Here is a 56,188-nt window from a genome sequence, read left to right on the forward strand (position 1 = left end):
TCGGCTGTTTGCAGCCGACCGGACGAAGCCAGTGCGGGCTGCGAGGCTGGTCTATGCTGTCTCCGCGGCAATCAGCCTGCTCGGCGGCTACTGGCTGCTGACGCGTGTCTTCGAGGCGTGATCCGCGCTACTGCTTCTGCAGCAGCTTGAGCCGGCAGCGTAGCGCTTCACGGATGTGTGCACGCGCAAGCTGCTCGGCCCTGTCGCCGTCGCGCGCGGCGATGGCCTCGATGATGGCCCGATGTTCGCCGTGGCTGGTTGAAGGACGGCCGGTCACCGTAAAGGTGGTCGGGCCGAGCAGGGCGATCCAGTCCTGCAATTCCCGCGAAGCGTTGTCGAGATAGCGGTTGCGCGCGGCGCGGCAGATGGCTTCGTGGAAGGCGCGATTGAGCCTCGCCATCTCGGCCGCGTCGGTCTCCGATATCTCGACAAAGGCTTGCTCGATATCGCGGAGCGCGTCGATCTCCGTGGCGGAGGCGTGTGCGGCGGCAAGGCGCGCAGCGGCGCCTTCCATGATCTCACGCATGGCGTAGAGCTCGAGCACCTCTGATATGTCGAGGTTGCGCACGATCAGCCCGCGGCCGCCGGCCGGCTCGACGAAGCCGCGCGCCGCGAGCCGGCCCAAGGCTTCGCGAACCGGGGTGCGGCTGACCTTCAGCCGCTGCGCGACCTCTTCCTCGCGCAGGCGGTCGCCGGCGCGGTAGCTGCCGGCCTGAAGCGCCTCGCAGAGCGAGCGGAACACGGCTTCGCCGAGCGCGACACCGCCGCCGCGCGCAATCGTTCCGCCTGTCTTTGCCGGACGTCTGGCCATTGTTCCTCAATGCGCATCCGGCCCATGCGAAGACGCCGCTTGCGTCGTCTATGTATATCTTTGTATACAAAAGTACGCAACGGCGGCTCTGGCTGGGCATGGCCGCTGACGGACAGAATGTCTCTAATCTCGCGTGCCAGCAGGCAGACGGTATGGGCAGCAAGTACGATGTGCTGGTGATCGGCGGCGGCAATGCCGCTCTGTGCGCGGCGATCGCCGCGCGGCGCGGTGGGGCGTCGGTGCTGGTGCTCGAGGGTGCGCCAAAGTTCTATCGCGGCGGCAATACCCGCCACACCCGCAACATGCGCTGCGCCCATGACGCCGCCACGGAAATCCTGACCGGCCCCTACACCGAGGAGGAGTTCTGGGAGGACCTGCTGCGTGTCACCGGCGGGCAGACCGACGAGGTGCTCGCCCGTCACATGATCCGGGAGTCCAAGGACATTTTGAACTGGATCGTGGAGCAGGGCGTGCGCTGGCAGCCGTCGCTCGGCGGCACGCTGAGCCTCGGCCGCACCAACTCGTTCTTTCTCGGCGGCGGCCGCGCGATGCTGAATGCGCTCTATCTCACCGCCGAGCAGCTGGGCGTGGAGGTCGAGTACGATGCCGAAGTCATCGACCTCGTGATCGAGGACGGCATGTTCCTCGCCGCGCGCCTCAAGCGGCCGATCAACGGCAAGACCGAGATCCGCGCCACCTCGCTGGTCGCGGCGGCCGGCGGGTTCGAGGCCAACATCGAATGGCTGAAGCAATATTGGGGCGAGGCCGCCGACAATTTCCTGATCCGGGGCACGCCCTACAACCGCGGCTCGATCCTGAAGATGCTGCTCGACAAAGGCGTGCAGGAGGTCGGCGATCCCACCCAGTGCCATGCGGTTGCGATCGACGCCCGCGCGCCGAAATTCGACGGCGGCATCATCACTCGCCACGACTCCGTCGTGTTCGGCATCGTCGTCAACAAGCATGCGCAGCGCTTCTATGACGAAGGCGAGGACATCTGGCCGAAGCGCTACGCGATCTGGGGCCGGCTGGTCGCGGCGCAGCCCGACCAGATCGCCTATATCATCTTCGACTCGACCGTGGTCACGAGCTTCATGCCGACGCTGTTTCCGCCGATCGCCGGGCAGACCGTGGCGGAGCTCGCCGGCAAGCTGGAGCTCGATCCGGCGGCGCTGGAGAACACCATCACCGAGTTCAATGCCGCGGTGCAGCCCGGCACCTTCGATCACACCATCCTGGACGATTGCCGCACCGAGGGCATCACGCCGCCGAAGACGCACTGGGCGCGCAAAATCGAGACGCTGCCTTATCTCGCCTATCCGGTCCGGCCCGGCATCACCTTCACCTATCTCGGCACGCGCGTGAACAAGGAGGCGCGCATGCTGATGGCTGACGGCAAGCTGTCGGCCAACATGTTCGCGGCCGGCGAGATCATGGCCGGCAACGTGCTCGGCAAGGGCTATGCCGCCGGCATGGGCATGACCATCGGCAGCGTGTTCGGGCGGATCGCGGGGCGCGAAGCGGCACGCCATGCGAAGAACTAGAATGACAAAAGGCCAGGGAGACACCATGTCACGCATTGCCATCGCTTCGATCACGGCTCTGCTGATCGCCGGCCATGCCCGCGCCGCGGAGCCGATCACCCTGCGCGACATGGGTTCGTTCCATGTCGGTGGGCGTCTCGCCGAGATCTCCGGCAAGCCGGTGAAGGAGGTCGTGTTCACGCCCGGCGGCGTGCCGGCCAAGGTCGATCCCAACGGCACCTATCAGGTCGAGCAGATGTATGTGCAATACTTCCTGCCGGCAAACGAGAAGGGGGCCTATCCGCTGCTGATGTGGCACGGCGGCGGGCTGACCGGCGTCACCTACGAGACCACGCCTGACGGACGCGAAGGCTGGCTGAATTATTTTCTGCGCAAGGGGTGGGCGGTCTATAATTCCGACGCGGTGGAGCGCGGGCGCGCAGGCTGGGCGCAATACCCCGACATCTTCAAGGGCGAGCCGGTCTTCCTCACCACGGCCAATCCGTTCGAGCGTTTCCGCATCGGCGATGGGCCAAACTCCTACGACCCCGATCCCGCCAAGCGAAAGCTGTTGCCGGGCAGCCAGTTTCCGGTCGAGGGCTACGACAATTTCGTCAAGCAGAACGTCCCGCGCTGGACCACGACTGACGATGCGGCCATCGCCGCCTATATCGCCGAGATCGATCGCGTCGGTCCCTCGGTGATCCTATTCCACAGCCAGGCCGGCAGCTTCGGCTTCAAGGTCGCGCAAGCCCGGCCTGACAAGGTCAAGGCGCTGATTGCGATCGAGCCGGCCGGCATCGGCGATCCCGCCAAGGCGGATGTGCTGAAGAACATTCCGACCCTCATCATCTATGGCGACTATATCGAGCGCGATTCGCGCTGGCCCAAGATCCGCGCCAACGGCATCGCCTTTGCAGACGCCATCAAGGCGGCCGGCGGCAGCGTCGACGTCGTCGATCTCCCGCAGGCGGGCATCAAGGGCAATTCGCATATGGTGATGATGGACAAGAACAACCTCGAGGTCGCAGGCCTGATCCAGAAATGGCTCGAAGCAAAGGGCCTGACGAAGTAAAGCCATGCACGGAACCAGAATTTTGGACGAAGCCAACCGTCTGATGACGGTCTGCAATTCCTGCCGCTACTGCGAGGGCCTGTGCGCGGTGTTTCCGGCCATGGAGATGCGCCGCGCCTTCTCCGACGGCGATCTCAACTATCTCGCCAATCTCTGCCATGCCTGTGGCGCCTGCTATGTCGACTGCCAGTTCTCGCCGCCGCACGAATTCAACGTCAACGTTCCGAAGACGCTGGCAATTGCGCGCGCCGAGTCCTACGCGGCCTATGCCTGGCCGCGGGCGCTATCCGGCACATTTGCGCGGAACGGCCTCGTCATCAGCATCATCGCCGCGCTCAGCATGGCCGCCTTCATCCTCGGCTTCGCCGCCTTGAACGACCGCAGCGTACTGTTCGGCGTGCACACCGGCCCCGGCGCGTTCTACAGACTGATGCCGCACAATGCGATGGCCGCGCTGTTCAGCGCCGCCTTCCTTTATGCGATCCTCGCTCTCGTGCTGAGCGTGCGCGCCTTCTGGCGCGACATCGGTCCGCCGATTGGCGGCCGCGCCGACGCCGGTTCGATCTTTCAGGCGATCCGCGATGCCGGCGAGCTGCGCTATCTCCATGGCGGCGGCGTGGGCTGCTACAATGAAGACGACAAGCCGACCGATCGGCGCAAGCTCTATCACCACTTGACCTTCTATGGCTTCCTGCTGTGCTTTGCCGCGACCTCGGTTGCCACGCTGTATCACTATCTGCTCGGCCGCGAGGCGCCGTATCCGTGGTGGGACCTGCCGGTCGTGCTGGGCACGCTCGGCGGCATCGGCCTGATCATCGGGCCGATCGGCCTGTTCTGGGCCAGGATGCGGCGCGATCCGGCGTTGCTCGACGAGAGTCGCTACGGCATGGATGTCGGCTTCATCGCCATGCTGTTCCTGACCGGCATCACAGGCATGGCACTTCTGCTCCTGCGCGAGACCTCTGCGATGGGGCCGTTGCTGGCGCTGCATCTCGGCGCGGTGTTCGCGCTGTTCATCACCATGCCCTATGGCAAGTTCGTGCACGGCATCTATCGCTTCGCGGCGCTGGTACGTTACGCGCAGGAGCGGCGGACCGCGGCCTGACCGTTACCCCGGCTGAAAGCGGCCCTCGCGCAGGAAGGCGATCGTCTGTTCGATTGCGACTGCGTGGCGCGGAAGCCCGGTATGGGAAGCAGAGGTCCGCGCGATGCCATGAAGCAAAACCACTCCCGGGCAGCGCGCCTCGCCTGTTGGGGGGCCCCGTGCATCTCTCGTTACGCCACCTCGCGCTCCGGTGCCGACGCCTGCTCGCGGGCCATCGTCGTTGCCGTGACGTAGTCGGTCTTGCCGGTGCCGAGCAGCGGCACCTTGTCGACCACCATGATCGCCGCTGGAACGGTCAGCTCGGACGCGCCGATCGCCTTGGCCTGGCCCTGCATCGCGCTGCGCTCGGCGTTCTTCTCCGTCGTCAGCAGCACGATGCGCTCGCCCTTGCGCTGGTCGGGGATCGACACGGCGACCGATGCGGCCTGCGGCCACAGCGTCGTCGCGATGCTCTCGACCGCCGACAGCGAGACCATTTCGCCCGCGATCTTGGCAAAGCGCTTGGCGCGGCCCTTGATGGTGATGAAGCCGGCCGCGTCGATCGACACGATGTCGCCGGTGTCGTGCCAGCCCTCGGCGAGCGGCTCGAGCACGCCGGGATTTTCGGCCCGCAAATATCCGAGCATCACGTTCGGTCCGCGCACCGAGAGGCGACCGCCGTCCTCGATGCCGGGGACCGGATCGAGCCGGCTTTCCATCAGCGGCGACAGGCGGCCGACGGTGCCGGGGCGGTTCGCCATCGGCGTGTTCATCGCCAGCACCGGCGCCGTCTCGGTAACGCCATAGCCTTCGAGGATGCGGATGCCGTAGCGCTCCATGAACACCTGGCGCGTCCGATCCTTGACCGCTTCGGCGCCGGCGATGACAAGGCGCAGCGTGCGGAAGTCGTAGGCATGCGCCGAGCGCGCATAGCCGGTGAGGAACGTGTCGGTGCCGAACAGGATCGTGGCGCCGGTCTGATAGATCAGCTCGGGCACGATCCGGTAATGCAGCGGCGAGGGGTACATGTAGATCGGAATGCCCGCCAGCAGCGGCATCATCATTCCGCCGGTCAACCCGAAGGAGTGGAACACCGGCAGCACGTTGAACACCTTGTCATTGGCATTGGCGTCGACCCGCGCCAGCGCCTGCGCCGCGTTGGCGAGGATGTTGCGATGAGACAGCACCACGCCCTTGGGCGTGCCTTCCGAGCCCGACGTGAACAGCACGACGGCCGGATCATTCGCCTGGCGGGTGACGCGCGGCGCGGTGCCGGCGAGCAGGCCCTTGATCTTGTCGGCGGCACTGATCGAGGCGCGGATGTCCTCGAGATAGACGACGCGGGCTTCAGTGGAGATCGCCGCCATCAGCTTGTCGAGCTTGCCCTTCTCGATGAAGGCCTTCGAGGTCAGCACCGTCTTGACCTGCGCAGCCTGCATGGCGGCGAGGACGTTGACCGGGCCGGCGGAGAAGTTGAGCATCGCTGGCACCCGGCCGATGTTTTGCAGCGCCATGAAGACGACGGCGACGCCCGCGGAATTCGGCAACAGCACGCCGACATTCTCGCCGACCGAGGTGCCGGCTTCGAGCTTGCTGCTCAGGACCTGCGCGCCGAGGATCAGCTTGCGGTAGGTCAGCTTGGTACCGAGCGCGTCCTCGATGATGACCTTGCCGGTGTCGCGGTCGCGATAGGCGTGCCCGAGGGCTTCGAACAGGGTGTGATCGAGCATGGCATTCTTGACGAGGGCGTCGATCATGACGTCCTGGAGCGCGGCGCCGGCGGCATTGCGGCGCGCCTTGCCCTTCAGCAATGGGTCGACCGGCAGCTTGACCGGCGGCAGGATGGTGACCGTCACCCGCGGGAACCAGGAGCGCTTGATCTGGCTGCTGTTGAGATAGCTGAGATGCGAGCGCTGCGCGCCTTCGATGCGGACCGGCACGACCACGGCGTCGGCCTTGTCCGCGATCATCGCGGTGCCGTCATAGACCTTCATCAGCGAGCCGGAGACGGTGATGCGGCCTTCCGGGAAGATCACGACCGGCTCGCCGGCGGCGACGAGCTTGATCAGGTCGCGCGCGGCCAGCGGCTTGGTCGGATCCATGGTGTAGTGCTTCACCACGCGCAGGAACGGCCTGGCCCACCAGGCCTTCGAGATGCCGGTATCAACCGCGAAGCTGGCGTCGATCGGCAGCACGGCATGCAGCAGCGGGCCGTCGATCAGGCTGACATGGTTGGGCGCGATCAGCATGCGGGTGCCTGATGGCGGCAGGTTCTCGAGCCCGCGCACCTCGGTGCGGAATAGCGCGCGGAACAGCAGTCCGCCGAAGTCGCGCACACCTTCCTTGCCCCACTTCGTCAGGACAAACCACACCGCGCCGAAGCTCGCGACGCCGAGGCCGAAGAAGATCCAGCCGACATGCAATCCGCCCGCCTGCAGCAGCGCGACGAACAGCGAGCCGACCACCATGAACGCGGCCTGCAGCACATTGCCGGCGGCGATGATGCGGGCGCGCTCGGATGGAGCCGACCAGGCTTGAACAGCCGCAAATGAGGGAACGACAAACAAGCCACCGCCGAATGCAAAGGCGACGAAGTCGATCATCATGCGCAGGCCCGCGAACGAGGTCGCGAAACCGGCCGCGGTGATGTCCTGGCCCTTGGTGGTCACGCCGATGGCCCAAGCGAGATCGAGGCCAGAACATCCCATGATGATGGCGCCGATCGGCACCAGCGCGAGGTTCGGGCGAACGTGGCTGAGGCTGGCGGCGAACAGCGAGCCGATGGCGATGCCGATCGCGAAGATCGCAAGACACAGCGTCACCACGCCTTCGGTGCCACCCACGACGTCCTTCACCAGCGCCGGCAGCAGCGACAGCACGATGGCGCCGACCAGCCAGAACCAGGAGACGATCACGGTGCCGTCCCACAGCCGGTGGTCGGCGTGCAGCGTTTTGAGGAGGCTGAGCGTCGAGGTCCAGGGATTGGCTGTGACGGGCAGTTCGGGCGCAGACGGCGTGGTCGCGGGAATGCGGGAGGCGAAGGCCCAGGACAACAGGGCCAGCACGACCACGGCCGATGCGACCCAGCCCATATGCGCGGAGCCGGCCACGAACTGGCCGCCGGCGACGGTGCCGAGCAGGATAGCCATGAAGGTCGCGCCTTCGACCAGCGCGTTGCCGGTCGCGAGTTCGCCGAGCTCGAGCTGGTCCGGCAGCATGGAATATTTCACCGGGCCGAACAGGGCGGCGATGATGCCGAACAGCGCGAGCGCTGCGAACAGCAGCGGCACCGAATGCAGGAAGAAGCCGGCGGCAGCAAAGCAGGCGGCGAAGATCTCGGCGAATTTGAGCCGCCTTGCGACGACGGACTTGACGTATTTGTCGGCGAGCTGGCCGCCGAGCCCGGACAGGATGAAATAAGGGAAGATGAAGACGGCGCCTGCCACCGTCACTAGCGCATCGCCGTGACCGGTCGCGGCACTGTAAAGCAGGATGATGACGAGTGCGTTCTTGAGCACGTTGTCATTGAGCGCCGAGAAGAATTGCGCCCAGAACAGCGGCGCGAAGCGGCGTGACGACATCAATTCCCTGATCATGACTAGTCCTGTTTTGAAAAAGGCAGCCTGAGGTTCGTTACGTTGTCTGTGAAGCGTCACGACCGGAAGGTATGGGACGAACGATTGCAGGGTGACGACGGTTGCCAGCCTGCTTTGTCCCCTCGATCCCTCCGATCCTGTTGGTCTCCAAGTGGTCTTGTTAGGTTCGCAAATATCTGATCGCGGCCAGGTTCGGCCGGAAACGCCTTGTCGGGATATCGGCCCAGCGGTGAGGAAAAGCTGAACCGCATTGTCTAGCGCCGCGGTGTCGGTTGCGAATGTCGGGACATGGTGAGTCCTTTGTTGCAACCGGATATTGCATTCGAACCGATCGAAACGTGCCGGCTGCGCCCGTCTCAGGTGAGATGGGCGAGGTGGCGAAAGGGCGAGAGGCGGCCGAGCAGGCTGAACCGGCGGCCCTCGTGACGCGCACGAGCACGGCTCTTCCGCCACATCCGGAAGGTCGCGCGCCGCTCGGTGAGCACGCCGGCGATGTCGCAGGCATTTGCGATGCGATCGATCGGGGCCATGGCGAACCGCAGCAGGGCCCGGCCAAAGCCGGTCACGAGAGCTGCGGCGTCATCGAGGAAGGTGGCGGCGATATCAACAGCGAGGGTTTGCATTTTGCAGGTCTCCGGGTTAATTTGAACAATGTTCACATGAGTAGCTTGAAAATGAACAATGTTCAAGAAGAATCGCTGCGCGGGCGAAAAAAAAATCGGCGACGGCTTCAGATCGTGGAGATCGCCCGCGGCATCATTTCCGGTAAGGGGCTGAGATCATTGAAGGTTCGGGATGTCGCGGAGGCTGCCGGCTGCTCGGTCGGCAGCGTCTATAACGAGTTCGGCGACTTCGATGGGGTGATCCTGACCGTCAATCGGGAGACGGTTCAGGCGCTCACGGCGCGGCTGCGCGGAGTTCCCACCGAGGATCCCGTTCGCCAGCTCTATGGGCTTGCCGCGACCTATCTCGACTTCTTTGCCGAGCACGCCAATCTGCTGCGCTCGCTGTTCGAGCATCGGATGGAGGACGATCGTCCTTATCCCGACGACATCCTTCAGATGGTCATGGACGCCTTCGCGCTGATGCATCCACCGCTGGTGCGGCTATTGCCGGATGCGGATGACGTGAAGATCGCGCTGTTGTCGCGCACGCTGTTTTCCGCCGTGCATGGAATCATCTCGCTCGGCCTCGAGGAGCGCATGGTGGCCGTGCCGCCGCAGATGCTGCGCCAGCAGATCGAACAATTTGTTGACGCCCATCTCGCCGGCCTCGGCATTTTGCCTCGGCGGTGACGGGGCGGGCAGCGTCAAGCGCGCGCAGCTTCGCGTGGCCGGGCTGACACGACGACGACATCCGGTCTCCCGCCGTCGACCTGAACCCGGTTACGTCCCTTTTCCTTGGCGCGATAGCAGGCTGCATCCGCACGCCGCATCGCGTCCTCGAGCGTGGTGTTGCGATCGGCGATGCAGGCAACGCCGATGCTGGCGGTCACCGCAAAGCAACGGTCGTCCCAGGCGAAATTGAACAGTTCGAACGATCGGCGCAGCCGTTCGGCGATATCGACGGCTTTCGAGGGCGGGCACCGCGGCAGGATCAGGCCGAATTCGTCACCGCCGAGCCGGGCCACCTGATCATGCGCATGCCGGTCCTGTTGCAGGAGGCGCGAGATCTGGCAGAGCAGGCGGTCGCCGGCGAGATGACCGCAGCTGTCGTTGACGCTCTTGAACTGGTCGAGGTCGATCAGGATCAGGCCGAGCGAACCCGCCGCACTATTGTCCAGCTCGCTTTGCAGACGCGCCTCGAAGGCGCGGCGGTTGGACAGGCCGGTCAGCCAGTCGTGCGACGCCTGCCAGGCCAAGCGCTCCTTCTCGGCGTGCAAGGCATCCTCGAATGCCTGTCGCTGCAGCACCAATCGCCGCGTATGCCAGATCAGGAGCAGGATCAGCGTCGCGGCGGTGACGATGTTGATGCAAGTCAGCGTCAGCTTGATGGCACGGGAGCCTTCACCGAGGACAGTGGAGAACCGCTTGGCGTGCACCGTGAATTGGGTGTTGAGATCCGAGAGGCGCGACGACAGGAATTGCAGGCGGTCGTCGTCTTGAATGGGGCCGTTCTCGAGCTCGGACCGGATCACCTCGCCGAACACGCTGAGCTCCAGCAGCATCGGATCGGTGGCAGCCCATTCGCGGATCGCTTCCTGGAGGAAACTGACGCGATTGAAGTAGCGAAACAGCCAGATCAGTCCCGGAACGTCATCGGGATGGTTGCCGCCTTGCAGGAAGCCGATGCGGGCGACGTCGACGTCGACCGGATCGCGCTCGAGCGCCCAGCGCGCGAATTCGTCGCCAATGGGAACGGCGAGCGCGGCCCGGTATTGCGCGAACTGGCTTGCCTCGCCCGAATGCAGGTAGCGATGGAGGAAATAGACGGCGTTCTTCTGCGAGCGCGACCACAACGCTTCGCCCGCAACATAGGCGCGGACCGATGACATCACCTCGAGGCTGAATCCCGCGATCGCCGCCTGGAGCAGGACGACCATCACGAAAGGCGAGACGAGCTTGATGACGTGAAGGAAACTGTGTCCCTTCGTCGACGTCGCTGTTCTGCGAAACACCCTGCGTTCCCCAAATCGATCAACGATCCCAGCGGAGCGTTGGCCTACAACGCGAAGTAGAGCAGAATGTTGCTTAACTCGACCTGAAAACGCGAGCGACTGCGCCGCAGGGTGAAGGCGCTGTGAAGTGGGTGCGCGCAGATCGCTTCAAATACTGGTCAATCGGAACTGGCGCGGCATCGGCGAACCAATGCTTCGCATTCATCGTGCGCCGTTTACCGATCGAGAGAGGAGTCCGGTGCGCTGCTAGAGCATGATCCGGAAAAGTGTGCAGCGGTTTTGCGAAAAGATCATGCTCAAACAATAACCTAAAGCGCGATGACAATTCATCCTGATCTTATCGCGCTCTAGACCAGCACCGGCTTGCGCACGCGGCCGGCATCGCCGAACACACGCAGGTAACGCTCGATCTCCGAGGGCAGGCCGGTCGCTTTCTCCGGATTGTCGGAGAGCTTGACGGCCGGCTGGCCGTCGACCGACGACACCTTGCAGACCAGCGAGATGGGATCGAGATTGAACGAGCCGTCCGGCGCGCAGCCGACGAAGTCGTTGGTGAGGTTGGTGCCCCAGCCGAACGAGAGCCGCACACGGCCGGCGAAGTGGTGATAGGTCTCCTCGATCGAGCCGACGTCCATCGCGTCGGAGAAGACGAGCAGCTTGTCCTTGGGATTGCGGCCCTTCTTCTTCCACCAGGCGACGATCTCCTCGCCGGCCTGGATCGGCGGCGCGCTGTCGGGGCGGAAGCCGGTCCAGTCGGCGACCCATTCCGGCGCATCGCGCAGGAAGGCTTTCGTGCCGAAGGCGTCGGGCAGTGCGATCAGGAGATTGCCGCCATAGGTCTGGCGCCACTGGTCGAGGATGCGATACGGCGCCCAGCGCAATTCCTCGTCGTCCCTGGCGAGCGCGGCCGCGACCATCGGCAGCTCATGCGCGTTGGTGCCGATGGCTTCGAGATCGTTGTCCATCGCGAGCAGAACGTTGGAGGTACCGATGAAGGACGAGCCGAGGCCTTCCTTCACCGCCTCTACGCACCAGCGCTGCCAGAGGAAGCCGTGGCGGCGGCGGGTGCCGAAGTCGGACAGCCGCAAATTCTCCAGCTTGCGCAGCCGCTCCACCTTGGTCCACAGCTTGGCCTTGGCGCGGGCGTAGAGCACGTCGAGCTCGAAGCGGCCGCGGTCCTTCATTGCTGCGCGCGAGCGCAGCTCGTTGAGGATCGCAAGTGCCGGAATCTCCCACATGGTGGTGTGGGTCCAGGGGCCGTGGAAATGCAGCTCGTACTGGCCTTCGACCTTACGCAGCTCGTATTCGGGCAAGCGGAATTCGGCCAGCCAGCGGATGAAGTCCGCCGAGAACATGTGGGTCTTGCCGTAGAAGGTGTTACCGGCAAGCCAGATCAGCTCCTTCTTGGAGAAACGGATGGTGCGGGCATGGTCGAGCTGGGCGCGCAGCTCGCCCTCGTCGATGATCTCGGCGAGGCGCACATGGCGCGAGCGGTTGATGACCGAGAAGGTCACCTGCTGATCCGGGTAATCCTCCCGAATCATCTGTAACATCAACAGCTTGTAGAAATCGGTATCAAGCAGGCTGCGGATGATGGGATCCAGCCGCCAGCTGTGATTGTAGGTTCGGCTCGCAATGTCGGTCACGGTCATGGGCGGATTTTAGCGTGGCTCCCTCTGCGCAACCAGTGGGTTTGGTGGGAATCAGGTTTTCGCAGGCCGCGGACCGTCGCTCAGGCGGCGGCCGTCGCCGCGACAGTCTCGAGTTGATTCCTGATCCAGCGATGGGCCGGATCCTTCTGGTAGCGCTGGTGCCAGACCATGAACATCGGCAGCTCGGCCAGTGTCTGTGTGCGCGAGGCCAGCGGAATTCGCACGTGGGCGAAGCCCAGCATGACGCCAGGCGCCAGCAGGCTCGGCATGCTCGCGAGCATCTGCGAGCCGCGCAGGAACGATGGCACGCCAGAGAAGCTCGGCACGGAGATGGCGATATCGCGGTGGAAGCCATTCGCTGCCAGGCGACGGTCGAAGTCGAGCCGCTCGTTGTCGGTGTAGACGACCGTGATGTGGCGCGCGGCAAGATAGGCGCTACGGCCGCTTGGCGCGGCACGCGCTTTGGCGTCGTAATAGCAGACGTAATGATCTCTCAGTAGCCGCTTCTGCACGATGTCGACGCCGGCGGGCGGCAACGGCGTGATCAGCAGATCGCAGCGGTTTTCGCGCAGCATCGCAGGCGAGGGCGACTGCGAGGGGATCACGCGCAGGTTGAAGCTCTTCACTTGCGCGGCGACATGATCGAAGAACCGTGGCAGCAGCAGGTCGCGCTGGAAGTCATTGGCGGCGATCGTTAGCGATAGCTGGGCCTGCGCCGGCGCGAAAGCGACGCCGCCGGCGAAGCTGCGCATCTCGTCGATCAGCGCGCGCGCCTTCGCCGCGAGGGCCTGGGCGTGCGCCGTGGCGACGATGCCGCGGCCGGACTTGGCGAACAGCGGGTCGCCCGCGATCCGCCGCAGCTTGTTCAGGGCGTGGCTGACGGCGGATTGCGTCAGGCCGAGCCGCGTGGCGGCCGCCGTCACCGAGCCTTCTTCCAGCACGGCGAGGAACAGCTCGAGCGCGTGGCCGTCGAGAGCCAAATGATCGATTTCTTTCATGCAATATATTATAATCGATCTATTTATCTGTGGAATAGACCGGCTCATGATCTCCCGATAAGCCGCGCCCCGGACCCCGGGCGCCAAGGGAGATACAACGCCGATGAATGCCCAGGCTCCATTCGCAGCCTTGCAGGATCCCCGCCTCAACCGCCCCGAGCCGTTCACGCCCCGCGACGGCGGCTTCTTCCAGCGCGACCGTTCGATCCATCCGCCGGCGCATGCGCCCGGCTACAAGTCCTCGGTGCTGCGTTCGCCGCGCCAGGCGCTGCTGTCGCTGGAGAACTCGGTCTCGGAGATCACGGGGCCGGTGTTCGGCCACAACGATCTCGGGCCGCTCGACAATGATTTGATCCGCAACTACGCCAAGGACGGCGATCCCGTCGGCGAACGCATCATCGTCCACGGCCGTGTGCTGGACGAGACCGGCCGCGGCGTGCCGAACACGCTGGTCGAGTTCTGGCAGGCCAATGCCGGAGGCCGCTACCGGCACAAGAAGGACACCTATCTGGCGCCGATCGATCCCAATTTCGGCGGCTGCGGCCGCGCGCTGACCGACGACACCGGCTACTACTATTTCCGCACGGTGAAGCCCGGGCCCTATCCCTGGCGCAACTACGTCAACAGCTGGCGCCCCGCCCACATCCACTTCTCGGTGTTCGGCTCCGGCTTTGCGCAGCGGCTGATCACGCAGATGTATTTCGAGGGTGATCCCTTGATCCCGGTCTGCCCGATCCTGACGACGATCCCGGACAAGGACGCGCTCGACCGCCTCATCGCGCCGCTCGATCTCAACGCCTCCACGCCCTTCGACTCGCTCGCCTACCGCTTCGACATCGTGCTGCGCGGCCAGCGCTCCACTTATTTCGAAAATCGCTCCGAAGGAAACTGAGCCATGCCGCAGCCGCTCAACTACCTCAAGGAAACCGCCTCGCAAACCGCCGGTCCCTACGTTCATATCGGTCTGATCCCGGCAATGGCCGGCTTCGACATCTTCGAGAAGAACTTTTCGAATGTCCTGGTGACGCCGAACACCAAGGGCGAACGCATCACGCTGGAAGGCAGGGTCCTCGATGGTACCGGCACGCCGCTGCGCGACGTGCTGCTGGAGATCTGGCAGGCCAATGCCGCCGGCCGCTACAACCATCCGGCCGACCGCTCGGCGGGTGCGCTGGAGCAGGAATTTCGTGGTTGGGGCCGCGCCGGCTCCGACTTCGACAGCGGCCTCGTCACCTTCGAAACGATCAAGCCCGGTGCCATCATCGACAAGGCGGGCCGCAAATGCGCGCCGCATGTCAATGTCTGGATCGTCGCGCGCGGCATCAACATCGGCTTGAACACGCGGCTCTATTTCTCGGATGAAGAGGCCGCCAATGCCGCCGACCCCGTGCTCAACCTGGTCGAGCCGCCGGTGCGCCGCAAGACGCTGGTCGCCACGCGCAGCGAACGTGCCGGCAAGGTCGTGTATGCCTTCACGATCAATTTGCAGGGGCCGGAGGAGACGGTGTTCTTCGACGTGTGACGGGCGGCCGTCCTGGGATCACTCCACCGGGTCGCCCCGATTGATCGATCCGCGCGTGAGGAATTGCGGTGGCTGCCGCAGCTCGCGCGGCCGGTCGGCGGGATCGCGCCCCACTTTTGGTTTCAGCTCTGCCAAATCAATGAATACGTCGGTCTGTCGGCGCAGGTCGTCGGCGACCATGGGCGGCTGAGTGGAGAGCGTGGAGACGACCGTCACGCGAACACCGCGGCGTTGCAGGGCTTCCACCAGCGAACGAAAATCCCCGTCGCCCGAGAACAACACGATCTGATCGACGTGCTCGGCGAGCTCCATCGCTCTTACGGCGAGGTCGACATCCATGCTGCCCTTCACCTTGCGGCGGCCGGTGGTGGCGTCGACGTACTCCTTGGTGAGCTTGGTGACGACGGTGTATCCGTTATAGTCGAGCCAATCGATCAACGGGCGGATTGACGAAAACTCCTGATCCTCGATGACGGTCGTGTAGTAAAAGGCGCGCAACAGTGCGCCTCGGCTTTGAAATTCGCCGAGCAACCGCCTGAAATCGATGTCGAAGCCGAGCGCCTTGGAGGTGGCATAGAGATTGGAGCCATCGATAAAGAGTGCGATCTTCTCGAGAGAAGACATTGTGCACAAATCTCCAGTTCCGCAAAAAAGCCGGAAAACACTGAAGGCGCCGATGGCTTGCTGAAAAGGCGGCGCAGACGACCAGACAGGGGTGGCCGTCTTGCGCCAAGGTCAGGGAGGTTCCATGCCACCAGCGCCAGGGCGCCGAATGCAGCCACGCTAAAGCGCGCGCATGCCCCACTCAATTGTACTGAGGTAAAGGGCCTATATACGAAGGTAAGTGGCTGCGAAGACGCTGGATTGAGGAGGTCGGCTCAAACCACGGGCTGCGACCAAAGTCTATCATGCGAAGCGCGTTGATCGGGAACCAAAGCGCTGGCGAATGCTTCCTCCAACATATCCTCGTTGAGAGGTGGGTCATGAGCAGGTTGCAAGAGCGCGAAACTGTCCCTGACGTCTACAATCTGTTTCTCGCCGCTGTACTCTTCATATCCCCGTGGCTGTTCAAGCTGACGATCAGCCAAGGCAAGATCGACCTCTGGGTAACGAGCGCGATCATCGGCATCCTGTCGCTGGCTGCCATCATCGCCTATCGGGATTGGGAGGAGTGGCTCAACGTTCTGATGGGCATTTGGCTCATCGTGTCGCCCTGGTTGCTTGGCTTCCCGCACACACGCGCGATGCACCTCAGCATCGGCTTCGGTATCGTCATTGTGCTTCTGGCGCTGCTCGATCTCTTCCTCCATTACGACAAGAGGCATCCCGAGGAAGAGCCGATCCATGGCAGGCAGGAAAGCGCGCGCGAGTAGAATGCGACGCTTGGAAGTTTGGTATCCGGGGCCTCAGCTTTCACTGCCATGGAGCTGCGCGCGGAAGGCACGCGGCGACAGCCCGGTGGCAGCGGCATAAACCCGGCTGAAATAGGCGGGATCCTCGAAGCCGAGCGCATAGGCGATCGTCGAGACCGGCAGGTTGGTGTAGACGAGGTTGCGCCTCGCCTCGCGGATCAGCCGGTTGAGGATCAGATGCGAGGCGGTGTCGCCGGTCGCCGCCCGCGTGATCCGGTTGAGATGCGTCGGCGTCACCGACAGCGCATTGGCATAATCGGCGACGCTCCAGCGCTCCAGATGATGCTGCTCCAGCAGCGCCTCGAAGCGGCGGAACAATCCGCTTTCCGCTGAACCGTTGCCGCCGCTCTCGCTCGTGAGCGCGCGCGCCACGAGCCCGATCATGGCCGACGACAATGCGCGCAGCACATGCGCGCGACCGAAATCGCGGGCGGCGTGTTCGGCGAAGATCTGCTTCATGGTGGCGCGGATCTGAGGCGTGCCGCGCACCACGCCCGATTGCGACAGGGCTCCGCGCAGACCTTCGGCCGCGAGCAGCGCCTCGTCCAGGATCTCCGCGGCGATGGTCAGCACCCATCCTTGGGTATCGGGCACGAAGCGGAAGCCGTGGACGTGTCCGACCGGAACGTTGACGATCTGCATCGGCCTCAAGGGTACCACGCGTCCGTCCAGCGTTGCCTCGCCGCCACCGCGCTCGATCAGGAGCACCTGGTGCAACCGGGCGTGGCGGTGCACGGCCAGTGTCCAGTCGTGCAGCACCGAGCGGGAGGCGATGGTCTCGCAATGCACGACGTCGGGCAGGTCACCGGACTCGCCAAAGAGATTGTAAACCCGGATCGCCGGGCAGGGGCTGTGCTTCTCATGTTCGAATAGTACAAGACAAAGACGAAACCCTCCATCGGTTTGCGGCTTTGAATTTGCAAAATAGCGCCGACGGGAGGACGCAAAAATGAAAGTTCAGGTCTGTATCATCGGCGGCGGGCCATCCGGGCTGCTGTTGTCCCAGCTGCTGCATCTGAAGGGCATCGATACCGTCGTGCTGGAGAAATACAGCCGCGACCACGTGCTGGCCCGGATCCGCGCCGGCGTGCTCGAGCACGGTTTTGCAAAACTGATGCGCGAGGCGCAATGCGGCGAGCGGATGGACCGCGAGGGCGAGATCCATCGGGGGTTCGAGATCGCCCATGACGGCATGCTCTCCCAGATCGACCTGCACAAGCATTCCGGCGGCAATTCCGTGCTGGTCTACGGCCAGACCGAGCTGACGCGCGACCTCTACGAAGCGCGCGACCGGCTCGGCGGCAAGGTCGTGCACAATGCCGAGGACGTGACGCCGCGCGATCTGACGTCGGACCGTCCCTACGTGACCTATCGTTCGAACGGCGAGACCGTTCGCATCGATTGCGACTACATCGTCGGCGCCGACGGCTTTCACGGCGTCAGCCGCAAGTCGATCCCGAAAGACGTGCTGCGCGAATACGAGAAGGTCTATCCGTTCGGCTGGTTAGGAGTGCTGTCGCGCACGAAACCGGTATCGCCCGAGCTGATCTATGTGAAGCACGAGCGCGGCTTCGCGCTCTGTTCGCTGCGCTCGCAGGTGCTGAGCCGCTACTACATCCAGGTGCCCTTGACCGACAAGGTGGAAGACTGGAGCGACGATGCGTTCTGGGCCGAGCTGAAGCGGCGCCTGCCGGTAGAGGTCGCCGGCCGCCTGATCACCGGTCCGTCGATCGAGAAGAGTATCGCGCCCTTGCGCAGTTTCGTCGCCGAGCCGATGAGCTATGGCCGCCTATTCCTCGCCGGCGACGCCGCCCACATCGTGCCGCCGACCGGCGCGCGCGGACTGAACAGCGCCGCCTCCGACATCGATCATCTCTACCACGCCATGCTCGCGCACTATCAGCACGGCGACGATTCCGGCCTCAAGGGCTATTCCGCCAAGGCGCTGGCGCGGATATGGAAGGCGCAACGCTTCTCCTGGTGGATGACGATGCTGCTGCACCGCTTCCCCGACCGGCTCGAATACGAGGATCGGCTTCAGCAGACGGAGCTGGACTATCTGCTCTCGTCGGAGACCGCGCAGCGCCTGCTCGCGGAGAATTATGTGGGGCTGCCGTTTTAGGCAGGGGCGCGTCTAGCGCGGACGTCTTCCCTTCTCCCCTTGTGGGAGAAGGTGGCATAGGCGGCCTTCGGCCGCCGTTCTTAAGAACGCCGAAGCGGAGCTTCGGCTACGGCGCCGGATGAGGGGTCTCTCTCCACGGACTCATTGAGAAAAGTGCGCGCGGAGAGAGACCCCTCACCGTCTCGCCGCTGCGCGGCGAGCCACCCTCTCCCACAAGGGGAGAGGGGAAGTACGCCCGCGGTTGACGTCGCTACTTCCCTTCCAACGTGTTTACCGGCGTCCACTCCGGCGGTGGCGGATTAGCAGTTAATGCTTTTGCGCGCTCCGCGAACATGGATGACGGCGGATCGATCTTCGCTGCGCCGTCGAACGCTTCAACCGCCTTGCGAAACTCGCGCGCCCGCCAGCATGCCAGCCCTTCCGCATACATCGTCGCCACCTTCGCCTGTTCGGCGCTCTCCGCGCCCCTCTCCGCCAGCGGCTCGAACACCCTGATCGCTTCGCCGCGCCCCAGCACCCTGATCGCATCGAGCTCACGCCAGGCGAAGGTGTCGCCGGTCTGCGCCATCGTGGTTTCGGAGGCCATGATCGCGGTGCCGAATATTTGTTGGCGCCCTCGAGCCGCGAGGCCACGTTCACGGTGTCGCTCATCACGGTGTAGTTGAAGCGGCGGCGCGAGCCGATGTTGCCGACCACGGCTTCGCCGCTGTTGAGGCCGATACGGTGCGACAGGCCGTGGCCGGCGAAGGCGGGATTGTCGGCATTGAGCTCCGCCAACTTCTGGTGGCACTCCAGCGCGGCATGGACGGCATTGCGCGCATGTGCGGGATCGTCGGCCGGAGCGCCGAACATGGCGACGATGGAATTGCCGATATATTTGTCGACATAGCCGCCATGGCCCTCGATGATGTCAGTCATGGCGGACAGATACTCGTTCATCAAGGTCACAAGCTCGCCAGGTGTCATCCTCTCCGCGATCGAGGAGAAGCCGCTGAGGTCGGAGAAGAACATGGTGACATTGCGCATCTCGCCGCCGAGCGCCGGCATCTTGCCGGACGCAACCATGGTGTTGATCACTTCAGGGGCGAGATAGAGAGCAAAGCTCTTGCGCAGGAAGCGCTCGTCGCGATCGGCCAGCACGAAGCGGTAGCCGATCATCATCGCGAGCGCCGCAAGGCTTGCGAGCGCGGGCTCGGTCAGCGGCAGCGCCAATGCGTGAACGAACGCCCCGACGGCCATTGCGGCGTAAACGGCGGTGAGGCCGAGCCATGCAATCAGTGCGCCGCTCGGCGCAAGCATGCAGGCGGCGCAAGCGATGACGAGCGCGAACACGATCGTGAGAATGCTCCGCACGGGAAAGCCGAGCTCGGTCACGGCATCGCGTTCGATCAGGTTGCGAACGACGGTGGCGTGCACGAAGACGCCGGCGACATCGCTGCGCGGGCGTTGCGCGCCACGCTCCGGCGCGGGCAGGGCGCATCGGGCGGCCGGCGTGCCGTCATATCCGCCAGACAGGCGCATCGAGGTGAGCTTACGGTCCTCGAAATTCAGGACCGTGCCGAGCAGCACGACCTTGCCGTCGAAGGCGCGGCGAAAGAAATCGCGATCGCCCTTCTCGACGCAGGCGCGCAGGTCGGCGAAGGAGAAGGTCGGGACGTCGCGTCCCAGCCCGCGAAAGTTGAGCGTCATTGTATTCGGCATCGCGCTCGGGATCGCATAGCCGGACAATTCGGTCGCGCCGGAGGGCGCAATCTCGGGCTTTGCGCCAAGCGCACGCGCAGCGAGCTCGACCGCCATCGCGGGCACCGACCTGCCTTCGATGGCAAAGCTCAACGGCATGCGCCGGATCACGTCGTCGGGATCGGTGTGGACATTGAGCGCGCGGATGGTGTTGCGGACGGCCACTTGCTGTGCGCGATAGGGCACTTCCGGATGATCGATGCTCAGGATTTCGCCGAGCACCAGTTTGCCGTTGTCGGAGATTTGCCGCAGGGCGATCAGGTAATCCCGGTCAAATCCCTTCATGCGGCTGCCGACCGCCATGTCGCCGAAAGGAATCTCCGACTGCTCGATCGAGCTCGGAAAGATCACGTCGAAGCCGATAACCTTGGCGCCGCCCTCGGTGATGCTGCCGAGCACCCGGCCAATCTCGCGCGTCCAGGTCTGGGTCGGCGATCCCTTGAAGGGCGGGGTGTCGTAGGTCTCTCCATCGATCGCCACCACGACGACCGGCGACGTCGCAGGTTCGCGGCGCTCGCCGACCAGCTTGCCGCGCATCGCCGTGAGGATGTCGAGCGAGAGACCTTGCAGCATCTGGAGCGGCGGGGACGTGACGATCGCGCCCGCGAGGAGCGCAATCAGGATCGCCGCAACGATGTCCCGCCTGCCGATCCGCCGCATCGTGTTGTCGAGGCCGTCTATTCGAGCCGCAGCAAGCGGCCGATCACCGGGGTGGGCGACGCGGTGGCGCTGGCGTCGACCTGGAAGGCGTAACGCTTGGCGCCGAGAATGGCGAGATAGCTGCCGCCCGGGGTCAGCGACTTTCCGGCCTTGGCAAAGTCATAGAACTTGCCGCGGATCATGACGTCGTTCTTGAGCGGCACGCTGATCGTGGGCTCCTTGCCGTCGGTGCGCTCGATCACCAGCGTGCTGCCGCTCTTGGCCTGGACCAGCGGCGCGACGCCATAGATCGTCGGCAGCTTGGACGGAGCCCCCTTGGCATCGGACCGCATGGTCCGGAACGTGGTCGCGGCACTCTGGTTCGCCTCGCGTTCGGAGAGCTGTGCCGCCTTGGTATCACAGGGCACCTTGGTGCGCTGCACGTCGCCGAGCTGCACGGTGCTCTGTTCAGTGCCGACCAGGACGACGCCTTCGCTGATCGTCTCGCGCAAGCAGGATTTGAGATAGCTGAGGGTAATGCTGGTCTTGGGCCCGAGCTTGATGATTTTGCCCGGCGCCACATAGTCCATGAACTCGACACCGTCGATCTTGCCTTGCACATCCTCGACGATTGCGGCCGGGGTCTCCGCCAGGGCGGGGCCCGCAACACAGAACGCGCCGACAAGGGCGCCGATCAGGCTTCTCATGTGTATTCTCATTCAGTTCGACCGATGCTTTGCCGGTCCCCGTCCCGGTCCGATGCTTAGCAGCGGCGCGCCCAGGCAAGTGTGACCAGAATCACTCTTTGATATTGGTGCACCTTATCAGGAACAGGTTCAAATCGGCGATCGGGTATCAAGCCGACCGGCGGCGATCTCGACCACCTCGTCCCAGCGCGACAGGAAGGCCTCGACGCAGGCCGGATCGAACTGCCGACCCTTGTTCTCGACCAGGTAATTGCGCGCCACCTCGAGCGGCATCGGCTCCTTATAGGGCCGACGGGTCGTCAGGGCGTCGAAGACATCGGCGACCGCGACCACGCGTGCGGCGACCGGAATCGCGTCCGCCCTGAGGCCGTTCGGATAGCCCGCGCCGTCCCAGCGCTCGTGATGGCCTGCGGCAATTTGTGCTCCGAGCCGGATCAGCTCGCAGCTGGAGTCCGCCAGGATCCGCTCGCCGATCGTTGCATGCGTCCTGATCACCGCCATCTCCTCCTCGGTGAGCTTGCCGGGCTTGAGCAGGATATTGTCGGGAATGGCGACTTTGCCGACGTCGTGCAGGGGCGCGGCCAGATAAATGTCGCGGCAGAGCCGGGCCGGCAGGTCGAGCTGTTCGGCGATGATGCGGCTATAGCGGGCGACTCTCAGGGTGTGCTCGCCGGTGTCATTGTCGCGGTATTCGACCGCGAGCGCGAGCCGCAGGATGATCTCCTCCTCGCGCTCGCCGAGCTTTCGTGTTGCTGCCGCGACGTCGCTGGCCAGATGCGCGGCACGATCGCTGAGCTTGCGCACGGCTGCACCAAGCTGAATCAAGTTCCGCAGACGTACCGTCATCTCGACGCTTTGCGGCTGCTTGGGCAGGAAGTCGGTCGCACCAGCCTGCAGCGCTTCCATCTTGAGGTCATCGGTCTGTCGCGAGGTGATCATCCCGATTGGGATGTCGGCGCAGCCGGGCAGGGTGCGGAAGACACGGATGAAGCTGATGCCGTCCATATGCGGCATCTCGTAGTCGACCAACACGAGATCGAAGACGCGCTCGCGCGCGCAGGCGAGCGCTGCGACGGGATCGAGGAAGGTGGTGGCCTCGACCAGGCCTTCGGCCTCGATATGACGTTTGAGGAAGTTGAGGACGGAGCGGCTGTCATCAACCAGGAGCGCTTGGGTCAGCATCGGCGGCCGGGGCTCTCTTCGCTGGCAAAGGCACGAACCCCAAGGCATAGCCGAGCGCGTTTAACGCCGAGCAAATGCGGATCGGGAGTCCCGGTGCTTCGGTTATGCGCGTGTCGCATGGGATTTCAGCAGGCTATGCACGCTTGCATGCACTGCGCGAAGGCTCAGGGAATGTGACCCGTAGTTGTACGGAGCCTCGCGTTAGGGGTTTGCTCACTCGATTCGCGTCAAACGTGTATCGTTGATTTTAGCAAGGGCGGGGCAGCGATGGCGCTCAATCCCACGGAGCCGAAGTGGTCGTTGCGGTTGCCCGCTGATTGCAGCATTGCGGCCATTCGCAGCGTCTATGACCTCATTCGCGAGGCGTTCGGCCGCCAGGAGCGGCTCGAGATCGACTGTTCGAGCGTCGACAAGGCCGACGTGACCTCGATCCAGCTTCTGCTGTCGACCGCCAAGACGGGCGAGGCGCAAGGCCGCCCGGTGGTCCTGACCTCCTTCTCTCAGTCTCTGCGCAATACCCTTCGCCGCGCCGGCTTTGCCAGCGAAGCGATGATGGATCAGCACTTCCCGCAAAAGAAAGATGGCACCTGATGGCCACGATTCTGACCGTCGACAATTCCCCAGCATTCGGCAAATGATCAAGGTCGTGCTCGAGCCGGCCGGTCACAACGTGATCGAGGCCGGCGATGGCGCGCAGGGGCTTGCCAAGGCCCAGGCCGGCAAGCTCGACCTCGTCATCACCGACCTTAACATGCCCGTCATGAACGGGCTGGAGCTGATCCGGGCGCTGCGCAAGCTGCCGAGCGCGGTCGGCATGCCCATCGTGTTCCTGACCACCGAATCCAACGACGCGGTGAAGCAGGAAGCCAAGAGCGCCGGTGCAACCGGTTGGATCACGAAGCCGTTCAAGCCCGAGCAGTTGCTCGCCGTCGTCGGCAAGCTGGTGCGTGCATGAGCGCAATGGACCCGACCGAGATCTTTCGCCAGGAAGCCAGCGAGCTCTTCGAAGTCCTCGAAGGGGCTCTGCTCGATCTCGGCCAGCGTCCCGACGACCGCGAGCTGGTCGATTCCGCTTTCCGCGCCCTGCATACGATCAAGGGCTCGGGCGCCATGTTCGGCTTCGACAAGGTCGCTTCCTTCACTCACGAATTCGAGACCGCCTTCGACCGCGTCCGCAAGGGCGAGATCAAGCCGACGCAGGAGCTGATCTCGGTCGCGCTCGCCGCCAAGGACTACATCCGCGCGCTGATCGAGGCTCCCCAGTCCACAGACGACATCATCGGCGAAGCCATCCTCGACGACCTCAGGCGCTTCGTCTCGTCCGACCAGCCTGCCGCTCCCGTCGTCGAGATCGCCGAAGCGCCGCCGCTGGCCCCCGGCGCGCGCAAGCAGGCCGGCTGGCACCTCAATCTGGAATTCGAATCGCACGTCCTGCGCAACGGCTCGAACCCGCTCGACCTGCTGGAAGATCTCTGCAAGCTCGGCCCCTGTTTCGTCGTCCCGATCACGGACGGCATCCCGTTCCTCGACGAGATGGAGCCCGAAGACTGCTATCTGAAGTGGGACGTCAAGCTGCATGCGGCCTGCGACAAGGACGCGATCGACGACGTCTTCATGTTCGTCCAGGACGAGATGAAGCTGACGCTCTCGCCGCTGGAGCATGTTGAGGCGCCTGCCCCGGTACCGCTGTTCCAGCTGCTCGACGAGCAGCCGGCGGGCCCGACGGCCGAGATGCCTGCGCCGGCGGTTGAGCTTGCTGCCGCGCCGGTCGTCGAGCAGCCTGTTGCAAAGGCGGAGCCGAAATCTGAATCAAAGCCGGAACCGAAGGCCGAGGCCAAACGCGACGATCGCGGCATCGCCACCGTCCGCGTCCAGGCCGAGCGCCTCGACGAGCTGATGGATCGGGTCGGCGAACTCGTCATCGCCCAAGCGCGGCTGACCCAGCTCGCCGCCGCCGGCTCCGACCTCTCGATCAAGATGATCGCCGAGGAGATCGAGCGCCTTGCGTCCTCCTTGCGCGACACCACGATGGGCGCGCGCCTGGTGCCGATCGGCTCGCTGTTCGGCCGCTTCCGCCGCCTGGTGCACGATCTGTCGCGCGACCTGTCGAAGCCGGTCGAATTCGTCACCTCGGGCGAGGACACCGAGCTCGACAAGACCATGATCGAGTGCCTCGCCGATCCGCTGGTGCACCTGATCCGCAACGCCATCGACCATGGCATCGAAGACACCGCGACGCGCGCTGCCAGCGGCAAGACTGAGCAGGGCCGGATCGAGCTCGCCGCCGTCCATTCCGGCGCGCAGGTGCTCGTCACCGTGAAGGACAATGGTGGCGGCCTCAACACCGCGCGCATCCGCGCCAAGGCGGAAGAGCAGGGGCTGATCGCGGCCGGGACCGTGCTCACCGATCACGAGATCCACCAATTCCTGTTCCACCCGGGCTTCTCGACCGCGCAGACCATCTCGGCGCTGTCCGGCCGCGGCGTCGGCATGGACGTGGTCAAGCGCACCATCGAGAACATGCGCGGCTCGATCGACCTGTCGACCAGGCCGGGCCAGGGCACTACCGTGACGCTGCGGCTGCCGCTGACGCTCGCGATCATCGAGGGCCTCCTGATCCGCGTCGGCGAAGGCCGCTACATCATTCCGCTGTCGGCGGTGGAAGATGCGTCGAGCTCACGGCCGAGGACGAACGTTCGCGCGGCCGCAACTTCCTCAACGTGCGCGGCAATCTCGTGCCCTTCCTGCGCTTGCGCGAGATCATGGCCGCATCCGGCGCGCCCGACCGGCACCAGAAGACGATCATCATCTCGACCGGAGAGACCCGCGTCGGCCTCGTCGCCGATCAGATCATCGGCAACCACCAGACCGTGATCAAGTCGCTCTCCAAGCTGCATTCGGATGTCACGATGTTCTCCGGCGCGACCATCCTCGGTGACGGCACGGCGGCGTTGATCCTCGACGTCGCGCAGCTCGTCGCGCTGGCTCAGTCGAAGGTCGAGAAGCACATCAGCGAGGCAGCGTGATGAACGATGGTTTGGCTGGCGAGCGCCAGGATGACGCGATGCAGGTCGTGATGATCGGCCTCGGGGAGGAGAAATTCGCGCTCGACGCCGGCCTCGTGCGCGAGATCATCGACCCCGTGCCGGTGACCAAGGTGGCGGGCGCGCGGGCCTTCGTTCCCAGCGTGATCAATGTGCGAGGCAACGTCATTCCGCTCGCCGACCTCCGTATCCGCTTCGGTATGCCCCAGCTCGACAATTCGGCCGATACGCGCATCGTCGTCATCGAGCTCGAACTTGACGGCGAGCCTGTGCTGGTCGGCGTCACCGCCGACAAGGTCTACGAGGTCACGGAGATTTCGCACACGGACGTGCAGCAGACGCCGCGCGTCGGCATGCACTGGAAGCCGGAATTCATTCGCTTCATCGCCAAATGGCGGGAAGAGTTCGTCATCGTTCCCAACATGGAACGCATTCTGAATTGAAACGGGGTCTCGGGCGAGACTGGGGTAGGGGCTGGAAATGAGATTTACCGTCAAGGCAAAGCTTGCCACTGCATTCGGCTTGATCATCATCCTGTCCGCGCTTGCGGGCGGTGTGGCTTACATGAAGCTCAGCGACATGATGGCCACCGCTGACAGCATGGTCCTGCGCGCAAGCCGGATGGAGAAGGCGACGCAGATCGAAAAGGATATCCTGCTTCAACTGCGCGCGGAAAAGAACTCCGTTCTCGGAACGGAAGCCCAGGCCGAACAATTTGCAGCGGAAGCAGCCAGGCTTCGTGAGGAGGCGACGAAGACCAGGGATGAGGTCTACGCGTTGGCGAGCGAGGCGGGCAGGAAGCTGCTCGACAGCTTTGCAGCCGCATACGCGAAGATGAATACGTACCAGGAAGAGACGATCCGGCTGGCGAAGGCGGACAAGACGAAGGCCATGGAGCGCTCGATGGGCGACGGCCGCAAGGTCGTCGCAGACGCGATGGAGGCGATGGGCGCCTATGTCGTCAACACCAAGAAGCAGATGGCCGAGCAGGCCGTCCAATCCAAGGCAGAGGGACACCAGGCGCAATTCTTGCTGATGACGCTGATCGGCATCTCGTTGGCAGTTGCGATCGGGGCTGCGCTTTGGATCTCCATCTCGATCAGTCGTTCGCTCGGAAGGGCTGTTGGCCTCGCAGGCGCGGTCGCCGAGGGTGACCTCAGCCAGACCATACCTTCGGCGAGCAACGATGAGATCGGAGATCTCGTCAAGTCGCTGAACGGCATGGTGGAAAAGCTTCGGCAGATCGTCGCTGAGGCGATCACGGCGGCGCAGAACGTTTCCGCCGGCAGCCAGGAGCTGTCGGCCAGTGCCGAGCAGCTCTCGCAAGGTGCGACCGAGCAGGCCTCATCCGCGGAGGAAGCCTCCTCCTCGATGGAGGAGATGGCCTCGAACGTGAAGCAGAACGCCGACAACGCCAACCAGACCGAGAAGATTGCTGCGCAATCGGCCAAGGATGCCGAAGCCAGCGGTGTCGCTGTCGGTCGCGCCGTCGAGGCGATGCGGACCATCGCCGAAAAGATCACCATCGTGCAGGAGATCGCCCGTCAGACCGACCTGCTCGCGCTCAACGCGGCCGTCGAAGCCGCACGCGCCGGCGAGCACGGCAAGGGTTTTGCCGTGGTCGCTTCCGAGGTCCGCAAGCTCGCCGAACGCAGCCAGGCCGCTGCGGCAGATATCGGCACGCTGTCGACCGAGAGTGTGAAGGTGGCGCAGGAGGCGGGCCAGATGCTGTCCAAGCTCGTGCCCGACATCAAGAAGACCGCGGAGCTGGTTCAGGAGATCACCGCCGCCTGCCGCGAGCAGGACGTCGGCTCGGCCCAGATCAACCAGGCCATCCAGCAGCTCGACAAGGTCGGCCAGCAGAACGCCAGCGCCTCCGAGCAGGTGTCCTCGACCTCGGAGGAGCTCGCCTCACAGGCCGAGCAGCTCCAGTCGACCATCTCGTTCTTCCGCATCGAGCATGCCGGACGCGGCGAGAGTGCCGCGCCCGCGCCGATCGACCGTGCCGTGACCCAACTCCGCGCCAAGGCCGCGCACATGGCGGCGGCGGACCGGGGCGCGAAGAAGCCCGCGCCCGTCCGCAAGCCGGCGCGTGCGATGAAGGTCGCAAGCGGCGGCGGCTTCGCCTTCGACATGCATGACGGCGAAGACGATCGCGACGCCGAGTTTCAACGCTGACTGATCGGTCCGGCCTCGAGCCGGACCGTGCTCATTTCCAAACCTTCGGACCCTCCTTCGGACCCTTGGACTGCATCATGGCCGCAACCTCGCAATATCTGACGCTCGGGCTCGCCGGCGAGACGTTCGGCATCAGCATCCGCAACGTCCGCGAAATTCTCGACATGCGGCCGATCTCGCGGCTTCCGCATGCGCCGGATTTCCTGCTCGGCATGATCGACGTGCGCGGCAGCGGCTATCCGATCGTCGATCTCCGGACCAAGCTCGGCCTGCCGAGCGTCGCTGCCACTGAAGCAACCCGGATCATCATCCTCGATGTACCGATGAAGGATCGCCTGGTCGGCGTCGGCTTCGTTGCCGACTGCGTGTTCGAGGTCACCGATATCGACGAGCAGGCGATCGAGCCCATCCCCGAAGTCGGCGGCAAATGGCAATCCGACTATGCCGCGGGAATCGGCCGCAAGGGCGAAAAGTTCGTCGTCATCTTCGATCTCGCCAAGCTGATGGCGCATGACGAGATCCCGGAGGGGCGTGATGCCGATGCATCTCGCGCCGCATGAATTGCGAAGCGTAAAGCGTTGCCGAGTAGCAATCCCAATTTGAACCAATGAGATCGAACATGAGATTCACCGTCAAAGCTAAGCTTGCCAGCGCCTTCGGCGTCGTCATCCTTCTGTTCATTGTGGCAGGCGCTGTGAGCTACACGAAATTGGCCGACATGGCCGCGACTGCAGATTCCATGGTGCTTCGCGCCAAGCGGATGGAGAAAGCATCCGAAGTCGAAAGGATCATTTGGCAGCAGGTCAGGGCGGAAAAGAACGCAATTCTGGGAACACCAAGCGAAGTCGATGAATTCGCCGCGAACGCGGCCAAGCTCCGCGAGGAAGCGACGAAGATCAGGGACGAGGTCTATGCGCTCGCCAGCGAAGGTGGCAGGAAGCTGCTCGACAATTTTGCGAGTGTCTACGCCAGGATGAACGTCTACCAGGAAGAGACGATCAGGCTGGCAAAGACGGACAAGACCAAGGCAACGGAGCGCTCGATGGGTGACGGGCGCAAGGTGGTCGCGGACGCGACGGAGGCGATGGGAGCCTATGTCGCGAACACGAAGAGGCAGATGGCCGAGCAGGCCGTGCAGTCCAATGAAGACAGCCGTCGCGCCCAGTTGATCCTCATCGTCCTCGTCGTCGTCTCGCTCATCGCTGCCGCGATCAGCGCAGTCTGGATTTCGATCAATATCAGCCGGTCCCTCGCCAAGGCCGTCGGACTGGCGGATGCTGTCGCGATCGGTGATCTCAGCCAGAAGATCGATGCTTCCAGCAACGACGAGATCGGCGATCTCGTGAAATCCCTGAACGCGATGACGGTCAACCTCAACCAGACCGCGGCCGTCGCCAATGAGATCTCGCAAGGCAATCTGATGGTCGAAGCCAAGCCGCTGTCGGACAAGGACACGCTCGGTCTCGCGCTCCAACGCATGGTGGAGAAGCTCCGGCAGATCGTATCGGAGGCGCTCACCGCGGCGCAGAACGTTTCGGCCGGCAGCCAGGAACTGTCCGCCAGCGCCGAACAGCTCTCGCAGGGCGCAACCGAGCAGGCCTCGTCCGCCGAGGAAGCCTCCTCCTCGATGGAGGAGATGGCCTCCAACGTGAAGCAGAACGCCGACAACGCCAACCAGACCGAGAAGATCGCAGCGCAGTCCGCCAAGGACGCAGAGGCTAGCGGCGCCGCGGTCGGCCGCGCCGTCGACGCGATGCAGACCATCGCCGAGAAGATCACGATCGTGCAGGAGATCGCGCGTCAGACCGACCTGCTCGCGCTCAACGCGGCGGTCGAGGCCGCCCGCGCCGGCGAGCACGGCAAGGGTTTTGCGGTGGTGGCGTCCGAAGTGCGCAAGCTCGCCGAGCGCAGCCAGGCCGCCGCTGCCGAGATCGGCACCCTCTCGGCCGACACCGTCAAGGTGGCGCAGGAGGCCGGCGCCATGCTCTCCAAGCTCGTTCCGGACATCAAGAGGACAGCCGAGCTCGTCGAGGAGATCACCTCGGCCTGCCGCGAGCAGGACGTTGGCTCGGCGCAGATCAACCAGGCGATCCAGCAGCTCGACAAGGTCGGCCAGCAGAACGCCAGCGCCTCCGAGCAGGTGTCCTCGACCTCCGAGGAGCTCGCCTCGCAGGCCGAACAGCTGCAGTCGACGATCGCCTATTTCCGCATCGAGCACGGCGGAAAGAGCCCGGCGGCGGCGCCGATCGACCGGGCGGTCAATCAGTTGCGGGCCAAGGCGGCGACAATGGCGGCCACTGAGCGTCCGGCCAGGAAGCCGCAAGGCAAGCCGGTGCGCGCCCTGAAGGCTGCCAATGGCGGCGGCTTCGCATTCGACATGAACGACGGCGGAGACGACCGGGACGCCGATTTCCAGCGCTAGGGCCCGCGAGGGCTGCTGCGGGCCGGCCCGCTCGATGACGGTGAACCGGTCCGCTTTCAGCGGTTACGTGAACGCGTAGGATTCAAGATGGCCAGGACGGCCCGACATTCACTGCAGGCGGCCATCCCGGACCGGGGCAGGCGGCCATGATGCTCGCCGTGCAGGATACGGCCGTGCATCTGTCGGACCGCCACTTCCGGACCATCGCCCAATTGATCGAGGGCCAGGTCGGCATCAAGCTGCCGCCGGGCAAGCGGCTGATGCTGGAGGGGCGGCTGCACAAGCGCGTGCGCGCGCTGAACTATTCGGATCTGAACGAGTACGTCGAAAACCTGTTCGAGGCCGATCATTTCGACACCGAGCTCACTCATCTCATTGATGTGGTGACGACCAACAAGACCGACTTCTTCCGGGAGCCGCAGCACTTCACCTTCTTGCGGGATGTCGCGATCCCTGCCCTGCTCAAATCGCATGGACGCAAGAATGCGAACCTGAAGATCTGGAGTTCGGCAAGCTCCACCGGCATGGAAGCCTATACGACCGCGATGGTGCTGGACGACATGACGCGGAACGGCTCGCGCTTCCAGTATCGCATCCTCGGGACCGACATCTCGACCGCAGTGCTGCGCCTTGCCAAGACCGCCATCTACACGCGCGACGTGCTTGCGCCGGTGCCGGAAAACTTCGTGAAGCGATATTTCCTGTCGTCGCGGGACAGTTCGCGCGGCGAGGTGCGGGTGGTGCCGGAATTACGGCGCATGACGCACTTCATGAGAATGAATCTCATGGATACGTCCTATCCCGTCGACCGCGACGTCGACATCATCTTCTGCCGCAACGTCCTGATCTATTTCGAGCGCGAGACCCAGCGCAAGGTGATCGAGCAACTGTGCAGCCATTTGCGACCCGGCGGTTATCTGCTGGTCGGGCATTCGGAATCGATGATTCACAGCGCCGTGCCTGGTCTGAAGCAGGTCCAGCCCACCATCTTCCAGGTTTGATCGGAGCGCCGCCAAAAATGCCGAAGGAGAAAGTTCGCGTACTGATCGTGGACGATTCGGCGTCGGTGCGCCAAATCCTGCAGACGATCCTCAACGACGATCCCGACATCGAGGTGATGGCAACGGCTTCGGATCCGTTCGCGGCGGCGCGCCGGCTCCAGAACGAAATTCCCGACGTCATCATCCTCGACATCGAGATGCCGCGCATGGACGGCATGACGTTCCTGCGCAAGATCATGGCGCAACGTCCGATTCCGGTGATCATCTGCTCCTCGATGACCGAGGAGGGCTCGAACGTGATGTTCGAGGCGTTCGAGGCGGGTGCGGTCGACATCGTGCCGAAGCCGAAGATCGACACGCGGCAGGCGCTGCTCGAATGCTCCACGCGGCTGCGCGAGGCCGTGAAGTCGGCCGCCCGCGCCCGGGTGCGGCCGCGTGCGCAGCGTCGGGTGGTCGAGAAGAAGCTGACGGCCGATGCGATCATCCCGCCGCCGGTGCAGGGCAAGGTCCGGCCGACCACGGAGCGCATCGTGTGCATCGGCGCCTCGACGGGCGGCACCGAAGCGCTCAACGACGTCCTCGAGATGCTGCCGCCGCACTGTCCTCCGCTTCTGATCGTCCAGCACATGCCGGCGGGATTCACGGCGGCCTTTGCCAAACGTCTCGACGGCGTCTGCCAGATCAGGGTCAAGGAAGCCGAGGACGGCGAGCCGGTGCTGCCGGACTGCGCCTACATCGCGCCGGGTGCCCGTCACATGCTGCTCCAGCGCATCGGCCTGCGCTACCAGATCGCGATCAAGGACGGTCCTCCGGTGTCGCGGCATCGTCCGTCCGTCGACGTGCTGTTCCGCTCGGCGGCCCAGCATGCCGGCGCCAACGCGCTCGCGGTGATCATGACCGGCATGGGCGACGACGGCGCGCGCGGAATGCTGGAGATGCGCAAGCTCGGCGCCTCGACGCGGGCGCAGGATGAAGAGAGCTGCGTGGTGTTCGGCATGCCCAAGGAAGCCATCGCGCATGGCGGCGTCGAGAAGGTCGTATCGCTGCACCATATCCCGCGCGAGATCATGCACTGGTATCAGGCCGGCCACGCCGCGGCGGCAGGTTGATCGCAATGTCCGTCATTCCGGCCAACACGCTCAATGAGGCAATCGCTGCGATCGAGGACGTTTCCTCGCGCATCGAAGACGTGTTCGCGCGCGTCGGTCACGAGCTCGGGCGCGGCCATCTCATCTTCAAGGAGCTGAACCAAGGTCTCGCGACGCTGTCCTCGGAACTCTCCGGTGCAGAGATCGAGGGCGCCGCGACCGCGTTGCAGGAGATCGCCGCACAGCTCAGCGAGCTGGCGCAAACGCTTCCGGCCGAGACCGCCCTGCTGGAGACGATCGGCAAGAGCACGGCGGAGGCGTCCTCGCTGCTCAAGCCGGTGTTCAAGCACATCCAGATGATCACCATCATCGCCCGCAGCGCGCGGATCGAGGCTGCCTCGCTTGACGCCGACCGCGAGGGCTTTCTCGCCTTCACGCAGGAAGCCTACGATCTCGGCAGGGCCGTGCAGGGCTCGATCGAGGGCTGCGCGCGGGATCAGCAGCGCCTGTCCGAGGCGGTCGCCACCGCACTCGGCCGGCAGAAGGAGTTCGAGAGCCATTACCGGAATCAACTGGCGGCGGAGAGCGTCGAGCTTGGTGCGGCCTATTCCGGATTGCACGATCAGCGCCGCAACAGCAGCCATCTCGCCGACCTCGCGAGTTCCAGCACCAGGAAGATCGCCGAGGCGGTGGGGAGCGCGATCATCTCCTTGCAGGCCGGCGACAGCACGCGCCAGCGTCTCGAGCATGTCGCGCACGGCCTCGGCCTCGCCTCGGAATCCGCCCCGAGCCTCGTTCCCGAACCGGTCGCGAGCAATGACGGCGCGCGCGCGATTTGCCAGTTGCAGGCGGCCCAGCTCAGGGATGCCCAGCGCGAGTTCGGCGGCGACATCGGTCAGATCGTTCGCGCGCTGACCGCCATCCTGCACGATGCGAGCAGTGTCGTCGGCCACGGTCGCACGCTGTTCGGCGGCGAGGACGGCGGTTCGTCATCATTCCTGGCGCGCATCAAGCAGACGCTGGCGCACGCTTCGACCCTGATTGCTACCTGCGAGGGCGCTGGCCGCTCGGTGGATGAGGCGCTTGCGATCGTCGAGGACACGCTGACGAAGTTTCGTCAGGCGATCGCCGGGCTTGCCGAGGCGACCGTCGACATCACGCTGATCGGGATGAATGCCGGTCTCAAGGCAAGCCATCTCGGCAGCCGCGGCAGCGCCTTCGTCGTCATCGCCAACGAGCTCAAGACGACCGCCGACCAGGTCTCGGCGGGGGCAGGACGCTTGCGGCCGGTGCTCGACGGCATCGAGCGCTCGGCCAGGGAACTGAAGCAACTCCGCGTGCAGGGCGATCCCACGCAGCTCGCCAAGCTCGAGCCGCAGATCCTTCAGGCACTGCGCGAGGTCGAGGCCGGCAATGAACGGCTCGGCAAGCTGATGAACCGGCTCGTGGTTGAAGGCGCGGAGTTCGAGGGGCTGATGAATTCGGCGCAAGGCCTGATGAGCACGCTCGGCGAAGGCTCCGCGGCTTTGCCCGCGGTCGCTGCGCGCCTCGAGACGGCCGGTGCTGGCGCGCAGAAACCGCGTCCGCAGGACGAGGCCATGCTCGACGAACTCTTCGCGCGCTACACGATGGAGCGCGAGCGGGACGTCCACCGCGAATTCCTGCAAACGCTCGGGCTGGCGTCGATCGCCACCACGCGCCGGGTCGAGGCGGTCGAGACCGCCGATGACGGCATAGAACTGTTCTGACGTCGCTGCCGGCTTCAGCAATTTGACAGGTTGACTTTGCGAGGCATTAACCGTGGCGGAATGCGCGCCGCGTCGGTCATTGTCGCGCCCCACGGTTCGTTGCAAATACGCATGGAATTCACCACGGATGTTTCCATGCTGAAAGAGGGCAAATACGCGGCGTGGTTTAGAACCGCGCAGGCGCAAGGCACCGGCATTGTGCATCTGTCTCAAGGCCGGATTTCGGGCAGCGACAGCTTCTTCACCTATGGCGGCTCCTATCAATTCGATGACGACCAGCGTTTCACGGCCGTTCTGACGACGCGCCGGCATGCCGAGGGCCCGCCAACCGTGTTCGGGCGTGACGAGGTCGAAGTCTATCTCTCCGGCGTGTGCAGCGGTGCGATGGCGACGTGCTCGGGCACGGCCAAGCAAGCGCCTGACGTGAAGTTCGAGGCGACGCTGATCTACAGCCAGGAAGACGCGCCGGCTGCCGACATCAGGAGCGCGGTCGTGAGGCTGAATGCAGATAAGCTGCCCAAGGGGGCCGACAGCCGTTACCGGCCGCGGCATCCGTTCACGGCAGGCCCGTCCAAGTGAAATCGCGCAGCTCCACGTGCGCCCAGCTCCGTGATTAGCGTTGCATTGACGCTGTTGTCTCGAAATCACGCCGCGGCCGCGCTGCAGCAACTCTGCCTTTAGAAGCGGGGGCTAGCCTTGCGGCCGATCAAGTGTGGTGGAAGAACATGCCTCAAATCTGGATGACATACGATGAACTCGGCGCGCTTTGCGGCTGCGGTGCAATGGAGGCGAGGGATCGCGCCATCCATCTGTCGCTCGATCGTCGCAAAAGTCGCGACGGGACGACGCGCGTCAAACTCGATCTGGCACTGACGGCCAAGTTCTTCGCATCCGTTCGTGAGGCGGATTTCGATCTCGATTGCGCCATTGAGGCGCTGCACAACACCCACCGGCAAATGGCCGAACTCCTGGCTCCCACCCAGCTCCATAACAGGCGTGGAGCGGCCTGAGCCTCCGCGTGTTCCGGCCCATGCCGAAGGCTAATTCCCGCGCTCGTTGTCCCGAATCAGCATAAGCTCTGCGGCGGAATTTCCGGCTGTCGTCGGTGTTCAAATCGCGATGGGGAGCGAAGTCTGCAGGAGGAGTGCATGAGCAAAGCTGTGCGTCGGCCGTCGGTGGCACTGTTGGGGACGCTCGCGCTGGTTGGAAGCGTCGTTGCGACGAGCGGAATGGCAAACGCGGAAGCCGTGACGCTGCAAGCCGAGCTCAAGGGAAGCAATGAAGTGCCCCCGAACAGCTCGTCCGGATCGGGCAAGGCAGAAGCCAGCTACGACACTGTAACGAAAGTTCTGACTTACACCGTCACCTATGCCGGGCTGACGGGACCCGCAATGGGGGCGCATTTCCATGGCCCCGGCGAAGCTGGCAAGAACGCCGGCATCGTCCTCCCGTTCAAGACGGTGCAAAGCCCGATCCAGGGCAGTGCCACGCTCACCGACGCGCAGGCGGCAGATCTGCTGACCGGAAAATGGTACGCGAACATCCATACGGCCGCGAACCCGGGCGGCGAGTTGCGCGGCCAGATGATGAAGTGAAGTAGAGACCGGGTGTACGTCCACGGGTCATCTCGCTGAGGGGATGCTGGCTGCTTAGGACGGCGGTCTCGGCAAGAACGCCAGGATCATCTGGGCGAGCATGACGCCGACGGTGCCTCCTGCCGCCTTCTGGAGCACGTCGAGAAAGCCCGGATCCCGGTCGGGTATGAACACCTGCATCAGCTCCAGCCCCATAGCGACCGCCACGACGAGCGAGCAAGCCAAACCAAGCCGTCCTGGCAACAGGAAGGAAAGCAGGAAGCCGAGCAGACCATAGGCACTGAAGCGCTCGATCACGACGATCCAATAGGCCTCGTGATGTCCCATGAGCGCGGGTCTTCCCGCCAGCTTCGCCAGGGTGGCATAGACGATCAGCGCTAGACAGATGCTCGCGGCTGCGATGAGGTGGCTCCTGCGCATGGCGCCAACATACAAGGTTGGGCGCCCGTCTGGTTCGAAAGACGAAAATATCGTTAAAGGCGCTGGCCGCCGCCAAAGGCTCCGCTGGCACAAGCACGGTGATACCGTTTGGCGGCTCACCCCCCGTTAGGGAAATCGAAGTTCTTCCTCGACCGTCAGGCCACCAAAGCCGCATCGTTCGAGACCGCCGCGCCTGACTGCGGCACGCGGCGCGAACTCGACGAGCTCACTAAACCTGGCGAAGGGCAGGGGCGGCGCAACGAGATAACCTTGGCCCTCCGCTACGCCGGACGCGAGCAGTGCGCGGAGCTGCTCCTCGGTCTCGATGCCTTCCGCGACCACGCTCATATGAAGGTCTCTCGCGAGCGCCACCAGCATCTCCACGATCGTCGTCGTCGACGCGTCCACGGTGATCGTGTCCACGAAGAACTTGTCGATCTTGATCATGTCGGCGCCGAGGCCCTTCAGTCGAGACAGTCCGCTATGGCCGACGCCGACGTCGTCGATGGCAACGCGGAAGCCATGGTCCCGCAGCTCGGCGACAACCGCCGCGGCGCGCGCGAGATCGTCGAGCTCGTCGCGCTCGGTTATCTCGACCACGATCTGGCGCGCCGAGACTCTTGCCGTCAGCACCTTGCGACGCAGCGTTTCAACGAAGCCTGCACTCAGGAGATGCCCGGGCACGACGTTCAAGGACATCTTGAAATTCTTGTTTGCCCTCAGCAATGGCTTCAGCTCGGCGAGCGCCGATGCCAGGATCTGCCAGGTCATCGCCTGGATGCGTCCACTGGATTCGGCGAGCGGAATGAAGTTCATCGGCGGCACGACCGAGCCATCTCGGCGCACCCAGCGAACCAGAATCTCGCAGCCCTTGATCTGACCTGTCCCGAGATCGAAGATGGGTTGGTAGTACGGCTTGAATTCGCCGGCCGCCAGCGCCCGATCGAGATCGGCGACGGGCCCCTCCATTCGGCGGCTGCGTGCCAGCAGGATGCCAAAGATTGCGCCAAGTCCAAGGGCTACTGCGAGGACGGGCCAATAAGCCTCGTGGTTCCAGCTCGAAAGCACCGCGTGCTCGAGCCCGATCGTGGCATGAAGCGGGAAGCGCGTGGAAGTCCTGTCGAAACTGACCGGCCCCGGCAGGGACTTGCCGGCGTCGGTCTGGAATTCGCCGAGTTTCTCGCCACTGCTCAAGGCGAGGATCACCTCGCTGTGCGCCCGCAGTTCGGCGGGCATGATGTCGAACAGGCTGGCGTTGATGCCGACAATGGCGACAAGGGCGGAGCTGTCGTTGATGTCCCTGAGCACGCCCAAGGCGTCGCCGCCGAACTGCTCCACGCGGAACAGCGAAAGTGCCTTGTCGCGCGAGGGCAGCATGTCGCGGCGATTCACCCATCCCTTGTCGAATTCGAGCGTCTCGGAATAGGCCGAGCAGATCACCGAGCCATCCGGTTTGACGAGGCGGACGTCCTTGATCGCCGAGCGCTGGTAGACGTGGAGGCGGATGGCTTGCAACGCCCCGGGCTCGCAGCTGGCGAGATTGCGTTTTGCGAGCTCGTCCAGGCTGGCCGCGGCAAAATCGACCGCAAATTCGGAGCGGCGCAGAACGACCTCGGTCAACTCGCTCAGCTGATGCGCCTGCTGGTGGCGAATGACGGCCTCCGCCGCGAAATGGCCCGCCAGGGCGAACGCCATCGTGCTCGCAAGCACGAGCGCCGCAAACAGGAGGTTGGGTCGCTGTAATCTCATCCGGTCCGGGCGGAATTCAGGGGAGGCCTGGAAAATTGATCCTAGCCTGCGGGGACTAAGATAGCGTTTAACGGGACGAAGGAACGGGGATGCCCCGCTACGGAGCCAGCCTTAGAGGGGGCCCAGAAGACGTACAACTGGCCGGTGAACGGGCCGGACGGACCGCCGCAGGCAGCTCAATCAACGCTCACCGCCCGCCGCGATGGCGGACGGAAATGACCTCTGGATAGAGGTCGGCTGGGCCTATCGCTGTGGGGCGTGACGGGATGGCGGGTGGCTCGCAGCCGAAGCACCACGAAAGCGACGTTGATCGCCAGCCAAACCAATATCGCGGAAATGGCAAAGTGGAGCACTGCCAGACCTCGCCGTGAAGTCTGGAATCAACACCCAATGGTTGCTTTGGTTCCGTCCTGCCAAAGCGAAAAGCTGCGGCTGGGTCGAAGAGGAGCGTTGCCGCGATGATGGCGCTGCCGTCCTCGACTTTCTCTCTTCCGAGGCTAGCCTTTCCCGAGGCTAGCCTTTCTTGCTCGCTTTCGACTTCAACGAAAGACCAAGCCGCAACGCCATGCGCTTGATCGCATCAGGCGAGCGCCCGAGAACTTTCGCCGCCTCTTCCAGCGAAGCCGAAGACTTGGCCAGCTCCATGAGCCGGCGGTCTTCCTTGAACGACCAGGGCTTGCGCGCCATAACCGAAATGATCCTCTCGTCGACACAAGGGACAAAGCCGCCAAGCGACCCATGTTCGCTCGACGGCTTTGCTTGGGTGGGGCCGGACTGGGGGAGCCCGGTGCGAAGATGGATAAGCGAAACGCGAGACTTCGCAACAAACACCGCGGATTAAGCTAACCGCTCAACCTTACCGCGATGAAGTTTGTGTATGCCGCTCCGTATAACCACGGAGGTTTCGTCGGTGTTGTCTGCAATCGCCAGCAGCCGCGTGCGAAAAATGTGTCGGAAGCGACTTCATCACGCAGAGGACAGACACGCTCGACCACCAGCGCGCTCGTGGCTTCAGGCTGCTTGCCGAGGTGAACAGGGGTTAACATCGTCGGCTGGATATCGCTCTCGAACAATGAGAGATTTCGTCATCCTCTCCTGCCGCCAAGGTTTCGCGCGACGACCAAACTTCGAGCACCACGTTGCACAAACTTCATGATCGTCTGACAAAAGTTTCAGCGCCGATGACCTTGAAGTCGTCGCAACATCACGTTTGAAATGTACCGGGAGGAGCGTTCCGAAAAATTGGGAACATTCCAAATGCTTGCGATTCTGGTTTTGATTTCGATTTTTGCAGCTGGCTTTGGCTGTGGCTATGGTGTGCGGGCGTGGCGCTCGCGCAAGCGATCAGCACGATATCGCCTCTATGCGCCCTACACGCCGGCATCGATGGGAGTGAAACAAAGCGAGCATCCATCGTAATGCAGAACCATGGGCGCGATGTTTCAGGCGGAAGTTGATCTTGCGTCGCGGCAAGGTCGGATAACCATGTGCGGTTAGGTTAACGTGGTGCGGTCCTTGAGAGCTTTGGAAAGGCAACCTAAAACGTATCGGTTCATTGCGAGAGTTTAGCCGCCTCGATTTTTTTCGGGGCCCGCATGGGTGGGCGTAGATGGCGTATTTGATTGCGTTGCTGGGCGCGACGTGCGTCCTTATTTTGATCGCTTTTGTTCGTACCTTTGATCGGCGGTTGAAAGATCTTCCGCGGCCTTGGATCATTAATGAGGGCCATTCGAATGATTGATCAAAGGCACAACGCGCCCCGCAGGTATTTCGTCGACGCCCAAGGGCATCGCGTCCTGATCGGCCTTTCTTTGGAAGAGACGGCGGAGTTCGAAGCGCTGGATCTTTCATCGAACGAGACAGCGCAATTCGCGTCCGAGATTTGCGTGAACGACGGAGCCGTTGCGGCGGACGAAGTTCGCTGGCTTGAGCTCTATTCCAAGCACGAAGGGGCTTGGCGGGCGTGGATCGCACAAAGCCAGGCGGAGCGGGCGCAGGATTTAAGCTTTGTTAACTATGTCTGACCGATGGTAGCCGCCTAAATCTCGAATGTGGGATGGCCCAAATGTTTCAGCTGTTCCTGAGAGCGCGCGCACACAATCTTCTCGGCTCCCGCCGTGAGGACAAAGGTTTTAAAGCCCGCTCCGTCGAGCGTGATGCAGAGACCGACCGTGCGCGGATCGGTGCCGTCCTGGCGGCGATCGAAACAGCATTGCAGGAGGCGGAGAGGGAGCAGGCCGGCCTCAACCGGCGTGTTGACGATGCCCTCGCACGTGCATCCGTCACCTTCGGCAACGGCACCGATGAATATCTCGAGCGTGAGCCGCTCGACAATTATCATCAGGATCTCTTTGCGGCCGACATCTCGAATGGCCAGCGACGGCTCAAGGAATTGGCAAGCGCCATCGCGCACTTGAAGTTCGTCAAGACCGCAATGCTCACGCGCTTTCCGGATTTCAAGCCGCCGCAGCTCGACAGCTAGTATCGCGGATCTTGCTGCACGCTCTGCGGCCATCCTTCGAGACGCCCGCTCTAGGCGGGCTCCTCAGGATGAGGACGGAGTGCGCGGCAGCAGTTTCAACGGGTGCTGACGCCGATTAGCCTCATCCTGAGGAGGCGCGTAAGCGCCGTCTCGAAGGACGAGGCGTGTGCGCGCAGGCCGCCGCCAAGAGTATTTCCGATAGCCCGGCGGCAGGCAGGGCAGACCGCGTGACAATTCGGCGCTGCTTTGCCGTTGGGCGCTTCGACCCTTTTTGATATGGTTCGGCGGCCATTCATGGATTGAAGGAGCGAAAGAGGTGCCAGTCAAGAATTTGAGGACGTCGGTTGGATTGGCATGCGCTTTGACGCTGGCCGCGCCGGCGACGGCTTCGGCCATCACGGCGGAAGTGGCCCGCACATGCGATGCGGCGATGGCCAAGGCCTTTCCGCCCAGACAGATCGGCAACCCCGCGGCCGGGAGCACTAAGGGAACGGCCAAGGATAAGCGCGAATACTTCCAAAAATGCGTCGCCAACAACGGTAAGGTCGACGACATGCCGGTGGACGCGCCAAAGGACAACAAGCCGGCGAAATAAGAACAGGGTGGCTACGGCCGGAGCGTTTTCGAGCGAAGTGGATACCGGTTCGCGTGAAGAAAACGCGTCAAAACTAGAATCTAGAGCTTCGGTTCTGATTCAATCAGAACCGATCATGCTCTAGCGTCGGGGCGGCGGACAGGGCGAGTAGAACGCGCCGTTCGCCGCATTGATGCGTTCGACGCATTGATTGGGATCAGTGACCGTTCCGGCGACCGTGAAGTCGTAGCCCATACCCTTGACCACCACGACGTAGCGGCCGGGGGCGAGCGTAAAGCCGTCTTGCTCTGGTTGGAGCAACAGCATTCTCGACTGGTCTTCGACCGGACCTACCTTGTAGGGGTACGACATGCTGCGGATGACCCAGGAATCGCCGGCGCTGACCATGGCGGCTTTCCCGGTGGCATCGACGCCCATCGCCCGGGAGACTTTCGCGACCACCCGAACTTCGGTCCCGCTTGCATCGACACCCCCGTCGGGCCTGAACACGATGAATCTGACGTCGCCGCCCATCAATGTGGTTGCGCTCGGCGTGTTGATGGCTGCCGAGATCGCGACGCGCCGGTCCGGAATCTTTCCGGGCACCGGCTTGAGCTCATGGAGCTGGCCCTCGCTCAAGGCGTAGACGCCGAACGTCGTCGGCAAAGGCATCGACGGTTGTGCAGCTTGCGCCGGCTCCTTTGCGCTATCCGGCGTCCGTTCAGCGGGTTCACCCACCGAGGGAGTCGGGATGGCGGTCGGCTGAGGGCCCGAGGTTTCCGGTGAGCGCGCGGACGGCAGCGCCACCTGTGGCAATGCGGTCACTTGTGTCCTCAGATGTAGCCAATAGGCAGCCGCGGCCCCGGCGCCCGCAATGAGCAGGAGCATGGCGGTCAATCGAACGAGAGATTTGAAGGCGCCGCTCCGTTTGAGTTGGTCCAGCGATCTTGACGGTGCCGCAGGTCCGCGTGGCGTTTCCGCGGCCGTCGAAGGGGCTGGTGAAGCCAGAGCCGGCGGCGTCGGAATGGGCGGCGGAGCAGGGGCGTTGTCAGGCCGAGAATTCGCCACGACAGTGCCGGCAGCCTTTGCCGGTGAGGACGGCTCGCTTCGCTCAAAGGACCGTTCGACCTCCTGGATGGCGCGTTCGAGCACTTGCTGGAGCGCTCGCGCCTCCCGCGCATCGGCGTGGTTGAATTGTTCCAGCAGCTTGATGCGGGCCAGTTCGTAAACGACGTCCCGCATCTGCCGGGGGTCGTCGGAGATTTCGCGGATCCGCCCTGATAACAGGCGGACAAGTCCAGCCTTGATCTCGTGCGCGTTGGCTGCAGTGTCGCCGGGCTCGGTCATCAAGGCCGATCAACTACCCCGGATACAGCTGTTTCGCTAGGCTTTTTCACCCGGATCCCTGGGTCCTGCGCGCACATGTCTCGAAGAGCTTGCTTTTGGGCAAAAACCTGTGACATTTCGCCCAGCTCCTCTTTCCGGTGTTTGACGATGCGCGGCATTTTGACAGCAATCACATTTTTGGCGTTCCTGGTTCAGCCCGCTTCGGCGCAAGGGGTCAAGGATCAGGCCAACACTACCAGCTCCAGCATCATCACAACGCCCACGAAAAAGGCGCAGACCATCCAGGCCGCGTCGCGGCCGACCGCCGTCCGAAATGTGACGGGGAGCCTTCCTGCCGGAAGGGCGGCCCAAGGCGTCTGGCGGGATGGCAAGCTGATTGCCGTGCCTCGGTGAGGTCACGCAAGGAACCGTGAAGCAGCCGTGAAGGAACGGTGTTCGCCTCCCTGACGTTCTTGCTCGGGAGATCTCGCATGAAACGCTTAGTCTTGATCACACTCGCGCTTGTCGTGCCTGCCGGCGCCTGGGCCCAGGGCGTCAACGATCCGTCGACGCCCAATCGCAACGTGATCATCGTCAACCCGTCGCAGCCCTCGCCCTCCACAGCGACGCCAAATATTCCGAGTCGAATCGAGCCCCCCGTGACGAGGGGCGGACACGCCCGCCCCTATCACGGGAACAGAACCCGGGGCAGCGGGTCGAGCCGTCGTTAGCCCTGCCTGCACCTTTCGGTGGCGTCGTGAGACAGCTATTGCGGGTTTACCTCGACCTCCAGGATCGATGTCCCGCGATGATGACGGCTCTTGCCCGAGATCACCAGCGTGAACTTGTCGGCGCCGGGCGTTTCGTTTCCTGCCGAATAGCGGAAGCCGGACCCGACCACCGCCAATTGTCCCCATGATGGTCCGCTCACGACCGACACGTTGAAAATCTGCATATACGACCAACGCAGTCCCTGGATGCAATCTGCCCCAGGCGCGATCGACATCGTCCATCTCACTGAATCTTCCGAAAAGGCAAAAGGCGTCCGCTCCTTGATGCAGACGGGACTGGCGTGCGCCGTCAGGCCAGACATGAAGGAAGCCGCGACGGCAATACTTAGCAGCAATAACGGTCTTGCACGCATTCTCGGCAACTCCACGAGCGCATGCCAAAGTTAACAGCAATGACCTAACGAGGTCTTAGAACAGGGCCGTTGGCCCTTAAGCCGATCAAATGCCGCGGATCTCGGGTACATCAATCATCCGGTCGGCCTCTTTCCGGATCATGCCATCCTGCCCCTGTTTTGCCCGACGAGTTAACCCGAATTTCGGAAAAGGCGTAACCAATTGATCCGACTGGTGTCGGCTACTGTGCATGGGGTTGTTTTTCAATTTTTTGATGGGATGGTCCTCGAACGGCCCCAGGTGCTGAAATCCCCGCGCGCTAAAGTGGAAAGGGTGCCCGGCGAATTGGCTTTCTTGCAATCGGCAAAGGTATAGATTGAAAAGCTGGAGATGAGGAAATTGGCCAATGGTCGTCCTTGTCGCTCTGCCTGGAGTCATCAGCGTGCGAACGGGTCGACGTGGCCACTGTGAAAAGCGGTTTGGGAAGCTGCCTCAGGCGGTCATCATTGTTGTCGGCGTGCTCGGCCTTGGTCTCGCCAGTCCGTCCTTGTGTCTCGCTCAGAGCGAACCGGAGCCCTCGCTCAACGATTATCTTCCGCCAAGCGAGCCGGAAGTTACGCGCGACGAATGGCGGCAGCGGATCGAGGATGCGCGGCGCCGGGCCAAGGAGGTCTCGCGCGAGCGGCGCGAGCATCCAGAGCTCTACAAGCCGATTCCCGAAGATCCGGACCTTGTCGCGAGCGAACGTCTCCTCAACGACGAGAGCCTGCAAAGGGGCGACATTGTCGCGACCAAGAAAGGCATGTTCGTCTACCAGGGGCGATCCGAGCAACCGCGCCGCGACCACGACTTTGTGCCGGTCAACCCGAAATCGGTGCGCTGAGGAATTCGCTGCAGCCCCAGGAGCGATGGCAACGAAGCTCGTCCGGGTTCAGTATCGCCGCATGATCTCGTTGAATTTGGGGTCGGCCACTTTCGTGGTCTCCAGCAGCAGCGACTTGCCTTGTGGAGTTGCCTGCACGTAGGCCGCGATCAGCAGTGGCTCGTAACGAGAGCGATTGGCCAGCGCCGACCGGATGTCGGACTGCGCCAGGAGCTTGATCTCTTCATCGGTCGCGGCCGCGCCCGACGTCACGATTTGGACGCGAGAGAAGGCAACGTCGATCGGCACCGACCCGGTCAAGTAAGACATCTTCACCGCAGGCGTTACCGCCTCGCCGGCCTGGGCCTGCAGCGTGCCGAGCGTGAGCCATAGCGCGGGCCTGATCGGTGATACTTTCAAGGCAGCCACGACGGCACCTTGAGCTGCCTTGTTCTCGCTGGCCCTGCCGCCCGCGTCGGTGGAGGGGCGATGAAGAAAGTCAGCGGCCATCGCTGCCGCGTAATTCGCAAGCAGCTCGCCATCCCATGAAAAGGATGCAAGGCCGCCGGCGGCCGCCAGCTTGGCCTTGTCGGGCGGAATCTCGCCCGAGAACAAGTCGCTGGCGCGAAAGTTCGGTCGTATGAGATCGCCGTAGGACGCCATGCCGGCGTGAAGCGCCAGCACGATTGCGGTCAAGGTGCCGATGACGCGAAGCAGGATCATGCGATTCATGGTGGAATTGACGAGGCCTATGAGCGCGAGCCGACGACGGGACCGACATTCAACTCTTAAATTGCGAGCAGACTATCGCCTTGGATCGTCAACAGCGTCAAGTTGCCGGTCGCGTAGGCGCCGGTGTCGATATTGATGCGGTTTGGTCGAATGTCGGGCGCGCTGACCGGCGTGTGACCGTGAACGATATATTTGCCGAAGCGCTCCTCGGAGGCCAGGAATTCCTCGCGGATCCAGAGCAGATCCTCATCCTTTTGGCGATCGAGCGCGATGCCCGGCTTGACGCCGGCGTGGACGAAAAAGAAATCGCCGCAGGTGAAGGAGGAGGGCAATTGCTGGAGAAAGGCGAGATGCTCGGGCGGGAGCGCGCGCTTCAATTCATCGATCAGCTCGACCTGCTGCTCCGCGGACGGATTCATCGTCGGCCTGATGCCATAGGAGACCAGCGTCAGGAGGCCGCCATAGTGGCGCCACTCCTGCAAGCGGGCGGGGTCCTTGAGGACCTCGAGCAGGAAGACCTCGTGGTTGCCCTTCAGACAGACCGTCTCGTGTGATTTCGAGCGCGCGATCAAGAGATCAAGAACGGCGCGCGAGTCCGGGCCGCGGTCGACATAGTCGCCGAGAAAGACCTGAATGGCTCGTTGGGGAGCCGAGCGGGCAAGATCGGCGTCGATCACGGTTAACAGCGATTGAAGCAAATCGGCGCGGCCATGCACGTCGCCGATCGCATAGACGCGAACGCCGTCGGGAAGCCGAGGCTTGGTCTTCTTTCGAAAGCGTGAGGAAAGGCCCATCAGGTCGGTCGAATCGCTTCCAGCGTCACGAGCGGATCATCGTGACCGCTCTTAGCAGAACCAGTCACACATCGATATTCTTAATTGTTTGCAACCAACGCGCCCGCATTTTGATTAAAGGATCGTGTGGCCTTTGAGCCGTATTTCAAGAGGTCTCGCGTAGCGTCCTTTCCTACAAGAAGGGGAGCGCGACATGCGCAAAGTTGTAAAGTTCCTGGCGGCCGTGGCCGCAATCGTCGTTGCTGCGGGGGTGCAGCAGAGAGCGGAAGCCGCCTTCGTCGGCGCGCCCTTGGGGCTGCGCGGTGCCATCCAGTACATCAAGTTCGACCAGCCGACGCTGGCGCCGATGGCATTCACGCTCTTTTGCCTGAAGTACAAGGACGAGTGCAGGCCGCGGCCGCAGCAGGTCGTGTTCAGGGGCGGCCGTCTGAAGCTCACGCCGGAGCGGCTGGCGCAGATGCAAGAGATCAACCAACGGATCAACAGCGCGATCCGTCCCGAGGCCAACCTGGAGGGGCTGCGCGGCGAGAAATGGCTGCTACATCCGGCGAGCGGCGACTGCAACGACTACGCTGTGACAAAACGCCACGATTTGATCGCCAAGGGCTTTCCGGCGCGCTCGGTGCTGCTCAGCGAGGTCGTGACCACATGGGGCGAGCATCATCTCGTGGTCGTGGTGCGCACCTTCTCCGGCGATCTCGTGCTGGACAATCTCTCCGGTCACATCCTGCCGTGGTCGAAGAAGCCCTATCGCTGGGTCCGCATCCAATCACCCAAGAACCCGAACTATTGGGCGTCACTCGGCGATCGCGCCGTCTGATGACCGGCGCTCTATCGTGATGAGGATTGGCTGACGCTCTGCGACAGCCCCAGTCCCACGATCACCGAAAGACACAGGATTGCTGCCGGGCGCAGCAGTCCCGGACCGGCGAAGCTCTGGACGAGTGCAAAGAGAACGCAGGCCGCGGTCGCCGCTGGGAAGAACGAGTTGCGTCCGCGCTGGAGCGCGCCGAAGAACAGGCGCACCAGAGCGATCAGGCTTACAGCCATCATGGCCGTCAAGCCGATCCATCCCGTGTCCGCAAAGATGGCGATGGCCGCCGAGGGCGCGGCCAAAGTCGTGCCAGCCTCGCTCTGATAGATCTTCGCGACGGCCGAAAAGCTTCCTGCCCCCGCGCCGAACCAGCGTGTGTCGGCCAACATCCGCTCGAGGGTGGCCTTCGTCTCGCCTCCCGCATCCGGGACGAGCCGCATGAGGACCGGCCCAGAACTCTTCTCGAAGAGGAAGGTCAGGACGATGGTCGCGCCGATCAGAGCTGCTGCCGACAATGCGCCCGCGGCCAATGGCGAGAGGTCGAGCCTCCGGATGACGAGGATCAGCAGGATCAGCACAACGCCAAAGGCCGCTGCGATCGCGCTGTTCGTTCCGGAAAACCCAAAGATCGCGGCTGCGCAGACCAGGGTCCCTACAAGGCCGCAAAGGCCGATCGCGATCGAGCGAAGGACCGAGTGATGCGTTTCGGCCCGTTCAGCAGCGAGCTGCATGACCGCTAAATTGAGCATGAGGCCGAGGCCGGCCAAAGTCGTGGTGAAGTCAGCGGGCGCGGCTGCCGCAACGGCCGGCGACAGTCGATGCAAGTCCAAGGTCAAGGCGGAGACCGCGGTCACTCCGCTGAGCACGAAGAGAACCAGCTCGGCACGGCCGCGGTTGCGGACCACCAGGATGGTGACGCCGAGCAACGAAATCGCCGCGAGTGCCAGCAGCAGCGCGTTCACCGTCAAGCCGGTATCGGCCGTGATCGGCCCGAGCGACAGGCCGCCGAGGACGTCGTGAGCGCTGGCCCAGATCGGATGCGCCCAGCTCAGCGGAAGAGGCGCGAGTTGGGCGGCGATGCACAGCGGAATGGCGAGCAGGATCCACCGGCCCCAGGCGGTCGCGCGCACATAGTGGTCGTAGTCGGCCTTCCGCGCGGCCGAAGCGGCCGCCAGCAAGCTCAGCGCTGCGGCCATCGTCCCGAGCTGCGCACCGACCCTGGCGCCGGCAATTTCGAGAGCGGAAGCTGAGACGATTGAAACGATGAGGGCAAAATAAGCGAAGGACAAACGGCGCGCTCGAAGGGAATCCTGAAACGGTCAGGTCACCATACAAGCGGGCGATGGGTTTTCAAACAGACGTCTATCAGGAGAACAGCTTGACCTTCAGCCTTCGCGCGCCCGCGAAGGTCCATCGCAGTGTCAGTCGGCATAAATCAGCGAGCCGTCTTGACTGGGCGGGCGAAGGCGCGTCCGGCACGCGCGGCAGCAAGGCCAAAGCGCGCCCCTGATCCAAAGAGATAGCCGCCCTGGAGGGCAATGGCTGCGAGTACCATTCCTTTCAGGCTCTCGATCACGGTGAGATCGACCATCAAGCCGACCGGAATCGCGGCGAGCACGATGACGAAGGTCAACGGCAACAGCACCAGGACGCGAAAGCGTTGGCCCAGCACGGCACCTACGAGAAAATTGAAAATCAAAAACGCGGTCATCCGAAACACTCTCTGTGCTCCGGACCCTAGGTTCCCCCCCTAAAAAGACCCTTAAGTTGTATGGCTAAATTTGGCCTATTGGCTGCAATTTGCCAGCAGCGAATGATAGGCCTCCCGCAGTCCATTTAGGGCCACCGCACCTTTGATCTCGCTGTCGCTTTCCTTGACGACAACGGACAGTGAGGGGGTCGTCTGCCACTTTCCGGCGGCAAAGGCAGAGACCTCATCGGGCAACAGCACTGCGGCCCCCGCGGCCGCCATGCTGGCATCAAAGGTCAAAGTGCCGCCGCCGGCCGCGGCGATCGTGACCTTAGGATGGCTCCGCGGCGGGAAAGGCCGGATCAAGGCTACCAGCACGTTGACCTTGCCCTTCGGCGCGCAACGCACGATCAGGCCGGCGAAGTCCGGGTCGGACTGGCTGGTGTCCGCCGTCTTCATGATGGCGGCGAAGCTCTCGCCGTCCTTCGTCCCTTGGGTCCGGCTGAACTTCCAGACGGAGGAGGAGGCGGAGGAGGCGACCTCGACAACAGCCGGGCCGTGGCAGGTGGATCGGGCGCTCTCAGCGCAAGGTATTGTACCGTCCAATGGGCGATCAGCGGCGCCAAGGAGGGAACCTGCCAGCAGCGGGATCAGAAGGATGCCAGACACGGGGATTCCTGACTCTTAATAGCCCAGCCTTAGCAGAGGGCGGCGAGGCCAAGAAGCCTCGCGCTCGACACGCCTAGCCCTTGACTTGGGCGGTTTGCTCGTCAGCCGGGCACAGGAAATACAACAAATAGTCACAAAGGGTTAAACTAAGCCCCAAACAGTGGCTCGCACGCAACAGTAGCCGACTGATCGCACCGTTAACCACTAGGGAACCCTTGTCGCACCGCCCGCGCCGCCGTACCAATCGACGGTAATTGGGGTCTCTTGGGGCGCGATTCATGCATTCCTTTGCCAAAACTTATGTATTCAAGCCGGCATTTCTGGCGGCCGCTTTAGCGCTCGGAGCGTGTTCAACCAATCCAGGTTCGGGCCCGCTGACGGATGACGTCAACAATAAGATCCAGACCGAAAATGCGCCGGCCTATGAGCTGGTGCCGATCAATCCGGCTACGGTGAAGATTCTGCACACCCATGAGCCCAAGGGGCTCGCCGGGGCCTTCACGGACAAGCGGCCGCCGGCCAGCATCGTGTTCGGCATCGGCGACGTCGTCAGCGTTACCATCTTCGAAGCTGCCGCCGGTGGTCTGTTCATCCCGGCGGAAGCCGGCGTCCGTCCGGGTAACTTCGTGACGATCCCGGATCAATCGGTCGACAATGACGGCTTCATCACCGTGCCCTATGCCGGTCAGGTCAAGGCGGCGGGCCTCACAGCGGTTCAGATTCAGCGAGCCATCGTTGAAAAGATATCCAACCGCGCCATCGAGCCGCAGGTTGTGGTTGCGATGTCCTCGCAGCGGACCCAGCTCATCAGCGTGCTCGGCGAGGTCAATACGCCGGCGCGTTATCCGGCGAGCGCGGCGGGTGCGAAGGATCGCGTGCTCGATGCGATCACCCGCGCCGGCGGTATCAAGGGTCAGGGCTTCGAGACCTGGGTCATGCTGGAGCGTAGCGGACGGCGGGCTACCGTGCCGTTCGAAAATCTCGTGATGACGCCCGAGAACAACATCTATGTTCGCCCCGACGACAGCATCTATGTCTATCGCGAGCAGCAGAAGTTCCTGGCGTTCGGCGCCAGCGGCCAGAGCGGCGAGTTCAATTTCGATGCCTGGCGCATCAACCTCGGCGAAGCCGTCGGCAAGGCCGGAGGTCTCTTGGATGGCCAGGCCGATCCGGCTGCCGTGTATCTCTACCGTCGCGAGCCGCGCGAGGTTGCCGCCCAGCTCGGCATCGACGTGAGCAAGTACACGTCAGAAACGATCCCGGTCATCTTCGCGGTCAATTTCCGCGATCCGGGTGGCTTCTTCCTCGCCACCAAGGTCATGATGAAGAACCAGGACATCATCTACGTCTCGAACTCGCGCAACGTCGAAGTTGCCAAGTTCCTGAACTACCTGCGCGTGATCATGGCGACCGGCAGCGATGCCGTGAACCTCTCCAACGACGCCCTGATCTTCCGCAACAACATCAAGACGGCGCCGTAAGACGCCGACTTGATCGACCAAAACCGATGGCACCGGGGCTTTGTCCCGGTGCCATTTTCGTTTAGCAACCGAAGCGGTTCTGCTGCGGCTACGAGTTCGGGATTTGGATCAAGGCGCCACTGAGCACGTCGCGCCGGCCATCGGTCATCCCGCAGTGTTGCAAGGGGCTTCATGCGCTTTCGAGCATTCTGGCGTCTTCTGGCTCTCGTCCCTACTGCCGTCGGACTTGGACCGTTCGGGCAGGCCCTTGCTGCTGCAGGGGAGCTCGGCGTTCGCCATCGCATCGACGTGATAGTCTCCGCCGAACCCGATGCGCCGATCTTGTCGCGTCTTCGCGGGGAAAAGGGCGAGCTCTCATTCACGGTCCGGCTGTCGGCGAACTCCAAAGAGAGCCGGTTCTTCGGAATGTTGCGCCCGTCTTTCCCGGATATCGTCGTCCCCGACGGCTCGGGCAAGCCGCTGGTCCAACAGACCAAGCTATGGGAGGAGGATGTCTGCCATCAGCGCCGCGGCCTGCCGAAGGTCACCGTGACCCGGCTTGAGGGTCGGTTCGGCGAGGGTGAGGGGCGGATCGAGATTTCCGCCATCAACCGGCACATCGGCCTTCTGGTCCCGCCGGATGAAGTTAACCCCCGGAATAAAACTCGAGCCGGGGAGTGATAGTCTTGGGCTATTCTACGCCTTCCGGGCGCAGACCCGGAACAGCCGCCTCAACGTTGATCTGAAGATCTATCCGATTGATTGCTTCCTCTAGAAGCTAAAGCAAAGCTCGCTCCAGAACGACGATGCGCCTTTGGCCTCCCAACATAAGCTGGACCAGGATTCGCTGGTCGTGGAGCCTGCCCGCGACCTTCATCCTGTTCTTCGTGGTCGCCGGCGCGCCGTTTCCGTTCGGCTCGACCAACGATCTGTCGATCGCGTTCTGGTGCCTGTGCTTGGGAATCGCGGTGATGTTCGCACCGACGCGCGAGCTGCGAAGGCCGCATCTAGGGCTGCTCGCCGGCATCGCCGTGATCGTCGCCGCTTACGCGTTCGTGCTGCATGAGCAGCTCTCAGACCATCCCTTCCTCGCGCCATTCCAGCCGATCTGGAAGCAGGCGTCGGATCTGCTCGGCGTGCCGATCGCCCCGTCCGCTTCGATCGTGAAGAACGAGGCGTTCTTCGCGCTCGGCGCGCCGCTCGCCAACATTCTCGCCATCGTCCTCGGCATCACCGTCGGTGCCGATCGCGAGCGCGCGCGCCGCTTGCTGTGGGTGATCGCGATCTCGGGCGCGGCTTACGCGCTCTACGGCGTGCTCTCGTTCCTGATCGAGCCGACCATGATCCTGTGGCGGGACAAGACGGCCTATCTCGGCAGCGTCACCGGCACCTTCATCAACCGCAATACGGCGGCGGCCTATTTCGGCTCCTGCGCGGTGATCTGGATGCTGCTGATCCTGGAAGACGTCCGCCGCCGCCTGCCGGAGCGGCATATCGAATGGCGGCGCCTGTCGCTCGATCTGCGCACGATTCCGCCAAAGGAAATCCTGCCGCAGCTTGGCTGCCTCCTGATCTGCCTGATGGCGATGTTCATGACGGGATCGCGCGCCGGCGTCGGCCTGTCGCTGCTCGCGATGATCGTCTCGTTCACGCTCTTCCTCCGCAAAGACCTGCCGCGACGCACCGGCATCTGGATCTCGCTCGGCTCGGGCCTTGCCGTCGCGCTAGGCCTGCTGCAGCTGCTGGGCGGCCGCGTCTCGAGCCGGTTCGACAGCCAGGGCCTGGTCGACGAGGGCCGCGTCGAGGCCTGGAAATCCACGCTTCGAATCATCGCCGACAATCCCTTGTTCGGCACCGGCATGGGCACGTTCCAATGGGCCTTTCCGCCCTATCGCAGTGCCAACATCTCGATTCGCGGCATCTGGGATGCCGCGCATTCGACGCCGCTGGAGCTTGCCTCCGAGGTGGGCATTCCGATGGCGCTCTTGGTTGCGCTCGCCTGGGCGATCATGCTGCTGGTTCTGGCCAAGGGCGTGTTCGGACGGCGGCGCGATGCCATCATCCCGCTGACGGCCGCGGCCACCGCCACGCTGTCGCTGCTGCATTCGTGCCTCGACTTCACGCTCCAGGTGCCCGGCTACAGCATTCCATTCTTTGCGCTTTTCGGCGCCGGCCTGGCCCAATCCTTCTCGACCCGGGAGGGCAGCTCCGCAAGCGATGCCGTCGCTACCGGCGGGCGAGGCGAGGGCCGCACCTCAACCGCCGACACAACCGCGCGGCGAATGCCTCGGCTTCATAAAAGTGTCTAGATTTGAAGCAGTTGCGCTGTTTACGAAGTCTTTAGAATAAGTGGACAGCCCATTTCTCTTCGGATAGGTTCCGCAACTGCAAGCCATTGCCCGGGCCGAGGAAGCAAATCGGGGCAGCTGATTTTTTGGAGGTCTATTTATGAGCGTTATCAAGATTGCGCTTCGCATGGCTGCCGCCGCGGCCCTCGCCGTGACGATCACCTCGGCCGCAAGCGCCGCCGTTTATCCGCCGCAGCGCCAGCTGCCGGCCCAGATCATTTCCGAGTTCAAGGCTTCGCCCAACAGCCTGTTGCAGCAATATCCGACCGGCGGCCCGCAGCTGATCTCGCGCGTGCGCGACCTCGGCGCCTCCGATCCGACCACGCTCCCGGGCCTGATCGCGCTTCTGAAGGATCCCGCGACCACCAAGGACCAGATGCGCGCGATCGTCGGCGGCCTCGCCCAGGTCGCCCGCATGGCGGCGCAGAGCGATGCGGCTTTCGCCAATGAGATCCAGACCGCGATCGCCGGCATCGGCAACCCCGACGTGATCGCCGCCTACCAGGCCGCGACCGGCGACGTCGCGATCGCCGCGACCGGCGGCGGCGCAGGCGGCGGTGGCACCGGCGCGGGCGGGCCGACCGGAGCCGGCGGCTTCGCCAACGGCGGACAGGGCGGCAGCTTCGGCACCTTCGGCGGCCTGCACTATGCGACGACGGTGACGCCGCACGCGAGCAATGGCGTGACCGGCACCACCAACAGCGTCAGCCCGCGCCGCTGAGCGCAGACGAGCTTCAAGGAGCGGTCCAGCTGGACCGACCAACGACGGAACGGCGCTTCGCAGCGCCGTTTTGCGTTTCGCCCGTTAAGCTTCCGCACAAATTATAATGTGCGCACACCGCTGCGCTGCATCAATTGAGTTCAGCCGCGTTTCGCCGCGTGTTATATTCGCCCTCAACTACCGGTTCTTTCGAGTGCTTTTGCTCGCGTGACTTTCTCATCCCAATGCCATCCTCCAGAACCTTTCGCTGGACGATTTCAGGAATTGCACAATGCTGCAGGTGAATAAGCCGTCGTCGGAGATCAACCGCGACTACGCCTCGGTTGAAGGCTCTCCGGCCCAGACGCTCACCTCCTATCTCGACATTATCAGGCGCCAGTTCCCGACCATGGTCGCGATCGTCTCGGCCTGCGTGATCCTGGCGCTGCTCTATCTCTTCACCGCCGCGCCGCAGTTCACCTCGACCGCCTCGATGGTGATCGACACCCGCAAGGTGCAGCTGTTCCAGCAGCAGTCCGTGCTCGGCGACATCGCGGTCGACTCCGCGACGGTCGAGACCCAGGTCGAAATCCTGAAATCCGAGAACATCAGCCTTGCAGTGATCCGCGACCTGCATTTGATCGAGGATCCCGAGTTCACCGGCGCGGGTGGCGGCGTGTTAGGCGCGGTGATTGATTTCGTCGGGAATTTGTTCTCCGACGGGCATGCACCGTCCGAATTCGAGCTGACTTGCAAGGCGCTGGAGCGCTTTGAGAAGAACCGCACCATCAAGCGCCTCGGTCTCACCTACGTGATGGAAATCGGCTTCACGTCGTACGATCCGCAGAAGGCAGCCAAGATCGCCAACGCAATCGCCGATGCCTATATCGTCGACCAGCTCGAGGCGAAGTATCAGGCAACGCGCCGCGCCAGTGTCTGGCTGCAGGACCGCATCAAGGAGCTGCGCACCCAGGCCTCCGCCGCGCAGAAGGCTGTGGTCGACTTCAAGATCGCCAACAACATCGTCGACAGCGGCGGGCGGCTGATGAACGAGCAGCAGCTCGCCGAGGTCAACAGCCAGCTGGTGCTTGCGCATGCCTCGACTGCCGAAGCCAAGGCGCGTCTCGACCGCATCAACGACATCCTCAAGCAGGAGATTCCGGACGCCAGCGTCGCGGACGCGCTGAAGAACGACACCATCGTCAAGCTGCGTGGCCAGTATGTCGACATGGCCTCCAAGGAATTGATCTGGTCGATGAAATACGGCTCGGATCACCTTGCCGCAGTCAATCTCCGCCGGCAGATGGCGGAGATCAAGAAGAACATCATCGACGAGCTGAAGCGCATCCAGGAATCCTACAAGAGCGATTACGACATCGCGATCACGCGCGAGGAGGCCATCAAGTCGAGCCTAGCCAATGTCGTCTCGGAATTGCAGCTCACCAACCAGGCGCAGGTGCAGCTACGCGAGCTCGAGAGCAACGCGCAGTCCTACCAGGCGATGTATGACAATTTCCTGCAGCGCTATATGGAAAGCGTGCAGCAGCAGTCGTTCCCGATCACCGAGGCGCGCGTGATCAGCGCCGCGACCTCGCCGCTGAAGAAGAGCTACCCGAAGACGCTCATCATCCTGGCAGGCGTCTTGATGGGGGGAGTGATGCTGAGCTTCGGCGTCGCCATGGCGCGCGAATTCACCGACAAGGTATTCCGCACCACCTCTCAGGTGGAGGAGCAACTCGAGGCCAACTGCATCGCCATTCTGCCTGCACTCGACGGTGCGGCGGCCGGACTTACGAGCAAGTTTACGAAGCCGAAGAGCGACCCGCAGGCAAACCTTTTGCGCTATGTCGTTGACAACCCGCTCTCCCGCTTTGCCGAAGCCGTGCGCTCGCTGAAGGTGGCGGTCGACCTCAACTCGATCGTTCGCGAGAACCGCGTCCTGGCGGTGACGTCGACCTTGCCGAATGAGGGCAAGAGCACCCTCTCCACCAACCTTGCGCAGCTCATGGCACATTCGGGTGCCAGGGTGATTTTGGTCGATGCCGATTTGCGCAATCCCTCGCTGTCACGCGCACTACGGCCGGACGCGAAGGTCGGGTTGGTCGACCTGATCGCGCAGAAGGTGCAGCTTGAGGAAGCTATCAGCGTCGACCCGCAGACCGGCCTTGCGGTGCTGCCGGCCGGTACCACGTCGAAGCTCCTGCACACCAACGAGATCCTGGCCTCCAAGGCGATGCACGCCGTGATCAGCCTGCTCCGCGCGAGATATGATTACGTGGTGTTGGACATGCCGCCGATGGCCCCGGTGGTGGACGTGCGCGTGACTTCGCCGTTTGTCGATTCTTATGTGTTCGTCGTCGAGTGGGGTAAGACAAAGACAGACGTCGTGCGCCACAATCTGCGCAACGCACCGGAAATCCAGGACAAGCTGCTCGGCGTCGTTCTCAATAAGGCCGATACTAAGGCGCTTGCGCGCTACGAATCTTATCACGGCCGCTATTACTATCAGAAATACTACGCTCGCTATGGGTACGTGGAATAGTGTGCGGCCCGCCTTGCTGCTGCTTGGGGCCGCTGGGCTGTGGTGGTCCTCAATCGTGTTGCCGATCTTCCGCTCCGCTGCACCAGCGCGTGAGATCACCGAGCGCATCATGACCGATCAACGTTTCAAGGCCGGCACGCTGAGGC

General features: G+C 63.4%; 52 protein-coding genes and 5 pseudogenes (2 of these 57 running past the window's edge). 35 read left to right on the forward strand and 22 right to left on the reverse strand.

From position 1 onward, the window contains the following. Positions 1-121: the 3' portion of a HupE/UreJ family protein gene (locus tag ACSKB8_RS41820; RefSeq protein WP_438111170.1), read on the forward strand. 971 nt of this gene lie to the left of the window's left edge; 121 of the gene's 1,092 nt are visible here — the last part of the coding sequence; its start codon lies beyond the left edge, outside the window; it ends in the stop codon at positions 119-121. A 6-nt stretch (positions 122-127) separates the two neighbouring features. On the opposite strand, the gene ACSKB8_RS41825 is transcribed toward ACSKB8_RS41820, so the two are convergent. Then, the gene (locus ACSKB8_RS41825; RefSeq protein ID WP_370988114.1) at positions 128-811 is read right to left on the reverse strand and encodes a GntR family transcriptional regulator; all 684 of its coding nucleotides are present in this window, start codon (positions 809-811) and stop codon (positions 128-130) included. A gap of 152 nt (positions 812-963) precedes the next feature. On the opposite strand from ACSKB8_RS41825, the gene tcuA reads away from it, so the two are divergent. The 3 genes from tcuA to tcuB are packed head-to-tail and all read left to right on the forward strand — an operon-like array spanning position 964 to position 4,514. After that, positions 964-2,355, forward strand: a complete 1,392-nt coding sequence (gene tcuA, locus ACSKB8_RS41830; protein WP_438111781.1) for an FAD-dependent tricarballylate dehydrogenase TcuA — start codon at positions 964-966, stop codon at positions 2,353-2,355. 25 nt (positions 2,356-2,380) lie between these two features. Then, a complete protein-coding gene (locus ACSKB8_RS41835) occupies positions 2,381-3,409 on the forward strand; it encodes an esterase (RefSeq protein WP_438111172.1) in 1,029 nt (342 codons plus the stop codon). 4 nt (positions 3,410-3,413) lie between these two features. Further along, a complete protein-coding gene (tcuB, locus tag ACSKB8_RS41840) occupies positions 3,414-4,514 on the forward strand; it encodes a tricarballylate utilization 4Fe-4S protein TcuB (protein WP_438111173.1) in 1,101 nt (366 codons plus the stop codon). Positions 4,515-4,517: 3 nt separating this feature from the next. Here tcuB and ACSKB8_RS41845 read toward each other — a convergent pair. From ACSKB8_RS41845 to ACSKB8_RS41855, 3 genes and pseudogenes are all read right to left on the reverse strand, one after another. Beyond that, positions 4,518-4,604, reverse strand: a pseudogene (locus ACSKB8_RS41845) (alpha/beta hydrolase); the annotation flags it as partial. A gap of 80 nt (positions 4,605-4,684) precedes the next feature. After that, positions 4,685-8,089, reverse strand: coding sequence for an acyl-[ACP]--phospholipid O-acyltransferase (locus tag ACSKB8_RS41850; RefSeq protein WP_438111175.1), 3,405 nt, complete (start codon positions 8,087-8,089; stop codon positions 4,685-4,687). Positions 8,090-8,445: 356 nt separating this feature from the next. Beyond that, the gene (locus ACSKB8_RS41855; protein WP_164940883.1) at positions 8,446-8,712 is read right to left on the reverse strand and encodes a hypothetical protein; all 267 of its coding nucleotides are present in this window, start codon (positions 8,710-8,712) and stop codon (positions 8,446-8,448) included. Positions 8,713-8,763: 51 nt separating this feature from the next. Between ACSKB8_RS41855 and ACSKB8_RS41860 the strand changes: the two genes are divergently transcribed. Then, positions 8,764-9,384: a TetR/AcrR family transcriptional regulator gene (locus ACSKB8_RS41860; RefSeq protein ID WP_438111177.1), complete on the forward strand. Its 621-nt coding sequence runs from the start codon at positions 8,764-8,766 to the stop codon at positions 9,382-9,384. Positions 9,385-9,398: 14 nt separating this feature from the next. Here ACSKB8_RS41860 and ACSKB8_RS41865 read toward each other — a convergent pair whose 3' ends face one another. From ACSKB8_RS41865 to ACSKB8_RS41875, 3 genes are all read right to left on the reverse strand, one after another. After that, a complete protein-coding gene (locus ACSKB8_RS41865) occupies positions 9,399-10,706 on the reverse strand; it encodes a GGDEF domain-containing protein (RefSeq protein WP_438111179.1) in 1,308 nt (435 codons plus the stop codon). Positions 10,707-11,053: 347 nt separating this feature from the next. Then, the gene (gene pncB / locus ACSKB8_RS41870; protein WP_128935797.1) at positions 11,054-12,358 is read right to left on the reverse strand and encodes a nicotinate phosphoribosyltransferase; all 1,305 of its coding nucleotides are present in this window, start codon (positions 12,356-12,358) and stop codon (positions 11,054-11,056) included. An 80-nt stretch (positions 12,359-12,438) separates the two neighbouring features. Beyond that, positions 12,439-13,356: a LysR family transcriptional regulator gene (locus tag ACSKB8_RS41875; protein ID WP_438111181.1), complete on the reverse strand. Its 918-nt coding sequence runs from the start codon at positions 13,354-13,356 to the stop codon at positions 12,439-12,441. 103 nt (positions 13,357-13,459) lie between these two features. Between ACSKB8_RS41875 and pcaH the strand changes: the two genes are divergently transcribed. Further along, positions 13,460-14,248 carry a protocatechuate 3,4-dioxygenase subunit beta gene (gene pcaH / locus ACSKB8_RS41880; protein WP_438111183.1) on the forward strand — a complete coding sequence of 263 codons (789 nt, stop codon included), beginning with the start codon at positions 13,460-13,462 and terminating at the stop codon, positions 14,246-14,248. 3 nt (positions 14,249-14,251) lie between these two features. Beyond that, positions 14,252-14,878, forward strand: coding sequence for a protocatechuate 3,4-dioxygenase subunit alpha (gene pcaG / locus ACSKB8_RS41885; protein ID WP_438111185.1), 627 nt, complete (start codon positions 14,252-14,254; stop codon positions 14,876-14,878). 18 nt (positions 14,879-14,896) lie between these two features. Here the strand turns inward: pcaG and ACSKB8_RS41890 are convergent, their stop codons facing one another. Next, a complete protein-coding gene (locus ACSKB8_RS41890) occupies positions 14,897-15,502 on the reverse strand; it encodes a LabA-like NYN domain-containing protein (protein ID WP_438111187.1) in 606 nt (201 codons plus the stop codon). 359 nt (positions 15,503-15,861) lie between these two features. Between ACSKB8_RS41890 and ACSKB8_RS41895 the strand changes: the two genes are divergently transcribed. Beyond that, entirely contained in the window at positions 15,862-16,251 is a 390-nt protein-coding gene (locus tag ACSKB8_RS41895) for an SPW repeat protein (RefSeq protein WP_091884380.1), read from the forward strand. Between the two features lie 33 nt (positions 16,252-16,284). Here the strand turns inward: ACSKB8_RS41895 and ACSKB8_RS41900 are convergent. Then, a pseudogene (locus ACSKB8_RS41900) lies at positions 16,285-17,189 on the reverse strand (helix-turn-helix domain-containing protein). A 50-nt stretch (positions 17,190-17,239) separates the two neighbouring features. Here ACSKB8_RS41900 and pobA point away from each other — a divergent pair. Then, positions 17,240-18,412, forward strand: coding sequence for a 4-hydroxybenzoate 3-monooxygenase (gene pobA / locus ACSKB8_RS41905; RefSeq protein WP_438111189.1), 1,173 nt, complete (start codon positions 17,240-17,242; stop codon positions 18,410-18,412). 250 nt (positions 18,413-18,662) lie between these two features. On the opposite strand, the pseudogene ACSKB8_RS41910 reads toward pobA, so the two are convergent. The 3 genes and pseudogenes from ACSKB8_RS41910 to ACSKB8_RS41920 form a co-directional block, all read right to left on the reverse strand. Next, positions 18,663-20,812: pseudogene (locus ACSKB8_RS41910) on the reverse strand (CHASE2 domain-containing protein). A gap of 17 nt (positions 20,813-20,829) precedes the next feature. Beyond that, entirely contained in the window at positions 20,830-21,498 is a 669-nt protein-coding gene (locus ACSKB8_RS41915; RefSeq protein ID WP_438111190.1) for a hypothetical protein, read from the reverse strand. Between the two features lie 129 nt (positions 21,499-21,627). Further along, positions 21,628-22,680 (reverse strand): HD domain-containing phosphohydrolase, encoded by a 1,053-nt coding sequence (locus tag ACSKB8_RS41920; protein ID WP_438111192.1) that lies wholly within the window; start codon positions 22,678-22,680, stop codon positions 21,628-21,630. Positions 22,681-22,947: 267 nt separating this feature from the next. On the opposite strand from ACSKB8_RS41920, the gene ACSKB8_RS41925 reads away from it, so the two are divergent. The 13 genes and pseudogenes from ACSKB8_RS41925 to ACSKB8_RS41985 all read left to right on the forward strand — a co-directional run bounded on the left by ACSKB8_RS41925 (position 22,948) and on the right by ACSKB8_RS41985 (position 35,756). Continuing rightward, positions 22,948-23,271, forward strand: coding sequence for an STAS domain-containing protein (locus ACSKB8_RS41925; RefSeq protein WP_128938203.1), 324 nt, complete (start codon positions 22,948-22,950; stop codon positions 23,269-23,271). After that, positions 23,271-23,635, forward strand: a pseudogene (locus tag ACSKB8_RS41930) (response regulator). The gene ACSKB8_RS41925 and the pseudogene ACSKB8_RS41930 overlap by 1 nt, the downstream one beginning before the upstream one ends. Next, a pseudogene (locus tag ACSKB8_RS41935) lies at positions 23,632-25,706 on the forward strand (chemotaxis protein CheA). Before ACSKB8_RS41930 ends, ACSKB8_RS41935 begins: the two co-directional pseudogenes overlap by 4 nt. After that, entirely contained in the window at positions 25,706-26,167 is a 462-nt protein-coding gene (locus ACSKB8_RS41940; RefSeq protein ID WP_438111194.1) for a chemotaxis protein CheW, read from the forward strand. The pseudogene ACSKB8_RS41935 and the gene ACSKB8_RS41940 overlap by 1 nt, the downstream one beginning before the upstream one ends. A gap of 37 nt (positions 26,168-26,204) precedes the next feature. Continuing rightward, the gene (locus ACSKB8_RS41945) at positions 26,205-27,902 is read left to right on the forward strand and encodes a methyl-accepting chemotaxis protein (protein WP_438111196.1); all 1,698 of its coding nucleotides are present in this window, start codon (positions 26,205-26,207) and stop codon (positions 27,900-27,902) included. A gap of 77 nt (positions 27,903-27,979) precedes the next feature. Beyond that, positions 27,980-28,462, forward strand: coding sequence for a chemotaxis protein CheW (locus ACSKB8_RS41950; RefSeq protein ID WP_128938196.1), 483 nt, complete (start codon positions 27,980-27,982; stop codon positions 28,460-28,462). Between the two features lie 59 nt (positions 28,463-28,521). After that, positions 28,522-30,324, forward strand: coding sequence for a methyl-accepting chemotaxis protein (locus tag ACSKB8_RS41955; protein WP_438111198.1), 1,803 nt, complete (start codon positions 28,522-28,524; stop codon positions 30,322-30,324). Positions 30,325-30,470: 146 nt separating this feature from the next. After that, positions 30,471-31,325, forward strand: coding sequence for a CheR family methyltransferase (locus ACSKB8_RS41960; RefSeq protein WP_438111200.1), 855 nt, complete (start codon positions 30,471-30,473; stop codon positions 31,323-31,325). A 17-nt stretch (positions 31,326-31,342) separates the two neighbouring features. Continuing rightward, positions 31,343-32,434: a protein-glutamate methylesterase/protein-glutamine glutaminase gene (locus tag ACSKB8_RS41965; RefSeq protein ID WP_438111202.1), complete on the forward strand. Its 1,092-nt coding sequence runs from the start codon at positions 31,343-31,345 to the stop codon at positions 32,432-32,434. 5 nt (positions 32,435-32,439) lie between these two features. Continuing rightward, the gene (locus tag ACSKB8_RS41970) at positions 32,440-34,161 is read left to right on the forward strand and encodes a chemotaxis protein (protein WP_438111204.1); all 1,722 of its coding nucleotides are present in this window, start codon (positions 32,440-32,442) and stop codon (positions 34,159-34,161) included. Between the two features lie 135 nt (positions 34,162-34,296). Further along, positions 34,297-34,740: a hypothetical protein gene (locus ACSKB8_RS41975; RefSeq protein ID WP_438111206.1), complete on the forward strand. Its 444-nt coding sequence runs from the start codon at positions 34,297-34,299 to the stop codon at positions 34,738-34,740. Positions 34,741-34,886: 146 nt separating this feature from the next. Continuing rightward, a complete protein-coding gene (locus ACSKB8_RS41980; protein WP_091884431.1) occupies positions 34,887-35,171 on the forward strand; it encodes a hypothetical protein in 285 nt (94 codons plus the stop codon). Positions 35,172-35,309: 138 nt separating this feature from the next. After that, positions 35,310-35,756 (forward strand): CHRD domain-containing protein, encoded by a 447-nt coding sequence (locus ACSKB8_RS41985; protein WP_438111208.1) that lies wholly within the window; start codon positions 35,310-35,312, stop codon positions 35,754-35,756. Between the two features lie 54 nt (positions 35,757-35,810). Here ACSKB8_RS41985 and ACSKB8_RS41990 read toward each other — a convergent pair whose 3' ends face one another. From ACSKB8_RS41990 to ACSKB8_RS42000, 3 genes are all read right to left on the reverse strand, one after another. Beyond that, positions 35,811-36,176, reverse strand: a complete 366-nt coding sequence (locus tag ACSKB8_RS41990; RefSeq protein WP_130212922.1) for a VanZ family protein — start codon at positions 36,174-36,176, stop codon at positions 35,811-35,813. Positions 36,177-36,302: 126 nt separating this feature from the next. Further along, the gene (locus tag ACSKB8_RS41995; protein WP_438111210.1) at positions 36,303-37,925 is read right to left on the reverse strand and encodes an EAL domain-containing protein; all 1,623 of its coding nucleotides are present in this window, start codon (positions 37,923-37,925) and stop codon (positions 36,303-36,305) included. A gap of 513 nt (positions 37,926-38,438) precedes the next feature. Next, positions 38,439-38,756 (reverse strand): hypothetical protein, encoded by a 318-nt coding sequence (locus ACSKB8_RS42000; protein ID WP_438111805.1) that lies wholly within the window; start codon positions 38,754-38,756, stop codon positions 38,439-38,441. Between the two features lie 426 nt (positions 38,757-39,182). Between ACSKB8_RS42000 and ACSKB8_RS42005 the strand changes: the two genes are divergently transcribed. The 4 genes from ACSKB8_RS42005 to ACSKB8_RS42020 all read left to right on the forward strand — a co-directional run bounded on the left by ACSKB8_RS42005 (position 39,183) and on the right by ACSKB8_RS42020 (position 41,002). After that, positions 39,183-39,344: a hypothetical protein gene (locus ACSKB8_RS42005; protein WP_176945474.1), complete on the forward strand. Its 162-nt coding sequence runs from the start codon at positions 39,183-39,185 to the stop codon at positions 39,342-39,344. A gap of 314 nt (positions 39,345-39,658) precedes the next feature. After that, positions 39,659-39,949 carry a hypothetical protein gene (locus ACSKB8_RS42010; RefSeq protein ID WP_130212924.1) on the forward strand — a complete coding sequence of 97 codons (291 nt, stop codon included), beginning with the start codon at positions 39,659-39,661 and terminating at the stop codon, positions 39,947-39,949. A 41-nt stretch (positions 39,950-39,990) separates the two neighbouring features. Next, entirely contained in the window at positions 39,991-40,407 is a 417-nt protein-coding gene (locus tag ACSKB8_RS42015; RefSeq protein ID WP_091884443.1) for a hypothetical protein, read from the forward strand. A 361-nt stretch (positions 40,408-40,768) separates the two neighbouring features. Then, the gene (locus ACSKB8_RS42020; RefSeq protein ID WP_438111213.1) at positions 40,769-41,002 is read left to right on the forward strand and encodes a hypothetical protein; all 234 of its coding nucleotides are present in this window, start codon (positions 40,769-40,771) and stop codon (positions 41,000-41,002) included. Positions 41,003-41,122: 120 nt separating this feature from the next. Here the strand turns inward: ACSKB8_RS42020 and ACSKB8_RS42025 are convergent, their stop codons facing one another. Next, positions 41,123-42,328: a hypothetical protein gene (locus tag ACSKB8_RS42025; protein ID WP_438111215.1), complete on the reverse strand. Its 1,206-nt coding sequence runs from the start codon at positions 42,326-42,328 to the stop codon at positions 41,123-41,125. 147 nt (positions 42,329-42,475) lie between these two features. On the opposite strand from ACSKB8_RS42025, the gene ACSKB8_RS42030 reads away from it, so the two are divergent. After that, positions 42,476-42,721, forward strand: a complete 246-nt coding sequence (locus ACSKB8_RS42030) for a hypothetical protein (protein ID WP_438111217.1) — start codon at positions 42,476-42,478, stop codon at positions 42,719-42,721. Between the two features lie 352 nt (positions 42,722-43,073). On the opposite strand, the gene ACSKB8_RS42035 is transcribed toward ACSKB8_RS42030, so the two are convergent. Continuing rightward, on the reverse strand, positions 43,074-43,262 hold the full coding sequence (locus ACSKB8_RS42035) for a hypothetical protein (protein WP_438111219.1): 189 nt from the start codon (positions 43,260-43,262) through the stop codon (positions 43,074-43,076). 575 nt (positions 43,263-43,837) lie between these two features. On the opposite strand from ACSKB8_RS42035, the gene ACSKB8_RS42040 reads away from it, so the two are divergent. Next, entirely contained in the window at positions 43,838-44,314 is a 477-nt protein-coding gene (locus ACSKB8_RS42040; RefSeq protein ID WP_438111221.1) for a hypothetical protein, read from the forward strand. A gap of 48 nt (positions 44,315-44,362) precedes the next feature. Here ACSKB8_RS42040 and ACSKB8_RS42045 read toward each other — a convergent pair whose 3' ends face one another. Further along, positions 44,363-45,025: a hypothetical protein gene (locus tag ACSKB8_RS42045; protein ID WP_438111223.1), complete on the reverse strand. Its 663-nt coding sequence runs from the start codon at positions 45,023-45,025 to the stop codon at positions 44,363-44,365. A 56-nt stretch (positions 45,026-45,081) separates the two neighbouring features. Next, positions 45,082-45,819, reverse strand: coding sequence for a metallophosphoesterase family protein (locus tag ACSKB8_RS42050; RefSeq protein ID WP_370988148.1), 738 nt, complete (start codon positions 45,817-45,819; stop codon positions 45,082-45,084). Positions 45,820-46,012: 193 nt separating this feature from the next. On the opposite strand from ACSKB8_RS42050, the gene ACSKB8_RS42055 reads away from it, so the two are divergent. Beyond that, positions 46,013-46,639: a transglutaminase-like cysteine peptidase gene (locus ACSKB8_RS42055; protein WP_438111224.1), complete on the forward strand. Its 627-nt coding sequence runs from the start codon at positions 46,013-46,015 to the stop codon at positions 46,637-46,639. Between the two features lie 11 nt (positions 46,640-46,650). On the opposite strand, the gene ACSKB8_RS42060 is transcribed toward ACSKB8_RS42055, so the two are convergent. The 3 genes from ACSKB8_RS42060 to ACSKB8_RS42070 all read right to left on the reverse strand — a co-directional run bounded on the left by ACSKB8_RS42060 (position 46,651) and on the right by ACSKB8_RS42070 (position 48,992). Then, positions 46,651-47,829 carry a hypothetical protein gene (locus ACSKB8_RS42060; RefSeq protein WP_438111226.1) on the reverse strand — a complete coding sequence of 393 codons (1,179 nt, stop codon included), beginning with the start codon at positions 47,827-47,829 and terminating at the stop codon, positions 46,651-46,653. A gap of 239 nt (positions 47,830-48,068) precedes the next feature. Then, entirely contained in the window at positions 48,069-48,344 is a 276-nt protein-coding gene (locus tag ACSKB8_RS42065; protein WP_438111228.1) for a hypothetical protein, read from the reverse strand. 75 nt (positions 48,345-48,419) lie between these two features. Further along, positions 48,420-48,992, reverse strand: coding sequence for a hypothetical protein (locus ACSKB8_RS42070; protein ID WP_438111230.1), 573 nt, complete (start codon positions 48,990-48,992; stop codon positions 48,420-48,422). 278 nt (positions 48,993-49,270) lie between these two features. On the opposite strand from ACSKB8_RS42070, the gene ACSKB8_RS42075 reads away from it, so the two are divergent. From ACSKB8_RS42075 to ACSKB8_RS42100, 6 genes are all read left to right on the forward strand, one after another. Next, positions 49,271-50,473 (forward strand): polysaccharide biosynthesis/export family protein, encoded by a 1,203-nt coding sequence (locus ACSKB8_RS42075; protein WP_438111232.1) that lies wholly within the window; start codon positions 49,271-49,273, stop codon positions 50,471-50,473. Between the two features lie 171 nt (positions 50,474-50,644). Further along, positions 50,645-51,133 (forward strand): hypothetical protein, encoded by a 489-nt coding sequence (locus tag ACSKB8_RS42080; RefSeq protein ID WP_438111233.1) that lies wholly within the window; start codon positions 50,645-50,647, stop codon positions 51,131-51,133. A gap of 125 nt (positions 51,134-51,258) precedes the next feature. Further along, positions 51,259-52,761 (forward strand): O-antigen ligase family protein, encoded by a 1,503-nt coding sequence (locus ACSKB8_RS42085; protein ID WP_438111235.1) that lies wholly within the window; start codon positions 51,259-51,261, stop codon positions 52,759-52,761. 139 nt (positions 52,762-52,900) lie between these two features. Continuing rightward, entirely contained in the window at positions 52,901-53,521 is a 621-nt protein-coding gene (locus tag ACSKB8_RS42090) for a hypothetical protein (RefSeq protein ID WP_438111237.1), read from the forward strand. A 271-nt stretch (positions 53,522-53,792) separates the two neighbouring features. Continuing rightward, positions 53,793-56,042: a polysaccharide biosynthesis tyrosine autokinase gene (locus tag ACSKB8_RS42095; protein WP_438111239.1), complete on the forward strand. Its 2,250-nt coding sequence runs from the start codon at positions 53,793-53,795 to the stop codon at positions 56,040-56,042. A gap of 13 nt (positions 56,043-56,055) precedes the next feature. Beyond that, a protein-coding gene (locus ACSKB8_RS42100) for a hypothetical protein (protein ID WP_438111241.1) crosses the window boundary here: on the forward strand, positions 56,056-56,188 show its 5' end (the start). The gene runs 584 nt beyond the window's last position; the window shows 133 of its 717 coding nt (coding positions 1-133); the start codon lies at positions 56,056-56,058; its stop codon lies off the right edge, out of view.

This window comes from Bradyrhizobium sp. BR 1432 (assembly GCF_051547705.1).
Classification (GTDB): domain Bacteria; phylum Pseudomonadota; class Alphaproteobacteria; order Rhizobiales; family Xanthobacteraceae; genus Bradyrhizobium; species Bradyrhizobium zhanjiangense.

Bases quoted from the DNA above. Each gene is read 5' to 3' on its own strand.
- ACSKB8_RS41825 (WP_370988114.1), bottom strand. From the start codon at position 811: ATGGCCAGACGTCCGGCAAAGACAGGCGGAACGATTGCGCGCGGCGGC.
- tcuA (WP_438111781.1), top strand. From the start codon at position 964: ATGGGCAGCAAGTACGATGTGCTGGTGATCGGCGGCGGCAATGCCGCT.
- ACSKB8_RS41835 (WP_438111172.1), top strand. From the start codon at position 2,381: ATGTCACGCATTGCCATCGCTTCGATCACGGCTCTGCTGATCGCCGGC.
- tcuB (WP_438111173.1), top strand. From the start codon at position 3,414: ATGCACGGAACCAGAATTTTGGACGAAGCCAACCGTCTGATGACGGTC.
- ACSKB8_RS41850 (WP_438111175.1), bottom strand. From the start codon at position 8,089: ATGATCAGGGAATTGATGTCGTCACGCCGCTTCGCGCCGCTGTTCTGG.
- ACSKB8_RS41855 (WP_164940883.1), bottom strand. From the start codon at position 8,712: ATGCAAACCCTCGCTGTTGATATCGCCGCCACCTTCCTCGATGACGCC.
- ACSKB8_RS41860 (WP_438111177.1), top strand. From the start codon at position 8,764: ATGAACAATGTTCAAGAAGAATCGCTGCGCGGGCGAAAAAAAAATCGG.
- pncB (WP_128935797.1), bottom strand. From the start codon at position 12,358: ATGACCGTGACCGACATTGCGAGCCGAACCTACAATCACAGCTGGCGG.
- ACSKB8_RS41875 (WP_438111181.1), bottom strand. From the start codon at position 13,356: ATGAAAGAAATCGATCATTTGGCTCTCGACGGCCACGCGCTCGAGCTG.
- pcaH (WP_438111183.1), top strand. From the start codon at position 13,460: ATGAATGCCCAGGCTCCATTCGCAGCCTTGCAGGATCCCCGCCTCAAC.
- pcaG (WP_438111185.1), top strand. From the start codon at position 14,252: ATGCCGCAGCCGCTCAACTACCTCAAGGAAACCGCCTCGCAAACCGCC.
- ACSKB8_RS41890 (WP_438111187.1), bottom strand. From the start codon at position 15,502: ATGTCTTCTCTCGAGAAGATCGCACTCTTTATCGATGGCTCCAATCTC.
- ACSKB8_RS41895 (WP_091884380.1), top strand. From the start codon at position 15,862: ATGAGCAGGTTGCAAGAGCGCGAAACTGTCCCTGACGTCTACAATCTG.
- pobA (WP_438111189.1), top strand. From the start codon at position 17,240: ATGAAAGTTCAGGTCTGTATCATCGGCGGCGGGCCATCCGGGCTGCTG.
- ACSKB8_RS41915 (WP_438111190.1), bottom strand. From the start codon at position 21,498: ATGAGAAGCCTGATCGGCGCCCTTGTCGGCGCGTTCTGTGTTGCGGGC.
- ACSKB8_RS41920 (WP_438111192.1), bottom strand. From the start codon at position 22,680: ATGCTGACCCAAGCGCTCCTGGTTGATGACAGCCGCTCCGTCCTCAAC.
- ACSKB8_RS41925 (WP_128938203.1), top strand. From the start codon at position 22,948: ATGGCGCTCAATCCCACGGAGCCGAAGTGGTCGTTGCGGTTGCCCGCT.
- ACSKB8_RS41940 (WP_438111194.1), top strand. From the start codon at position 25,706: ATGAACGATGGTTTGGCTGGCGAGCGCCAGGATGACGCGATGCAGGTC.
- ACSKB8_RS41945 (WP_438111196.1), top strand. From the start codon at position 26,205: ATGAGATTTACCGTCAAGGCAAAGCTTGCCACTGCATTCGGCTTGATC.
- ACSKB8_RS41950 (WP_128938196.1), top strand. From the start codon at position 27,980: ATGGCCGCAACCTCGCAATATCTGACGCTCGGGCTCGCCGGCGAGACG.
- ACSKB8_RS41955 (WP_438111198.1), top strand. From the start codon at position 28,522: ATGAGATTCACCGTCAAAGCTAAGCTTGCCAGCGCCTTCGGCGTCGTC.
- ACSKB8_RS41960 (WP_438111200.1), top strand. From the start codon at position 30,471: ATGATGCTCGCCGTGCAGGATACGGCCGTGCATCTGTCGGACCGCCAC.
- ACSKB8_RS41965 (WP_438111202.1), top strand. From the start codon at position 31,343: ATGCCGAAGGAGAAAGTTCGCGTACTGATCGTGGACGATTCGGCGTCG.
- ACSKB8_RS41970 (WP_438111204.1), top strand. From the start codon at position 32,440: ATGTCCGTCATTCCGGCCAACACGCTCAATGAGGCAATCGCTGCGATC.
- ACSKB8_RS41975 (WP_438111206.1), top strand. From the start codon at position 34,297: ATGCTGAAAGAGGGCAAATACGCGGCGTGGTTTAGAACCGCGCAGGCG.
- ACSKB8_RS41980 (WP_091884431.1), top strand. From the start codon at position 34,887: ATGCCTCAAATCTGGATGACATACGATGAACTCGGCGCGCTTTGCGGC.
- ACSKB8_RS41985 (WP_438111208.1), top strand. From the start codon at position 35,310: ATGAGCAAAGCTGTGCGTCGGCCGTCGGTGGCACTGTTGGGGACGCTC.
- ACSKB8_RS41990 (WP_130212922.1), bottom strand. From the start codon at position 36,176: ATGCGCAGGAGCCACCTCATCGCAGCCGCGAGCATCTGTCTAGCGCTG.
- ACSKB8_RS41995 (WP_438111210.1), bottom strand. From the start codon at position 37,925: ATGAGATTACAGCGACCCAACCTCCTGTTTGCGGCGCTCGTGCTTGCG.
- ACSKB8_RS42005 (WP_176945474.1), top strand. From the start codon at position 39,183: ATGCTTGCGATTCTGGTTTTGATTTCGATTTTTGCAGCTGGCTTTGGC.
- ACSKB8_RS42010 (WP_130212924.1), top strand. From the start codon at position 39,659: ATGATTGATCAAAGGCACAACGCGCCCCGCAGGTATTTCGTCGACGCC.
- ACSKB8_RS42015 (WP_091884443.1), top strand. From the start codon at position 39,991: ATGTTTCAGCTGTTCCTGAGAGCGCGCGCACACAATCTTCTCGGCTCC.
- ACSKB8_RS42025 (WP_438111215.1), bottom strand. From the start codon at position 42,328: ATGACCGAGCCCGGCGACACTGCAGCCAACGCGCACGAGATCAAGGCT.
- ACSKB8_RS42030 (WP_438111217.1), top strand. From the start codon at position 42,476: ATGCGCGGCATTTTGACAGCAATCACATTTTTGGCGTTCCTGGTTCAG.
- ACSKB8_RS42035 (WP_438111219.1), bottom strand. From the start codon at position 43,262: ATGCAGATTTTCAACGTGTCGGTCGTGAGCGGACCATCATGGGGACAA.
- ACSKB8_RS42040 (WP_438111221.1), top strand. From the start codon at position 43,838: ATGGTCGTCCTTGTCGCTCTGCCTGGAGTCATCAGCGTGCGAACGGGT.
- ACSKB8_RS42045 (WP_438111223.1), bottom strand. From the start codon at position 45,025: ATGAATCGCATGATCCTGCTTCGCGTCATCGGCACCTTGACCGCAATC.
- ACSKB8_RS42050 (WP_370988148.1), bottom strand. From the start codon at position 45,819: ATGGGCCTTTCCTCACGCTTTCGAAAGAAGACCAAGCCTCGGCTTCCC.
- ACSKB8_RS42055 (WP_438111224.1), top strand. From the start codon at position 46,013: ATGCGCAAAGTTGTAAAGTTCCTGGCGGCCGTGGCCGCAATCGTCGTT.
- ACSKB8_RS42060 (WP_438111226.1), bottom strand. From the start codon at position 47,829: ATGGCCGCAGCGCTGAGCTTGCTGGCGGCCGCTTCGGCCGCGCGGAAG.
- ACSKB8_RS42065 (WP_438111228.1), bottom strand. From the start codon at position 48,344: ATGACCGCGTTTTTGATTTTCAATTTTCTCGTAGGTGCCGTGCTGGGC.
- ACSKB8_RS42075 (WP_438111232.1), top strand. From the start codon at position 49,271: ATGCATTCCTTTGCCAAAACTTATGTATTCAAGCCGGCATTTCTGGCG.
- ACSKB8_RS42080 (WP_438111233.1), top strand. From the start codon at position 50,645: ATGCGCTTTCGAGCATTCTGGCGTCTTCTGGCTCTCGTCCCTACTGCC.
- ACSKB8_RS42085 (WP_438111235.1), top strand. From the start codon at position 51,259: ATGCGCCTTTGGCCTCCCAACATAAGCTGGACCAGGATTCGCTGGTCG.
- ACSKB8_RS42090 (WP_438111237.1), top strand. From the start codon at position 52,901: ATGAGCGTTATCAAGATTGCGCTTCGCATGGCTGCCGCCGCGGCCCTC.
- ACSKB8_RS42095 (WP_438111239.1), top strand. From the start codon at position 53,793: ATGCTGCAGGTGAATAAGCCGTCGTCGGAGATCAACCGCGACTACGCC.